Origin of the sequence: Amycolatopsis orientalis DSM 43388, assembly GCF_000411975.1 — a bacterium.
Classification (GTDB): Bacteria; Actinomycetota; Actinomycetes; order Mycobacteriales; family Pseudonocardiaceae; genus Amycolatopsis; species Amycolatopsis orientalis_D.
In genome coordinates this window covers 1-54886 of record NZ_ASXG01000189.1, presented here as the reverse complement: position 1 = coordinate 54886, position 54886 = coordinate 1, and the positions used below count along the sequence as shown (strand labels likewise).

55 protein-coding genes are annotated in these 54886 nt (G+C 71.3%); 25 read left to right on the top strand and 30 right to left on the bottom strand.

Translation table 11 applies throughout. The annotated features are described in order from the left end of the window. Nucleotides 1–309: 309 nt before the first annotated feature. Genes L942_RS38825 through metF form a run of 3 tightly spaced genes read right to left on the bottom strand, consistent with a single transcriptional unit; the run spans nt 310 to nt 3472 of the window. Complete coding sequence (locus L942_RS38825) at nt 310–810, bottom strand: GNAT family N-acetyltransferase (protein WP_037370065.1); 501 nt, start codon at nt 808–810, stop codon at nt 310–312. Between the two features lie 55 nt (nt 811–865). Continuing rightward, nucleotides 866–2545: a DUF885 domain-containing protein gene (locus tag L942_RS38820; protein WP_037370063.1), complete on the bottom strand. Its 1680-nt coding sequence runs from the start codon at nt 2543–2545 to the stop codon at nt 866–868. A gap of 42 nt (nt 2546–2587) precedes the next feature. Then, nucleotides 2588–3472, bottom strand: coding sequence for a methylenetetrahydrofolate reductase [NAD(P)H] (gene metF, locus L942_RS38815; protein ID WP_037370061.1), 885 nt, complete (start codon nt 3470–3472; stop codon nt 2588–2590). A gap of 104 nt (nt 3473–3576) precedes the next feature. Between metF and merB the strand changes: the two genes are divergently transcribed. The 4 genes from merB (at nt 3577) to L942_RS38795 (ending at nt 7782) form a co-directional block, all read left to right on the top strand. Continuing rightward, nucleotides 3577–4221 carry an organomercurial lyase gene (gene merB / locus L942_RS38810; RefSeq protein WP_037370056.1) on the top strand — a complete coding sequence of 215 codons (645 nt, stop codon included), beginning with the start codon at nt 3577–3579 and terminating at the stop codon, nt 4219–4221. A gap of 71 nt (nt 4222–4292) precedes the next feature. Further along, nucleotides 4293–5384: a polyprenyl synthetase family protein gene (locus L942_RS38805; protein ID WP_037370053.1), complete on the top strand. Its 1092-nt coding sequence runs from the start codon at nt 4293–4295 to the stop codon at nt 5382–5384. Further along, entirely contained in the window at nt 5384–6859 is a 1476-nt protein-coding gene (gene crtI / locus L942_RS38800) for a phytoene desaturase family protein (protein ID WP_037370050.1), read from the top strand. Before L942_RS38805 ends, crtI begins: the two co-directional genes overlap by 1 nt. After that, entirely contained in the window at nt 6856–7782 is a 927-nt protein-coding gene (locus tag L942_RS38795) for a phytoene/squalene synthase family protein (RefSeq protein WP_037370047.1), read from the top strand. The genes crtI and L942_RS38795 overlap by 4 nt, the downstream gene beginning before the upstream one ends. A gap of 9 nt (nt 7783–7791) precedes the next feature. Here the strand turns inward: L942_RS38795 and L942_RS38790 are convergent, their stop codons facing one another. Further along, nucleotides 7792–8340 (bottom strand): CGNR zinc finger domain-containing protein, encoded by a 549-nt coding sequence (locus tag L942_RS38790; RefSeq protein ID WP_037370044.1) that lies wholly within the window; start codon nt 8338–8340, stop codon nt 7792–7794. 22 nt (nt 8341–8362) lie between these two features. Between L942_RS38790 and L942_RS38785 the strand changes: the two genes are divergently transcribed. Next, nucleotides 8363–9538, top strand: a complete 1176-nt coding sequence (locus tag L942_RS38785) for an MFS transporter (RefSeq protein WP_037370040.1) — start codon at nt 8363–8365, stop codon at nt 9536–9538. Nucleotides 9539–9577: 39 nt separating this feature from the next. Here the strand turns inward: L942_RS38785 and L942_RS44030 are convergent, their stop codons facing one another. Then, nucleotides 9578–9946 carry an Rv2175c family DNA-binding protein gene (locus tag L942_RS44030; RefSeq protein ID WP_037370038.1) on the bottom strand — a complete coding sequence of 123 codons (369 nt, stop codon included), beginning with the start codon at nt 9944–9946 and terminating at the stop codon, nt 9578–9580. A 92-nt stretch (nt 9947–10038) separates the two neighbouring features. Here L942_RS44030 and pknB point away from each other — a divergent pair, with 92 nt between their 5' ends. The 5 genes from pknB (at nt 10039) to L942_RS38755 (ending at nt 15879) form a co-directional block, all read left to right on the top strand. Beyond that, nucleotides 10039–12060, top strand: coding sequence for a Stk1 family PASTA domain-containing Ser/Thr kinase (gene pknB, locus L942_RS38775; protein WP_037370036.1), 2022 nt, complete (start codon nt 10039–10041; stop codon nt 12058–12060). Next, nucleotides 12057–12266 (top strand): hypothetical protein, encoded by a 210-nt coding sequence (locus tag L942_RS38770; RefSeq protein WP_037370033.1) that lies wholly within the window; start codon nt 12057–12059, stop codon nt 12264–12266. The genes pknB and L942_RS38770 overlap by 4 nt, the downstream gene beginning before the upstream one ends. Before the next feature lie 66 nt (nt 12267–12332). Beyond that, nucleotides 12333–13808, top strand: a complete 1476-nt coding sequence (locus L942_RS38765; protein ID WP_037370030.1) for an SPFH domain-containing protein — start codon at nt 12333–12335, stop codon at nt 13806–13808. Then, a complete protein-coding gene (locus L942_RS38760; RefSeq protein ID WP_037370028.1) occupies nt 13808–14491 on the top strand; it encodes a hypothetical protein in 684 nt (227 codons plus the stop codon). The genes L942_RS38765 and L942_RS38760 overlap by 1 nt, the downstream gene beginning before the upstream one ends. 104 nt (nt 14492–14595) lie before the next feature. Continuing rightward, a complete protein-coding gene (locus L942_RS38755; RefSeq protein ID WP_081655401.1) occupies nt 14596–15879 on the top strand; it encodes a wax ester/triacylglycerol synthase family O-acyltransferase in 1284 nt (427 codons plus the stop codon). Between the two features lie 33 nt (nt 15880–15912). On the opposite strand, the gene L942_RS38750 is transcribed toward L942_RS38755, so the two are convergent. From L942_RS38750 to gltB, 3 genes are all read right to left on the bottom strand, one after another. After that, nucleotides 15913–17304, bottom strand: a complete 1392-nt coding sequence (locus L942_RS38750; RefSeq protein ID WP_037370027.1) for a class II 3-deoxy-7-phosphoheptulonate synthase — start codon at nt 17302–17304, stop codon at nt 15913–15915. A gap of 216 nt (nt 17305–17520) precedes the next feature. Then, nucleotides 17521–19029 (bottom strand): glutamate synthase subunit beta, encoded by a 1509-nt coding sequence (locus L942_RS38745; protein WP_037370025.1) that lies wholly within the window; start codon nt 19027–19029, stop codon nt 17521–17523. A 68-nt stretch (nt 19030–19097) separates the two neighbouring features. Then, nucleotides 19098–23639: a glutamate synthase large subunit gene (gene gltB, locus L942_RS38740; RefSeq protein WP_037370022.1), complete on the bottom strand. Its 4542-nt coding sequence runs from the start codon at nt 23637–23639 to the stop codon at nt 19098–19100. A gap of 397 nt (nt 23640–24036) precedes the next feature. Here gltB and L942_RS38735 point away from each other — a divergent pair, with 397 nt between their 5' ends. The 3 genes from L942_RS38735 to L942_RS38725 are packed head-to-tail and all read left to right on the top strand — an operon-like array spanning nt 24037 to nt 27188. Then, the gene (locus L942_RS38735; RefSeq protein ID WP_037370017.1) at nt 24037–24378 is read left to right on the top strand and encodes a hypothetical protein; all 342 of its coding nucleotides are present in this window, start codon (nt 24037–24039) and stop codon (nt 24376–24378) included. A 41-nt stretch (nt 24379–24419) separates the two neighbouring features. Beyond that, nucleotides 24420–26360 carry a hypothetical protein gene (locus tag L942_RS42400; RefSeq protein ID WP_051166538.1) on the top strand — a complete coding sequence of 647 codons (1941 nt, stop codon included), beginning with the start codon at nt 24420–24422 and terminating at the stop codon, nt 26358–26360. Between the two features lie 15 nt (nt 26361–26375). Then, nucleotides 26376–27188, top strand: a complete 813-nt coding sequence (locus L942_RS38725; RefSeq protein ID WP_037370014.1) for a hypothetical protein — start codon at nt 26376–26378, stop codon at nt 27186–27188. Nucleotides 27189–27266: 78 nt separating this feature from the next. Here L942_RS38725 and lgt read toward each other — a convergent pair whose 3' ends face one another. The 4 genes from lgt to L942_RS38705 all read right to left on the bottom strand — a co-directional run bounded on the left by lgt (nt 27267) and on the right by L942_RS38705 (nt 32078). Further along, a complete protein-coding gene (gene lgt / locus L942_RS38720) occupies nt 27267–28265 on the bottom strand; it encodes a prolipoprotein diacylglyceryl transferase (protein ID WP_037370012.1) in 999 nt (332 codons plus the stop codon). A gap of 95 nt (nt 28266–28360) precedes the next feature. Further along, nucleotides 28361–29533, bottom strand: coding sequence for a M20 metallopeptidase family protein (locus L942_RS38715; RefSeq protein WP_037370009.1), 1173 nt, complete (start codon nt 29531–29533; stop codon nt 28361–28363). Then, entirely contained in the window at nt 29530–30666 is a 1137-nt protein-coding gene (locus tag L942_RS38710; RefSeq protein ID WP_037370001.1) for an amidohydrolase family protein, read from the bottom strand. The genes L942_RS38715 and L942_RS38710 overlap by 4 nt, the downstream gene beginning before the upstream one ends. After that, nucleotides 30663–32078 carry an APC family permease gene (locus L942_RS38705; RefSeq protein WP_037369997.1) on the bottom strand — a complete coding sequence of 472 codons (1416 nt, stop codon included), beginning with the start codon at nt 32076–32078 and terminating at the stop codon, nt 30663–30665. Before L942_RS38705 ends, L942_RS38710 begins: the two co-directional genes overlap by 4 nt. A 102-nt stretch (nt 32079–32180) precedes the next feature. Between L942_RS38705 and L942_RS38700 the strand changes: the two genes are divergently transcribed. Beyond that, on the top strand, nt 32181–33557 hold the full coding sequence (locus L942_RS38700; RefSeq protein ID WP_081655400.1) for a glutamine synthetase family protein: 1377 nt from the start codon (nt 32181–32183) through the stop codon (nt 33555–33557). A 6-nt stretch (nt 33558–33563) separates the two neighbouring features. Here L942_RS38700 and L942_RS38695 read toward each other — a convergent pair whose 3' ends face one another. From L942_RS38695 to L942_RS38665, 7 genes are all read right to left on the bottom strand, one after another. Further along, nucleotides 33564–34223, bottom strand: coding sequence for a peptidoglycan recognition protein family protein (locus tag L942_RS38695; protein ID WP_037369996.1), 660 nt, complete (start codon nt 34221–34223; stop codon nt 33564–33566). Nucleotides 34224–34271: 48 nt separating this feature from the next. Continuing rightward, nucleotides 34272–34814 carry a Uma2 family endonuclease gene (locus tag L942_RS38690; protein WP_051166537.1) on the bottom strand — a complete coding sequence of 181 codons (543 nt, stop codon included), beginning with the start codon at nt 34812–34814 and terminating at the stop codon, nt 34272–34274. A gap of 50 nt (nt 34815–34864) precedes the next feature. Next, complete coding sequence (gene trpA, locus L942_RS38685; RefSeq protein WP_037369995.1) at nt 34865–35656, bottom strand: tryptophan synthase subunit alpha; 792 nt, start codon at nt 35654–35656, stop codon at nt 34865–34867. After that, nucleotides 35653–36888: a tryptophan synthase subunit beta gene (trpB, locus tag L942_RS38680; protein ID WP_037369994.1), complete on the bottom strand. Its 1236-nt coding sequence runs from the start codon at nt 36886–36888 to the stop codon at nt 35653–35655. Before trpB ends, trpA begins: the two co-directional genes overlap by 4 nt. Then, the gene (gene trpC / locus L942_RS38675) at nt 36867–37676 is read right to left on the bottom strand and encodes an indole-3-glycerol phosphate synthase TrpC (RefSeq protein WP_037369991.1); all 810 of its coding nucleotides are present in this window, start codon (nt 37674–37676) and stop codon (nt 36867–36869) included. Before trpC ends, trpB begins: the two co-directional genes overlap by 22 nt. Nucleotides 37677–37796: 120 nt before the next feature. Continuing rightward, nucleotides 37797–38315 carry a Trp biosynthesis-associated membrane protein gene (locus L942_RS38670; protein WP_051166539.1) on the bottom strand — a complete coding sequence of 173 codons (519 nt, stop codon included), beginning with the start codon at nt 38313–38315 and terminating at the stop codon, nt 37797–37799. Nucleotides 38316–38415: 100 nt separating this feature from the next. Then, complete coding sequence (locus L942_RS38665) at nt 38416–39978, bottom strand: anthranilate synthase component I (RefSeq protein WP_037369989.1); 1563 nt, start codon at nt 39976–39978, stop codon at nt 38416–38418. Nucleotides 39979–40074: 96 nt separating this feature from the next. On the opposite strand from L942_RS38665, the gene L942_RS38660 reads away from it, so the two are divergent. Beyond that, entirely contained in the window at nt 40075–40680 is a 606-nt protein-coding gene (locus L942_RS38660; RefSeq protein ID WP_037369987.1) for a TetR/AcrR family transcriptional regulator, read from the top strand. Here L942_RS38660 and L942_RS38655 read toward each other — a convergent pair. The 3 genes from L942_RS38655 to hisF are packed head-to-tail and all read right to left on the bottom strand — an operon-like array spanning nt 40677 to nt 42165. Next, the gene (locus L942_RS38655; protein WP_037369984.1) at nt 40677–41039 is read right to left on the bottom strand and encodes a DUF1304 domain-containing protein; all 363 of its coding nucleotides are present in this window, start codon (nt 41037–41039) and stop codon (nt 40677–40679) included. The genes L942_RS38660 and L942_RS38655 overlap by 4 nt on opposite strands. After that, complete coding sequence (gene hisI / locus L942_RS38650) at nt 41036–41395, bottom strand: phosphoribosyl-AMP cyclohydrolase (RefSeq protein WP_037369981.1); 360 nt, start codon at nt 41393–41395, stop codon at nt 41036–41038. Before hisI ends, L942_RS38655 begins: the two co-directional genes overlap by 4 nt. Next, on the bottom strand, nt 41392–42165 hold the full coding sequence (hisF, locus tag L942_RS38645; RefSeq protein ID WP_037369977.1) for an imidazole glycerol phosphate synthase subunit HisF: 774 nt from the start codon (nt 42163–42165) through the stop codon (nt 41392–41394). Before hisF ends, hisI begins: the two co-directional genes overlap by 4 nt. A 98-nt stretch (nt 42166–42263) precedes the next feature. Here hisF and L942_RS38640 point away from each other — a divergent pair, with 98 nt between their 5' ends. From L942_RS38640 to L942_RS38625, 4 genes are read left to right on the top strand one after another with little or no spacing between them, the layout of a single operon-like run. Continuing rightward, nucleotides 42264–42779 carry a SigE family RNA polymerase sigma factor gene (locus L942_RS38640; RefSeq protein ID WP_037369975.1) on the top strand — a complete coding sequence of 172 codons (516 nt, stop codon included), beginning with the start codon at nt 42264–42266 and terminating at the stop codon, nt 42777–42779. After that, entirely contained in the window at nt 42776–43744 is a 969-nt protein-coding gene (locus L942_RS38635; RefSeq protein ID WP_037369974.1) for a hypothetical protein, read from the top strand. Before L942_RS38640 ends, L942_RS38635 begins: the two co-directional genes overlap by 4 nt. A 16-nt stretch (nt 43745–43760) precedes the next feature. Further along, on the top strand, nt 43761–44195 hold the full coding sequence (locus L942_RS38630) for a hypothetical protein (protein WP_037369972.1): 435 nt from the start codon (nt 43761–43763) through the stop codon (nt 44193–44195). A gap of 19 nt (nt 44196–44214) precedes the next feature. Further along, nucleotides 44215–44598 carry a PPOX class F420-dependent oxidoreductase gene (locus L942_RS38625; protein ID WP_037369968.1) on the top strand — a complete coding sequence of 128 codons (384 nt, stop codon included), beginning with the start codon at nt 44215–44217 and terminating at the stop codon, nt 44596–44598. A gap of 1 nt (nt 44599) precedes the next feature. Here L942_RS38625 and L942_RS38620 read toward each other — a convergent pair whose 3' ends face one another. The 3 genes from L942_RS38620 to hisH all read right to left on the bottom strand — a co-directional run bounded on the left by L942_RS38620 (nt 44600) and on the right by hisH (nt 46602). After that, nucleotides 44600–44944, bottom strand: a complete 345-nt coding sequence (locus L942_RS38620; RefSeq protein WP_037369966.1) for a DUF1330 domain-containing protein — start codon at nt 44942–44944, stop codon at nt 44600–44602. A 183-nt stretch (nt 44945–45127) separates the two neighbouring features. Beyond that, entirely contained in the window at nt 45128–45859 is a 732-nt protein-coding gene (gene priA, locus L942_RS38615) for a bifunctional 1-(5-phosphoribosyl)-5-((5-phosphoribosylamino)methylideneamino)imidazole-4-carboxamide isomerase/phosphoribosylanthranilate isomerase PriA (protein ID WP_037370068.1), read from the bottom strand. Between the two features lie 119 nt (nt 45860–45978). Then, nucleotides 45979–46602, bottom strand: coding sequence for an imidazole glycerol phosphate synthase subunit HisH (hisH, locus tag L942_RS38610; protein WP_037369963.1), 624 nt, complete (start codon nt 46600–46602; stop codon nt 45979–45981). Between the two features lie 130 nt (nt 46603–46732). Between hisH and L942_RS38605 the strand changes: the two genes are divergently transcribed. Next, the gene (locus L942_RS38605; protein WP_037369961.1) at nt 46733–46918 is read left to right on the top strand and encodes a hypothetical protein; all 186 of its coding nucleotides are present in this window, start codon (nt 46733–46735) and stop codon (nt 46916–46918) included. Between the two features lie 33 nt (nt 46919–46951). On the opposite strand, the gene L942_RS38600 is transcribed toward L942_RS38605, so the two are convergent. Beyond that, nucleotides 46952–47860: a transketolase family protein gene (locus L942_RS38600; RefSeq protein WP_037369958.1), complete on the bottom strand. Its 909-nt coding sequence runs from the start codon at nt 47858–47860 to the stop codon at nt 46952–46954. Further along, entirely contained in the window at nt 47860–48558 is a 699-nt protein-coding gene (locus L942_RS38595) for a thiamine pyrophosphate-dependent enzyme (RefSeq protein ID WP_037369956.1), read from the bottom strand. Before L942_RS38595 ends, L942_RS38600 begins: the two co-directional genes overlap by 1 nt. Before the next feature lie 53 nt (nt 48559–48611). On the opposite strand from L942_RS38595, the gene soxR reads away from it, so the two are divergent. The 3 genes from soxR to L942_RS38580 are packed head-to-tail and all read left to right on the top strand — an operon-like array spanning nt 48612 to nt 49922. After that, nucleotides 48612–49073, top strand: coding sequence for a redox-sensitive transcriptional activator SoxR (soxR, locus tag L942_RS38590; RefSeq protein ID WP_037369954.1), 462 nt, complete (start codon nt 48612–48614; stop codon nt 49071–49073). A 46-nt stretch (nt 49074–49119) separates the two neighbouring features. Further along, nucleotides 49120–49668, top strand: a complete 549-nt coding sequence (locus L942_RS38585) for an RNA 2'-phosphotransferase (RefSeq protein ID WP_037369951.1) — start codon at nt 49120–49122, stop codon at nt 49666–49668. A 35-nt stretch (nt 49669–49703) separates the two neighbouring features. Continuing rightward, nucleotides 49704–49922: a hypothetical protein gene (locus tag L942_RS38580; protein ID WP_037369949.1), complete on the top strand. Its 219-nt coding sequence runs from the start codon at nt 49704–49706 to the stop codon at nt 49920–49922. Here the strand turns inward: L942_RS38580 and L942_RS38575 are convergent, their stop codons facing one another. Together L942_RS38575 and L942_RS38570 are read right to left on the bottom strand one after the other, a co-directional pair. Then, the gene (locus L942_RS38575) at nt 49923–50738 is read right to left on the bottom strand and encodes a class I SAM-dependent methyltransferase (RefSeq protein ID WP_037369947.1); all 816 of its coding nucleotides are present in this window, start codon (nt 50736–50738) and stop codon (nt 49923–49925) included. It lies immediately after the preceding gene. A gap of 44 nt (nt 50739–50782) precedes the next feature. Further along, nucleotides 50783–51361: a TetR/AcrR family transcriptional regulator gene (locus L942_RS38570; RefSeq protein WP_037369945.1), complete on the bottom strand. Its 579-nt coding sequence runs from the start codon at nt 51359–51361 to the stop codon at nt 50783–50785. Nucleotides 51362–51555: 194 nt separating this feature from the next. Between L942_RS38570 and L942_RS38565 the strand changes: the two genes are divergently transcribed. Continuing rightward, nucleotides 51556–53739, top strand: coding sequence for an MMPL family transporter (locus L942_RS38565; RefSeq protein ID WP_037369943.1), 2184 nt, complete (start codon nt 51556–51558; stop codon nt 53737–53739). Between the two features lie 31 nt (nt 53740–53770). Next, the gene (locus L942_RS38560; RefSeq protein WP_037369938.1) at nt 53771–54415 is read left to right on the top strand and encodes a GNAT family N-acetyltransferase; all 645 of its coding nucleotides are present in this window, start codon (nt 53771–53773) and stop codon (nt 54413–54415) included. A gap of 277 nt (nt 54416–54692) precedes the next feature. Here the strand turns inward: L942_RS38560 and L942_RS45770 are convergent. Further along, nucleotides 54693–54886, bottom strand: a 194-nt coding sequence (locus tag L942_RS45770; RefSeq protein WP_037369933.1) for a hypothetical protein, incomplete at its 5' end; no start/stop codon positions are given.

Genomic DNA, 54886 nt, shown 5'->3' with positions numbered 1-54886 from the left:
AAACCGCGACACGAGCAGCAGCATCCCAATAATCAACCGGGATATTTGTCAGACACGCCCTAGGGCGGCCGTCGAGCGGGCGCGCGAAGGTGCGAGGACAGACATTCGGAAGTGGGCTCCTGCGTCGAAGGAATCGGGAATCGACGACGCGGGGCAGCGTGCGTTGGCCGGTTCACGGCAGCACCCAGTGGCCGCGGGCCCGGTTTCGGGCGCACGCGGCGAAAACTACCCCGCTCAGGCGCGCGGGGGTGGGGTGACGAGGAAGATCCGGTGCACGGGCGGGAGCTTAGCCACAGGACGCGGAAACGATCAACGGGTTTGTCGGGTGCGGCGCCAGCGGATCTCGCCGTCCTGCTGCTCGTCGGTGGCCGCGAGCCCGGCCGCGGCGGCGACGCCGGCGGACGCCCGGTTTTCCGGATGGACATGGGCGATCACGGCGTCCACCGGCTGCCGAAGGAGCCAGTCGACCAAGCCGCGGGCGGCTTCGGTGGCGATGCCGCGGCCCTGCCACGGAGTTCCGACCACCCAGGCGATTTCGGCGACCGCGTCGCGGACCGTCGCCTGGACCGTGCCCACCAGGCCGGAACCGCGCAGCTGGATCACCCAGTTCAGCCAGGAAACTCCCCGGTCGGGCGAGCCCGCGGTGATCCGCTGGTAACGCGAACGGAGAGCGGACGGCGAGTCCGGCGCACCGCCGATGTAGGTGTGGAGCGCCGGATCGGACAGCACGACAGCCATCTCCTCGGCGTGCGAGACGGACAGCGGCAGCAGGTCCAGCCGGGTCGTGGTGATGCGTTGAGCAGTGCACATAAGCGGGGGCAAGACACCCGGGCCGGTGCGGGAGCACCGGCCCGGGAAAGCAGTCTCAGTCCAGTTGCGCCAGCTGCTCGCGCAGGGTGTCCAGCCCCATGCCGCCCATTCGCAGGGCCTTGGTGTGGAACTGCTTGATGTCGAACGCCGAACCCTGCCGCGCGCGGGCCTCGTCGCGGGCGGCGAGCCAGAGGCGTTCGCCGAGCTTGTACGAGGGGGCCTGGCCGGGCCAGCCGAGGTAGCGGTCGATCTCGTCGCGGACGTGGGCCTGGTCGGTGATCGTGCGGGTGAGCATGAACTCCAGGCCGAGGTCCGGCGTCCAGCGCTCCCCCTCGTGAAATCCGGTGCCCGCCGGGATTTCCAGTTCCAGGTGCATGCCGAGGTCGACCACCACGCGAGCGGCGCGGAAGAGCTGCTCGGACAGCATGCCGAGCAGGTCGCCGTCGTCGGAGAGGTAGCCCAGTTCCTCCATGAGGCGTTCCGCGTAGAGCGCCCAGCCTTCGCCGTGCGCCGAGATGAACGTCATCAGCCGCTGGTACTTCGTCAGGGTCTCGGCCTGGTTGACCGCGGTCGCGATCTGCAGGTGATGCCCGGGGACGCCCTCGTGGTAGACCGTCGAAACCTCGCGCCACGTCGTGAATTCGTTGCGGTCGGCGGGAAGCGACCACCACATCCGGCCGGGGCGGCTGAAGTCCTCGCTCGGTCCGGTGTAGTACGCGCCGACGCCGCCGCCCGGCGGGGCGATCTTGCACTCCAGCGCCATCAGCCGGTCCGGGATGTCGAAGTGCTTGCCGCGCAACGACTTCAGCGCGTCGTCGGACAGCTGCTGCATCCACGCCTCGAACTGCGGACGGCCCTGGACGCGGTAGCGCGGGTCGGCGTCGAGCGCCGCCGCGGCCTCCGCGGGCGTCGAGCCGGGCTTGACGCGGTTCGCGACCGCGCGCATTTCCGTTTCCAGGCGCGAGAATTCGTGCCAACCCCACTCGTAGGCCTCGCGCAGGTCCAGCTCCGCGCCGATGAAGTAGCGCGACCACAGCCGGTAGACGTCCTCGCCGACGGCGTCCTTCACCGGGGCCTTCGGGGCCAGTTCGGCGCGCAGGAATCCGGCGAACTCCGCGAACGCCTCGTCCGCCGCCCGAGCGCCCGAGGCCAGTTCGGACTTCAGCGACTCGACGCCCGCGTCGGCGACCAGGCTGGCGAAGAACCCGGGGCCGTCCTTGAGCCCGGCCCACGTGTCGCACTGGTCGGCGACCTTCGAGACCTGCCGCAGCGCCGAGACCTGTCCCTTGTCCGCCGAGGCGAGCAGCGAGGCGCGGACCCCGGCGAGCGCCTCGGGCACCTTCGGCAGCCGGGCCGCGATGGTCGCCCAGTCGTCCGGGGTGTCGGTCGGCATCAGGTCGAAGACCATGCGCAGGCCCTGCACCGGGCTCTCGATCACGTTGAGCGACGCCGCGTCGAGACCCGCGTCGTGGATCTCCAGCTCGAGGCCGATCCGCTCGGTGAACACGGCCTTCGCGACCCGCTCCCCCGCGTTCGCCGGTTCGGCGGCGGTCACCGCGGCCAGCGCGCGGCGCGCCAGGTCCGCGCGGGCGTCGTGGCCGGCGGGCGAATAGTCGGTCAGCTGGTCGTCGTAGCCCGCGACGCCGAGCATGGTGGCCGCGACCGGGTCCACGGCCACGTAATCGTCGACGTACCGGTCGCAGATCTCCGGAACGCTCTGTTCGGTGGAAGCCATGTCCGGCACGCTACCGGCCGGAGGCGCCCGGAGCCCACAGACTTACGTGCGGGCGGGCACCAGGCCGAGCCGGGTCACGACCTCGCGCGTCGCCTTGGACCGGTTGAACGTGTAGAAGTGCAGGTCGGGCACGCCTTCGGCGAGCAGTTTCTCGCACAGTTCGGTGACCCAGTCGAGGCCGGCCGCGCGGAAGGCCTTGGGGTCGTCCGACAGCGGTTCGAGCCGGTCGAGCAGCCGCTGCGGCGCCGGGGCCCCCGACAGCCGGATCGTGGTGTGCAGCGTGCGCAGGGTGGTCAGCGGCATGATGCCGGGCAGCACGAGCGCGTCGCAGCCCGCGGCGGCGACCCGGTCGCGCAGCCGCAGGAAGTCCTCGGCTTCGAAAAACAGCTGCGCGATCGCGAAATCGGCGCCCGCGCGGAACTTGCGGACCAGGTGCTTCGTGTCCGATTCGAGGTCGGCCGAACGCGGGTGGCCGTACGGGAACGCCGAGACGCCCACGCAGAAGTCGCCGAGCGAACGGACCAGCTCGACGAGTTCCTCGGCGTAAGTGAGGCCTTCCGGGTGCGGCACCCAGTCGCCGTAGACGTCGCCCGGCGGGTCGCCGCGCAGCGCGAGGATGTTGCGCACGCCGACCGCCGCGTACCAGCCGATCACGTTCCGCAGTTCGGACACCGAATGGTCGACCGCCGTCAGGTGGGCCATCGGGCAGAGCGTGGTTTCGGTGGCGACGCGGGCGATGCTGCGGATGGTGCCGTCGCGGCTCGAACCGCCCGCGCCGTAGGTGATCGACATGTAGGCCGGGTCCAGCGGTTCCAGCTCGCGGATGGCCTTCCAGAGCACGGCCTCGTCGGCGTCGTCCCGGGGCGGGAAGAACTCGACGGAGAACGCGGGACCGTCCCCCTGAAGCCTTTCGATCACCGACGTCATGGAGTGAAATGGTAGTGGCTCACCGCGACGCGCGGCAGAGCTGACGGGTGGGCTTGGCCACGCGCGTACCGTCGGTGGGCGAACCCTCCCGGGGAGGCGAGCCGATGAGCAGCGAAGACGATCTGGCCTGGGACGAAGACGTGCGCGTGGCCGTCTACCGCGCGTTCGCCACCCGCGGCCGCCCGCCCACCGCGCCGGAGCTGGCCGACGCCGCGCACGGGTCGCTCGCGGTGGCGAAACAGGCGCTGCACCGGATGGCCGACCCGAGATGGCTGTGGCTGGACGAATGCGAGCACGTCGCGCTGGCCGCGCCGTTCGCGGCGGTTCCGCTCGGGTTCGCGGTGATGGGCGAGCACACCATGTGGTGGGGCGGCTGCGCCTGGGATTCGTTCGCCATCCCGCACCTCGTCTCCGGCGAGCCGGAAGTGCTGGTGGCGACGCGCTGTCCGGGCTGCGGCGAGCCGTCCGCGCTGGTCGTGCGGCGGGACCGGCCGCCGAGCGGCGCGCAGGTGGCGTACTTCCCGTCCCGGCCCGGCGAGCTGGCCGGCGACCGGGGGAAGCAGCGGCTGTACTGCGCCGAGTCCTGTGTGGACAGTCCGGGCGAACTGCTCGGGCTCGACGCCCTGTGGCACCTCGCGAAGGACTGGTACACCGGCTGCCTGGAACCCGGCTACCGGCCGCGCGGACCGGCCGAGGCGGCCGAGTACTTCGCGGCGAGCGGGCGGCCGGACGCGTTCCGGCGCGGCTGACCGCGTCTGGTGCGCCACATCCGGGGGCGCCCGGCGTGACCCGCCCCGCCCGCGTCCCGGAGGATGAGGGCATGGACGCGCCCGGATTCGACGCCGACCTCCCCGCGCACGTGGAGCGTGCGCTGGCCGATTTCCTCGGCCGCGCGGGGCGCGAGATCCTGCGCACCGAGCCGAGCGTCGCGGCCGGGATCGAGGCGCTGTCCGGGTTCGTGCTGGGCGGGGGCAAGCGGATCCGGCCGACGTTCGCCTGGTGGGGCTGGCGCGGCGCGGGCGGCGCGGCGTCCGGACCGCTCGCCGAGGGCGCGCTGCAGGCGGTCGCGAGCCTCGAGCTGATCCAGGCGTGCGCGCTGATCCACGACGACCTCATCGACTCCTCCGACTCGCGCCGCGGCAAGCCGACCGTGCACGTGGCCGCGGAGAAACTGCACGCCGACCGCGGCTGGCTCGGGTCGCCGTCGGTGTTCGGGCTGGCCAGCGCGGTGCTGGTGGGCGATCTGGCGCTGGCCTGGGCCGACGACATGTTCGCCGAGGCCCCGCTGCCCGCGGCCACGATCGCGGCGGCGCGCCCGGCCTGGCGCGCGATGCGCACCGAGGTGCTCGCCGGCCAGTACCTCGACGTCCGCACGCAAGCCGTGGGCGACGCTTCTCCCGAAGCCGCGCTGCGGATCGACCGGCTCAAGACCGCCGCGTACACCGTCCAGCGGCCGCTCCACCTCGGCGCCTCGCTCGCCGGGGCGGACGAGCGGCTGATCGCCACCCTGCTGGAGTTCGGCGGCGACGTCGGCGTGGCGTTCCAGCTGCGCGACGACCTGCTCGGCGTGTTCGGCGACCCGTCGGTGACCGGCAAGCCGGCCGGCGACGACCTGCGCGAGGGCAAGCGCACCCTGCTCGTGGCGCTCGGCCTGCAGCTGGCCGAGGAGCGGGGCGACCGCGCCGCGGCCAAGGCGATCGCCGGCGCGATCGGGGCGGCCGACCTGACCAGCGGCACGGTGGACCAGGTGCGCGAGGCGCTGACCTCGGTCGGCGCGGTCGCCGCGGTGGAACGCCGGATCGACGAGCTGACCGCCTCCGCGAACGCCGCGCTCGACCGCGCGCACCTGGCCGAGCCCGCCCCGTCGGCGCTCGCCGAGCTGATCCGGCTGGCTACCCAGCGGAAGTTCTGATGCGGACGGTGAACGGGCCCGCCGACCACGTGGTGGTCGTGGGCGCCGGGCTGGCCGGGCTTTCGGCGACGCTGCACCTGCTCGGCGCGGGACGCCGGGTGACGCTGCTGGAACAGCAGAAAATGCCCGGCGGACGAGCCGGCCAGCAGGATTTCGGCGCGAACGCGGTCGACACCGGGGCCAGCGTGCTGACCATGCCGGAACTGGTGGACGAAGCCTTGCACGCGGTCGGCGCATCGCTGGCCGACACTGTGCCGCTGACCAGGCTAGATCCGGCGTATCGGGCCCGTTTCGCCGACGGCAGCACGCTCGCCGTGCACACCGACGGCGACGCGATGGAAGCCGAGATCCGGTCGTTCGCCGGTCCCGCCGAGGCGGACGGCTACCGGCGGCTGCGGCGGTGGCTCACCGACCTGTACGCGGCGCAGAAGGACCACTTCATCGGCGCGAATTTCGATTCGCCGCTGGATCTTCTCCGACCGGAACTGGTGAAGCTCGCCGCATTGGGCGGCTTCGGCCGGTTGGGGCCGCGCGTCTCCAGCTTCTTGCGCGACGAGCGCGTACGGCGGCTCTTCTCTTTCCAGGCGCTGTACGCGGGTCTGGACCCTACGCGTGCGCTCGGCGCGTACGGCGTGATCGCGTACATGGACACCGTCGGCGGCGTGTACTACCCGCGCGGCGGCATGGGCGCCATCGCGCGCGCGATGTCTGACGCCGCGACGCACGCTGGTGCCGAACTGCGGTTCGGTACGGAAGCTGCGTGGCTTGAGCGAGTGTCGTCCCGCGTACGCGCGGTACGCACGCGCTCGGGCGAGCGCATTGCGTGCGACGCCGTGGTGCTCGCGACGGAGCTTTCAGCGGCGTACCGGCTGATCGGTGCGCGTCCTCGCCGCGTGCTGCCGTTGAAGTACTCGCCGTCAGCCTTCGTGCTGCACGGACACGCGGACCGTTCGTGGCCGGAACTGGACCACCACACGATCTTCTTCGGCGAGGCGTGGGAACGCACCTTCGCCGAGATCGTCCGCGAGGGCAAGCTGATGAGCGATCCGTCGCTGCTGGTCACCCGCCCGACCGCGACCGAGCCGACGCTGGCCGGCGACGGCGGCGAGATCGTCTCGGTGCTCGCTCCGGCCCCGAACCTGGCCACCGGGCCGATCGACTGGGCGCGCGTCGGCCCGGCTTATCGCGAAGAACTGTTGCGGACCCTGGAATCGCGCGGGCTCACCGGATTCCGCGACGAGTACCTGGTGGACGAACAGCTGACCCCGGCGGACTGGGCGGCGCGCGGGCTGGCCGCGGGCACCCCGTTCTCGCTCGCGCACACGTTCCCGCAGACCGGCCCGTTCCGGCCCGCGAACCTGGTGAAGGCGGCGGAAAACGTCGTGCTCGCCGGGTGCGGGACGACGCCGGGCGTCGGCATCCCGCCGGTGCTGATCTCCGGGCGGCTCGCCGCGGAAAGGATCACCGGCCGGTGAACGAGCTGGACGCGGCCGGCATCGCCGAGCCCGCGCTGCGTGCCGCGTACGCGGAGTGCCGCCGCATCAACGCCTATCATGGCCGCACGTTTTTCCTGGCCACGCGGCTGCTTCCGGCGCGGGCGAGACCGGCCGCGCACGCGCTGTACGGCTTCGCGCGGATGGCCGACGAACTGGTCGACAACCCCGAGCCCGGCACCGATCCGGCGGTCGCGCTGGACAAGGTGGCCGGGCTCGTCGACGAGGTTTACGACGGGAGCGTCCCGGCCGATCCGGTGCTCGCCGCCCTCGCGGACACCGTGCGCCGTTACGACATCCGGCGCGATCTCGTGGACGCGTTCCTGCATTCCATGCGGATGGACCTGACGGTCGCCGAGTACGCGACGTACGCCGACCTCGGCGAGTACATCTACGGCTCGGCTTGCGTGATCGGGCTGCAGATGCTGCCGGTGTTCGGGACCGTCGTGCCGCTGGAGGAAGCCGCACCGAGCGCGGCGGCGTTGGGGGAAGCGTTCCAGCTGACCAATTTCCTGCGCGACGTCGGCGAGGACCTCGACCGCGGGCGCGTGTATCTGCCGACCGAGGAACTGGCGGCGTTCGGGGTCGACCGGGCGGTGTTGCGGGAAGCGCGCCGGAGCGACCGGCCGGATCCGCGGGTGCGCGCGGCACTGGCGGTGGCGGTTTCGCGGACGCGCGCGGTGTATCGCCGGGCGGAGGCGGGGATTCCCTTGCTGCGGCCCGAGTCTCGGCCTTGCGTGCGGACGGCGATCACGTTGTACGAAGGCATCCTCGACGAGATCGAAGCGATGGATTACGCCGTGCTCAACCGACGCGCGGTCGTCGGCAAGGGGCGACGGCTGGCGGTCGCGTTGCCCGCGTTGGCGCGGCGCGCGCTGGCTTCCAGGCCGGGGCGCGCTCGCTGACTCCGGCTGTCAGGTCGACCGGGCCCGGTGCGCGGCGACGCGTTCCCTGGTGGCGCACCGGGAAGAGCAGTACCGGCGCTGGCTGCCCCCGCCGAGGTGGGCGAAGGGTTTCCCGCACGACGGCGACGCGCACAAGCCGCCGGGGACGCTCTGGCGGTCGGCCAGCAGAGTGGCCAAGGCCAGCGCGGAGGACGTGATCAGCCAGGCGCCCCACGGTCCGTCGTCGGATGCGTCGACGTGGAGGTGCCAGCCGAAGTTTTCGTCGTGCGCGGTCAGGCGCGGAGGTCCGGCGTAGGCGGCGAACAGGGCGTTCAGCACTTCGGCCGCCGAAGCGGCGTCTGGCGCGGCGAAAACCTCGCGGAGTTTCCAGGCGGCGGCGCGCAGCTCGGCCACCTCCCGCGTGGAAAGCCGGACTTGCGGTTCTCCGTGCTCGGCCAGCACCGCGGCTACCGAATCCGGCGACGGATCCTCGACCAGGAGCACATCGAGCAGTGCTACCGCACGACGGACCGCGTCCCGGGCGGAGCGGCCCGCGAAATCCGGCTGTGGTCCAGGCATAAGCCACTGTAACATCTCATCAGTGGCAAGCCGTTACAGATTCTCCGCGTATCTCGCTGGGGCGACGGCCGCGCGGACCGGCGACGAGCTGTCCGGTCCGGCGGTGTTGCTGCTGGGCGTGGGCGCGTCGGGGGCGATCGCGGGGTCGGCATTGCTGGCCGGGCTCACGATCGCGGCCGCGGTGGGCGGACCGTTGCTGGGCGCGGTCCTGGACCGGTCGCGTACGCCGGGCCGGCTCCTCGCGGTCGGGTTGGCGGGGTATGCGGCGGGACTGGCCGCGCTCACCGCGTTGTTCGGAGCGGTGCCATTTGGGCTGGCAGTCGGGATCGCGGTGGTGACCGGGTTGCTGGCCCCGGCGATCGGGGGCGGGTGGACGGCACAGGTGCCCGCGCTCGTACCAGCGGAGAAGCTCGGCCGGGCGAGCACGCTGGACGCGATGACGTTCACTGCCGCAGCGCTGGTCGGACCGGGGCTTGCCGGGGTGCTCGCCACCGCGGCGGGAGCTCCGGTAGCAGTCCTCGCCGCTGGCGTGCTGGTGCTGATCGCGGCGCCGTTCGCGTGGCGGCTTCCCGGCAACGGAGAACGGCGGCGAACGCGATTTTTCGAAGCGGCGACCGTTCTCGTGCGCAATCCCGCGTTGAGGCAGTCGACCGCGACCTCGACGTTGTCGTGCGTCGGGATCGGGATGGCGTTCGTCTGCTATCCGGTGCTCGGCGCGCAGCGATTCGGCAGCGCCGGATACGGGACGTTGTTGCTCGTCGGATTGTCCGTCGCGTCCTTGCTGGCGAACGCGGCCCTTTCGCGACGGTCGTATTCACCGGACCGCGCGGTGCGATTGAGCACCGTCGCCATCGGGATCGGCCTCGCCGGGGCGGCAGTGGCGCCGAACGCGGCGCTGCTGATCGCCGCGGTCGCGCTCACCGGGGTCGGCGAAGGGCCCCAGCTGGCGTCGTTGTTCGCGGTGCGGCACCGGGAAGCGCCGCCGGAAATGCGGGCGCAGGTGTTCACCACCGCGGCGAGCATCAAAATCGCCGGAATCGCATTGGGAAACGCGGTGGCCGGGCCGCTGGCGGCCTGGTCCCCCGCCGCCGGATTGGCCGCGGCGGCGGGGACGCAGGCGGTCGCGGCGGTCGCGCATCCGTGGTGGACGGGCAGAACGGAGCTACTCCGTCCGGGCTCCCCGGCGTCGGCCGGCTGACCGCGTGGACGCACCCGTCCGGAGCACTGCGGGAACGGCCTAGAACGCCATCGCCTGCGCGCGCCGCTTGACCTCGGTGCCGTGGCTGGTGCGCAGCGCGTTGATCGGCGTGGTGCCCGGGAGCGTGTCGTCGGCGGTGAAGAGCCAGCGCAGCATCTCGGTGCGGCTGAACCCGGAGTCGGCGAGCACGGTGATGGTGCCGGCCAGCCCCTTGACGACGCCGTCCTTCACGAAGAAATCGGCGGGCACGCAGAGTTCGCCCTCGCGCCGGACGGCGATCAGCTCGCCGTCCCGCAGCATCTGGCGCACCTTGTTGGCAGAGACGCCCAATGCGGCCGTCACCTCCGGCAACGGCTTGACCGCGACCGCGGCGTCGAGGATGTCGTCGGCGACAGGAATCCCACTCACACGTGACACTGTGCCACATTCCCCCGTCCGGCCCACTGGTACGCACGGGTGACCCGCCCCCGCACGCGCGGCCTTCCGTACGATTGCCCACCGTGACGCGCACCCAGCCCAGCCTCGTCGGCGCCCTGCTCGAACGCCGGTACCGCGTTGACCGGCTGCTGGCCAGGGGCGGGATGTCGGCCGTGTACCAGGGCCTGGACACCCGCCTCGACCGGGCGGTCGCGATCAAGATCATGGATCCGCGGTTCGCCGACGACCGGTCGTTCGTCGACCGGTTCGTGCGCGAAGCGCGTTCGGCCGCCCAGCTGCATCACCCGAACGTGGTGGCGGTGCACGACCAGGGCTTCGACACCCCGGCCGGCCAGGACGCCGGGCTCGCGTTCCTGGTGATGGAGCTGGTCAACGGCGGCACGCTGCGCGACCTGCTGGACGAGCAGGGCCAGCTGGACGTCTCGCTCGCGCTGAGCGTCGCGGAGCCGGTGCTGGCCGCGCTGGCCGCCGCGCACGCCGCCGGGCTGGTGCACCGCGACGTCAAGCCCGAGAACGTGCTCATCGGCCGCAGCGGGCAGCTGGCCGGCGGCGTGGTCAAGGTCGGCGACTTCGGGCTGGTCCGCGCGGTCGCCAGCGCGGGCACCACGAGTTCGAGCGTCATCCTCGGCACCGTCGGCTACCTGGCCCCGGAACAGGTCGCCACCGGCGACACCACGGCCCGCAGCGACGTCTATTCGGCGGGCATCCTGCTGTACGAGATGCTCACCGGCCGGCTGCCCTACACCGGCGACACCGCGATCTCGGTCGCCTACCGGCACGTGAACGACGACGTCCCCCGGCCGAGCGAGCTGCGGCCGGACCTGCCTCCGGTGCTCGACGACCTGATCCTGCGCGCCACCCGCCGCGACCCGGAGCAGCGCCCGGCCGACGGGGGCGAGTTCCTGGCGCAGCTGCAGGCCGCGCGTGCCGAACTGGGGCTGCAGCCGGTCGCGGTGCCGGTGCCCCCGCCGCCGGACGGCGACCGCGTGTCCGATGTCGAACGCACGCTCCCGAACATGCCGGCCGTCCAGCAGAACGTTCCGATGGGCCAGCAGACCATGCCGGTCTCCGGGCCGCGCGGCACGCGTGCGCTGACCCGCGCCGTGCCCGCCGCGCCGCCCCCGGCCGGACCGCCGCCCGCCGGACCGCCCGCGCCGGGCGAACCGCGGAAACCGCGCGACAAGCGCAAGCTGATCGCGCTGGCGATCGCCGGGGTGCTGGTGCTCGGCGGGCTGATCGGCGCGTTCGCGTTCATCCTCAGCGATTCCAAGGTCACGACCACGACGGTGCCGAAGCTCGCCGGGCTGACCCAGGCCGAGGCGGGCGACCAGCTGCGCGCGGCGAAGCTGAACCCGCGCTACAGCCAGGAGTTCGACAACACCGTCGAGGCCAACCGGGTGATCAAGGTGGACCCGGCCGCGGGCACCACGCTCGACCAGGACGCCACCGTGTCCGTGGTGGTGTCGAAGGGCAAGCCGAAGGTGCCGGACATCCGCGCCGGCACCTCGCTCGACGCGGCCACGAAGGCGATCCAGGACCAGAAGCTCACGGTCGTCCAGGGCACGCCGGAGTACAGCGACACCGCGCCGCAGGGCACCGTCGTGAGCGTGAGCCCGGCGGCGGGGACCCCGGTGGACGTGGGCGGCCAGGTCACGCTGGTGCTGTCCAAGGGCCCGGAACCGCTTCCGCCGGTCCCGGACGTCACCGGACGGCCCAAGGACGAGGCGTTCCAGCTTCTGCGGGACGCCGGGTTCCAGCCGCAGGACGGCGGGGAGGAGTTCTCGCAGACCGTGCCCGCCGGCGCGGTCACCCGCACCGATCCGGGCGCGGGCTCGCCGGGGACCAAGAAGGTCAAGGTCTACGTCTCCAACGCGGTGCAGGTGCCGGACGTCCGGTACCGCCCGTTCGACCAGGCCGCGGACCTGCTCAAGCAGGCCGGGCTCGACGTCGACCGCAAGGGGGGCGACGGCAACGGCAACGGCCACGGGCACGGCGGGTTCGACTTCGTCCTGCAGCAGGACCCGGCCCCCGGCTCCTTCGTGCCCAAGGGCACCAAGGTCAAGATCCGCGGGTTCGGCGGATGATCGGCAGCCGCGGCCGGGTGACCGGCACCGTCGGGCCCGGCCTGATCGGCGAGGTGCTGCTCAGCGTCCGCGGCGGCACCGAGGCCTTCTACGCCTATCCGGCCGATCCGGACAGCACGTTCGCCGTCGGCACGCCCGTCCTGGTGGTCGATTTCGAGCCCCCGCGCACGGTCTACGTGGAAAGGTGGCAACCGTTGCGCGCTTGACCGCGTCGCAGTGCTGACGGCGCCTCAGCGCCGTGCCAGCTGAATACGGAAAGTGCGGCGAGGGCTATGGAAATCTGGGTCATCGTGGTGATCGCGGTCGTGGCCGTGATCCTGCTGTTCGGGCTCCTGCGGATGCTCTACAAGGTGGCGGAGCCGAACGAGGCGCTCATCATCTCCGGCTGGGGCGTCCGGGTCGAGCGCAGCGAGACCGCCGACAGCCTCGGGTTCAAGATCGTCACCGGCCGCGGCGTGAACGTGCTGCCCGGCTTCCAGACCGCGCGCAGGCTTTCGCTGGACACCCGAGGGGTGAACCTGCAGGTCTCGTGCGTGACGAAACAGGGTCTTCCGGTCACCGTGCGCGCGGTCGTGATCTACAAGGTCGGCGACGATTTCGCCTCGATCGCGAACGCCGCCCGCCGGTTCCTGGACCAGCAGAAGGGCATGAACGACACCATCCACGAGCTGTTCTCCGGGCATCTGCGCTCGATCGTGGGCGGGCTGACCATCGAGGAGATGATCCACAACCGCGACGCGCTGACCGGCGAGGTCCGCCAGTCGTCGGCGACCGAGATGATCAAGCTCGGGCTGATCGTGGACTCGCTGCAGATCCAGGAGATCGACGACGAGTCCGGCTACATCGTCAACCTCGGCAAGCCGCACGCGGCCGCGATCGCCGCCGCCGCGCGGATCGCCGAGGCGCAGCGCGACCAGGAGGCCACCGAGGCCGAGCAGATCGCCGCGGCGCGCAAGGCGGGCGCGATCCGGGAGAGCCAGATCCAGCAGGCCGGGTACCAGGCCGAGGTGGACCAGGCCAAGGCGAAGGCGAGCCAGTCGGGTCCGCTGGCCGAGGCGACCGCGCGCCAGGAGGTCGTGGTCCAGGAGACGCGGGCGGCCGAACTCGAGGCGGCGCTGTCCGAGCAGCGGCTGCAGTCGCAGGTCCGCAAACCGGCCGACGCGAAGGCGTACGAAACGCGCACCACGGCCGACGCGGAACGTGACGCGCAAATCGCCCGCGCGCAGGCACAGGCGAAGGAAACCGAGCTGCGGGCGGGCGCGGACGCGACCCGGGTCAAGACCGCGGCGGAGGCCGAGGCGCAGGCCACGAAGGCCCGCGCGGAAGCCAGCGCGAGTGCGACGAAGGCCACCGGCGAGGCGGAAGCGGCGGCGGCGAAGGCGAAGGGCCTCGCGGACGCGGAAGCGGCGAAAGCCAAGGGTCTGGCCGAAGCCGAAGCGGCGAAGGCGAAGGGGCTCGCCGAGGCCGAGGCGATCAAGGCGCGCGCGGCCGCACTGGCGGAGAACCAGGAGGCTGTGGTAGCACAACAGCTGGCCGAGCGCTGGCCGGAGATCGTCGAAGCCGGTGCGCAGGCCTTCGGCAATGTCGACCACATGGTGGTCCTGAACGGCGCGGACGGGATGTCGGACATGTTCACCAAGGCGCTCTCCCTCGGCGGCACGGGCCTCGGCCTCGCCCGCCAGCTGATGGACGCCATGGGCACCAAGCAGTCCGATTCCGACGGCAGCCTCGCCCCTCGCGAGGACTGATGAGCTTCTTCACGGACGGTCCTCGCGAGCGACCCGTCTTCCCGGTCCGGGAGCGGGAGCTGTTCGGCTACGAGGGCCGTCCGTGGACCGGCCCGCCGTCTGACCACATCGTGCCCGCACTGCTGCCGTGGGCGACGCCGCTGGGCCGGTCCGAGCGCACCATCGTGGCGCTGCGCGCGATCGAGGTGTGGCCGGAGGCGATGACGCTGCGGATCGCGGTGTATTCGCGCGACCGCATGGACGGCGCGCCGCTGATCGGCCACCGGCGCATCCCGGACTACAACTCGCTGCTGGTCGGCGTGCTGTTCCCGGACGGCGGCCGGGCCAGTTCCGAAACCGTTTCGGTGCCGACCGCGGGCGAACCGCACGAGCCGGTGCTGCGCGTCGAGGAAGGCAGCGGGGCGGATTTCCACTACGAGCACCCGGTGTTCGTGTGGCCGCTGCCCAGCGCCGGTCCGCTCAAGGTGATCGTGCAGTGGCTCGATCGCGAGATCCCGGAAACGCACACCAAGCTCGACGGCGGACGGCTGCGCGCCGCGGCGCTCGAAGCCGGCGAACTGTGGCCGGGGCTGCCGAAGCGGCCGGGCAACGGCGTCGCGATGCGCCAGATCGCCGCCGAAGTGAACGACGCGAGCGGCCCCGGGCTGCCGCAGCGGCAGCCGCGGCGCGCCCCGGGCGAGTGAAATTCCGGGGAATTAGCGTCCTGGAAACATCACGGCCGTCCTCCGGTCATACCCGAGTAGTGTCGTGGCTTTCGCCCTCGCCGCCGTTCGCTGGAAGGTCGACCATGGTGTCTGCCCCGCTCAGCTCGCTCGATGTCGCTTTTCTTTGCCTCTCCAGGGAAACCGCGCCGATGCAGATGGGCGCGGCGCTGGTTTTCGCGCCGGAGGAACCGGTTCGCCCGGACCGGCTCGTCGCGCTGCTGGCCCGGCGGGCGGCGGAAATTCCGGCGCTGCGCCGGAAAGTCCGCGCCGGGCTGTTCCCGCCCGGTTCCGCGAGCTGGGTGGACGACCCGGATTTCCAGGCAGTGAAACATATTCATCATCACCGGCTGACCACGCTGTACGACCCGGACCCGCTGCCGGAGTTCGCGGCGAAGTGGATCGCCGAACCGCTCGACCCGCGCCGTCCGTTGTGGGAACTCACGGTGGTGACCGGCATTCCGGACGGAAGTTTCGCGGTGTTGCTCAAACTGCACCACGCGCTGACCGACGGAGCGGGCGCGTACGCCGTCGTGGTCGGACTGCTCGACGGATTGCCGTTCCCGATGCCCGCGCCGTCGGTTCCGCGGCCGCGCACCCCGATGGACGCGGTGCGGGACACGTTGGAGACAGCGGGAATCGCGTCGTCGGTGGTCCGGGCGGCGGCGCGTCCGCCGTGCCTGCCGCTGGCCGCACCCGCCACCGCCGAACGGCGCCTCGGTTTCGCCCGGCTGGCGTCGGCCGATCTTCGCCGGATCCGCCGAACGCACGGCGGGACCACGAACGACGTGGTGCTCGCGGTGCTGTCCGGCGCGTTGCGCGAATGGCTGATCAACCGCGGCATCCGCGCGACCGGGCGATCGGTGCGCGCGCTGATTCCGGTGAGTGTGCGCGGGAGAGCGGCTGAGCAATGGGGCGGAAACAAACTTTCCGGCTATTTGTGCGATCTGCCGATCGGAACCGACCATCCAGTGCGGCGGCTGACCGAGGTGCGCGCGGCGATGACCCGGAACAAAGCCGCCGGTCCGTCCCGGGGAGCCGGGGCGTTCCCGCTGCTGGCCGACCGGATGCCCGCGGCCTTGCATCGGCTGGGGACGCGGGCCGCCGGGCTGGCCGCGCCGCTGCTGTTCGACCTGGTCGTGACGACCGTGCCGGTGCCGCGCGCCCGGCATGCGCTCGCCGGTGCGCCGCTGACCGAGGTGTACCCGTTCGTGCCGCTCGCGCCGCGCCAGGCGGTGGGCATCGCGGTCGCGCCCTATCTCGACAATGTCCACATCGGACTGCAGGCGAACGCGGACGCGGTGGAAGACCTCGGATCGCTGCGGGACGCGGTGGCCAAATCGGCCGCGGAGCTGCTGGACGCCTCGTGAGCGCCGCGCCCGGCACGCACGAGGCGGCGGCGGTCAGCCGCGCAGCATCTCCGCGACCAGGAACGCCAGCTCCAGCGACTGCTGGGTGTTGAGCCGCGGGTCGCACGCGGTCTCGTAGCGGCCGGAGAGGTCGACGTCGGAGATCTCCTGCGCCCCGCCGAGGCATTCGGTGACGTCCTCGCCGGTCAGTTCGACGTGGATGCCGCCCGGGTAGGTGCCGAGCTTGCGGTGCACCTCGAAGAAGCCCTGGACCTCGTCGACGATGCGGTCGAAGTGCCGGGTCTTGTATCCGGTGGACGATTCGTGCGTGTTGCCGTGCATCGGGTCGCACTGCCAGATGACCTTGTGCCCGGACGCTTCGACCTTCTCGACGATCGCCGGCAGCACCTCGCGGACCTTGCCGTTGCCCATCCGCGAGATCAGCGTGAGCCGGCCCGGCTCGCTGCGCGGGTCGAGCCGCTCGACGTACTCCAGCGCCTGCTCGGGCGTGGTCGTCGGGCCGATCTTGAGCCCGATCGGGTTCGAGAGCAGTTCGGCGAACGCGATGTGCGCGCCGTCCAGCTGCCGGGTGCGCTCGCCGATCCAGAGGAAGTGCGAGGACAGGTTGTACAGCTTCGGGTTGGCCGCGTCGGCCTGGTCCAGCCGCAGCATCGCGCGCTCGTAGTCGAGCAGCAGCGCCTCGTGGCTGGCGAAGATCTCGGTGGACTGCAGCGAGCTGTCGGTGACGCCGCAGGCGTTCATGAACCGAAGGCCGCGGTCGATCTCGGCGGCGAGCGCCTCGTACCGCTCCCCCGCCGGCGACGAGGCCACGAAGTCCTTGTTCCAGTCGTGCACCTGGTGCAGGTCGGCCATGCCGGCCCCGGTGAGCGCGCGGACCAGGTTCATCGCCGCGCCCGCGTTCGCGTAGGCGCGGATCATCCGGCCCGGGTCCGGCACCCGCAGCTCCGGCTTGGCGACGAGCGAGTTGATGATGTCGCCGCGGTAGACCGGGAGCCCGAGCGCGTCGGTGCCGGACGAGCGCGGCTTCGCGTACTGGCCCGCGATCCGGCCGACCTTCACCACCGGCAGGCTGGCCCCGTAGGTGAGCACGACGGCCATCTGCAGCAGCGTGCGCAGATTCGCCCGGATGTGCGGTTCGGTGTTGGACTCGAACGTCTCCGCGCAGTCGCCGCCCTGCAGCAGGAACGCCTCCCCGCGAGCGACCATGGCGAGCCGGTTCTTCAGCCGGTCGATCTCGGCGGGCACGGTGATCGGCGGCACGCTCTCCAGCACGCCCCGCACCCGCTTGGCCAGCGCGGTGTCCGGCCACTCCGGCTGCTGCGCGGCGGGCAGCGACAAGGCGGTGTCGAGGCGGTCCCGCAGCTCAGGAGGCAACGGCGGCAGCTCGGGGAGAGTGTCTACGGGAACGTCGACTGTCCAGTTCACGCGTCTCAGGATAGGGTCTGCCGCCGGTGCCCGGGCCGGTGGGCGGCGAGGGTCACGCGTCCGGGGCGTCCTGGCGGACCCCGCCTGGATCACCCTGCCGCGGATCTCGTCCGTCTTCGGCCGTCGGCATCTGCTCCCCCGTCTCGGCTTCTCAGGAAACCCCGGGAAAGAAACGGGCCCCGGCGCGCCATTGCGCCGGGGCCCGAGCCAGGGGGATCACACCACCGCGAGCGGCAACGCGGTCGGGTGCACCGGGGCGGGAAGGTCCGAAGCGCCGGTCAGGAACGTGTCCACCGCCGCCGCCACCGAGCGGCCTTCCGCGATGGCCCACACGACCAGCGACGCGCCTCGGTGGGCGTCGCCGCAGACGAAGACTCCGGGGGTTTCCGTCTGCCAGTCCGAGCCGCACGACAGGGTGCCGCGGCGGGTGAGGGTCAGGTCCAGGCCCTCCAGCAGCGGCATTTCCTCGACGCCTTCGAAGCCGATCGCCAGCAGGACCAGGTCCGCGGGCAGCGTTTCGACCTCGTCGTTGACCGGGATGACCTCGCGCCGGCCGGTTTCCGGGTCCTTCTGCACGCGGACTTCCTGGAGTTCCACGGCTTTCACGCGGCCGTTGCCGTCGTCGACGAACCGCTTCACTGCCACCGCGAACTTCCGCTCGCCCGCTTCCTCGTGCGCCGGGTAGGTGCGCAGGATGTACGGCCAGGTCGGCCACGGCGACCGCTCGTCGTCGCGGGCCTGCGGGGGCATCGGGTACTGGTCGAGCTGCGTGACCGACAGCGCGCCCTGCCGGGTCGCGGTGCCGTAGCAGTCCGCTCCGGTGTCGCCGCCGCCGATGATCACGACGTGCTTGCCGTTCGCGTCGATCGGGGACGGGCCGTCGCCCTCGACGAACTTGTTGGCCGGCACCAGATGTTCCATCGCCAGGTGGATGCCGTGCAGCGATCGGCCCGGCGTGGTGTGGTCGTCGCGCCCGCGCAGGGCGCCCACAGCGAGCACGACCGCGTCGTACTGCGCGCGCAGGTCTTCCACCGACAGGTCGACGCCGACCTCGCAGCCGGTGACGAACTTCGTGCCCTCCTTGCGCAGCTGCGCGAGCCGCCGGTCGAGGACCTTCTTCTCCATTTTGAACTCGGGAATGCCGTACCGCAGCAGGCCGCCGAGCCGGTCGTCGCGCTCGAACACGGTGACCTCGTGGCCCGCGCGGGTCAGCTGCTGCGCCGCGGCGAGCCCGGCCGGACCGGAGCCGACGACGGCCACCGTGCGGCCCGAGGACACCTCGGACGCCTGCGGCTGCACGTATCCGGCTTCCCACGACTGCGCCGCGATCGTCTCCTCGACGCGCTTGATCGCCACCGGCCCGCCGGACAACGGCGAGATCGACAGCACGCAGCCCGCCTCGCACGGCGCCGGGCACAGCTTCCCGGTGAACTCCGGGAAATTGTTGGTGGCGTGCAAGCGATCGCTGGCCGCCGCCCAGTCGCCGCGGCGGACGAGGTCGTTCCATTCCGGGATCAGGTTGCCCAGCGGACAGCCGGAACCGCCGGAGTGGCAGAACGGGATGCCGCAGTCCATGCACCGCGACGCCTGCGTGCGCACCTGCTCGTTGCGCTCGTCCGGCGGAACGTCCGCGTAGACCTCGCCCCACGAGGAAAGCCGTTCCTCGTAGGACTTCTTCTTCGGCTCTTGCCGCTCGTACTTGAGAAAACCGGTGGGGTCAGCCACGAGCCGCCTCCGTGTTCTGCGGGATACCCGCACCCAGTCGGCACTCGCGACTGCGGCTCCGCCAATTGTCAGCCACGAGCTGCCTCCATGATCGCTTCGTCGACATCGCGGCCAGCCGCACGGGCCGCCTTCGCCGCATCGAGAACCCGCTGGTAGTCGCGCGGCATCACCTTGGTGAAGGCCGCCGCGCGCCGGGTCCAGTCGCCCAGGAGCGACGCGGCCACGGCCGAGCGGGTGAGGTCGTGGTGGCGCTGCACGATCTGCTTGAGCCAGGCCAGGTCCTCCGGGTCCGGCGGAAGCAGGTCCACCATGTCCTGGTTGACCTTCGCGCGGTCCAGATCGAGCACGAACGCGCTGCCGCCGGACATCCCGGCCGCCAGGTTCCGCCCGGTCGGGCCGAGCACCACCGCGCGGCCGCCGGTCATGTACTCGAACGCGTGGTCGCCCACGCCCTCGACCACGACCGTCGCGCCGGAGTTGCGGACGCAGAACCGCTCGCCGACCTGCCCGCGCAGGAACATCTCGCCGGACGTCGCGCCGTAGGCCAGCGTGTTGCCCGCGATCGTCTGCTGTTCGGCGGCGAATTTCGCGTCCGGATGCGGGCGGACCACGATCCGGCCGCCGGACAGGCCCTTGCCGACGTAGTCGTTGGCGTCGCCGATCATCTCCAGCGTGATGCCGCGCGGCAGGAACGCGCCGAGCGACTGCCCGGCCGAACCGGTGAGCCGCACGTGGATCGTGCCGTCCGGCAGGCCCTCGCCGCCGTAGCGGCGGGTGATCTCCGAACCCAGCAGGGTGCCGACGGTGCGGTTCACGTTCCGCACCGGCAGTTCCAGCCGCACCGGATGCGCGTCCTCCAGCGCCGCCTCGGCGAGCTGGATGAGCGTGCGGTCGAGTGCGTGCGCCAGACCGTGGTCCTGTTCGCGCACGCGCCGCTTCGCCCCGCCGTACGGGGTCTCGGCGGGCATCTCGAACACCGGGCGGAGGTCGAGCCCGGAGGCCTTCCAGTGCCGCACGGCCTCGTCGGTGTCGAGCATCTCGGCGTGCCCGATCGCCTCGTCGAGCGTGCGGAAGCCCAGCTGCGCCAGGGTTTCCCGCACTTCTTCGGCGACGAACTCGAAGTACCGCACCACGTGGTCGGCCTGCCCGGTGTAGCGCTTGCGCAGCTCCGGGCTCTGCGTGGCGACGCCTACCGGGCACGTGTCGAGGTGACAGACCCGCATCATGATGCAGCCCGCCACCACGAGCGGCGCGGTCGCGAAGCCGTACTCCTCGGCGCCGAGCAGCGCCGCGATCACGACGTCGCGGCCGGTCTTCATCGCACCGTCCACCTGCACCGTGATCCGGTCGCGCAAACCGTTGAGCAGCAACGTCTGCTGCGTTTCGGCGAGGCCGATCTCCCACGGCGTCCCGGCGTGCTTGAGCGAGTTCATCGGCGACGCGCCGGTGCCGCCGTCGTGCCCGGAAATCAGCACGACGTCCGCGTGCGCCTTGGACACGCCCGCCGCGACCGTGCCGACGCCCAGCGAGGACACCAGCTTCACGTGGACGCGGGCCTTCTCGTTGGCGTTCTTGAGGTCGTGGATCAGCTGGGCCAGGTCCTCGATGGAGTAGATGTCGTGGTGCGGCGGCGGGGAAATCAGCCCGACGCCCGGCGTCGAATGCCGCGTGCGCGCGATCCACGGGTACACCTTGTTCGGCGGCAGCTGCCCGCCCTCGCCCGGCTTCGCGCCCTGCGCCATCTTGATCTGGATGTCGTCGGCGTTGACGAGGTACTCGCTCGTGACGCCGAACCGGCCCGACGCGACCTGCTTGATCGCGCTGCGCCGCTGGGGGTCGTACAGCCGCTCCGCGTCCTCGCCGCCCTCGCCGGTGTTGGACCGGCCGCCGATCCGGTTCATCGCGATGGCGAGGGTTTCGTGCGCCTCGGCCGAAATCGAGCCGTACGACATCGCCCCGGTGTTGAACCGGCGCAGGATCGCCGACGCGGGCTCGACCTCGTCCAGCGGGATCGGTTCGCGCGCGCCCTCGCGGAACTTGAACAGCCCGCGCAGCGTGCCGCCCTCGCGGTAGAGCCGGTGCACCTCTTCGGTGTACTTGCGGTACACCTCGTCCCGCCCGGTCTTCGACGCGTGCTGCAGCAGGAACACCGTCTCCGGCGTGAACAGGTGCAGCTCGCCCTCGCGGCGGTAGGCGTACTCGCCGCCGGTGTCGAGCCCGCGGTGGACGCGGTCGGTCGGGTTGTCCGGGTACGCCCGGCGGTGCCGCACCGCGACCTCTTCGGCGAGCACGTCCAGCCCGACGCCGCCGAGCTTCGACGACGTCCCGGTGAAGTACTCGTCGAGCAGTTCCTGGCTCAGGCCAAGGGATTCGAACACCTGCGCCGCGGTGTACGCGCCGACCGTGGAGATGCCCATCTTGGACATGATCTTCAGGACGCCCTTGACGAGCGCCTGCACGTAGTTGCGGACCGCCTTCGCCGGCTCGATGCCGGTGATCGCGCCCTGGCTGATCATGTCTTCGATGGTTTCGAAGGCCAGGTACGGGTTCACCGCCGCCGCGCCGTAGCCCAGCAGCAGCGCGATGTGGTGCACCTCCCGGGCGTCGCCGGTCTCCACGACCAGCGCGACGCGCAGCCGTTCCTTCGTGCGCACCAGGTGGTGGTGCACGGCGGAAACCAGCAGCAGCGACGGGATCGGCGCCATCCGGTGGTCGGAGTCGCGGTCGGACAGCACGAGCGTGCGCGCGCCCGCCGCGATCGCCTCGGACGCGTCGCGCCGCACCCGTTCGAGCGCCGCCGCCAGCGCGTCCGCCCCGCCGTCCACTTCGTACAGTCCGGAAAGGACGCTGCAGGCGAAACCGGGCAGGTCGCCGTCGTCGTTGATGTGGATGAGCTTGGCCAGCTCGTCGTTGTCGATCACCGGGTACGGCAGGTTCAGGTGCCGGCAGGACGCGGGCCCGGGCGCGAGCAGGTTGCGCTCCGGTCCCATGATCCGGCTCATCGACGTGACCAGCTCTTCGCGGATCGCGTCCAGCGGCGGGTTGGTCACCTGCGCGAAGTTCTGCTTGAAGTAGTCGTAGAGCAGCCGGGAGCGCTTGGACAGCACGGCGACCGGGGTGTCCGACCCCATCGACCCGATCGGCTCGGCCCCGTTGGCGGCCATCGGCGCGAGCAGGATCTTGAGTTCCTCTTCGGTGTAGCCGAAAGCGAGCTGGCGGCGCAGCACCGAATCGTGGCTCTGCACCACGTGGTCGCGGTCGGGCAGCTCGGCGATCTTGAGCAGCCCGGCGTGCAGCCAGTCGCGGTAGGCCTGCTTGCGCGCCAGCGCGGACTTGACCTCTTCGTCGTCCACGATCCGGCCCGCGGCGGTGTCCACGAGGAACATCCGGCCCGGCTGCAACCGGCCCTTCGCGACGACGTCTTCCGGGGCCACGTCGAGGACACCGGCCTCGCTGGCCAGCACCACGCGGTCGTCGGCGGTGCGCCACCAGCGCGCCGGGCGCAGTCCGTTGCGGTCGAGCACCGCGCCGACGAGCGTGCCGTCGGTGAAGGTGACGCACGCCGGACCGTCCCACGGCTCCATCAGGCTGGCGTGGAACTGGTAGAACGCGCGCCGTTCCGGATCCATCGCGGTGTGGTTTTCCCACGCCTCCGGGATCATCATCAGCACCGCGTGCGGCAGCGAACGGCCGGCGAGGTGAAGCAGCTCCAGCACCTCGTCGAAGGACGCCGAGTCCGACGCGTCGGCCGAGCAGATCGGGTACAGCCGCGAGAGATCGCCCGGGATGACGTCGGATTCGAGCAGCGCCTCGCGGGCGCGCATGCGGTTGCGGTTGCCGCGGATGGTGTTGATCTCGCCGTTGTGCGCCACGAACCGGAACGGGTGCGCGAGCGGCCACGACGGGAAAGTGTTGGTGGAGAACCGGGAGTGCACGAGCGCGATCGCGCTGGTGAGCCGGGAATCGCGCAGATCGGGGAAGAATCGGGGCAGCTGCTCGGGCGTGAGCATGCCTTTGTAGACGATCGTGCGGGCCGACAGCGACGGGAAGTAGGTGCCGCAGCCGGAAGCGAGGCTTTCGTGCTCGACGCGCTTGCGCAGGCAGAAGGCCAGGCGGTCCAGCTCCAGGCCGGTTTCGCCGTGCGGGGAGGACACGAACAGCATCGCGAAATACGGCATCACCGAACGCGCGGTGGGGCCGATTTCCGCGCCGTCGGTGTCCACCGGGACCTCGCGCCAGCCGAGGACGGTGAGCCCTTCTTCGGCGGCGATCCGCTCGGCGAGGCCGATCGCCTTGCGGCGCTGCTCGTCGTCGGAGGGCAGGAACGCGATTCCGGCGGCGTACGCGCCGGCCTCGGGCAACGGGAAACCCGCCTCGGCGCGCAGCAGTTCGTCGGGCAGCTGCAGCAGAATCCCGGCGCCGTCGCCGCTCGTCGGCTCGGCTCCCGCGGCGCCGCGGTGGTCGAGATTCGTGAGCGCGGCGAGACCGTCGGTGACGATGCCGTGCGTACGGCGGCCCTGGACGTCGGCGACCATGGCGACGCCGCAGGAATCCTGCTCGGTGTCCGGGTCGTACAGACCCTGCTTGCCGGGGATGGCGGAGAAGATCATGGAAAAGGGACCTCCTTCGTCGTTTCGTGCGGTGGCCGGCGAACCGGCCGCGGGGAGCGCACGGGACGACGATGGCCCGCTTGTTAGCGCGACTTTAACACCTGGGAAACACCCCAGCAGCGCCTCGGAGCTCCCCGAACGGGGAAGAACGGTAACGATCCGGCAGCGTGGAACGACGTAGTTCCAGATGGGTTCCCGATGCTTCGGTCCCCGAAGCATAAGCCCGGCGGCGGCCCCGCGCACCCGGCGAGTGACGAAGTCGATGCGCCCGCTTGGTCCCCTTCGTCCGAACCTCGCAGGTAATCGCACAAATTTCCGGGAACCACCCACGCTCGGTGATCGTCGGTTGCCATAGTGTTCGGCAACCGATTAGCTCACGGGGAGGGCGATTTCTTTCATGTCCGGCATAGAAGTCGACGTCGAGACGATGAACCAGTACGCCGAGGTGCTCGACAGCCTCCACGAGAAGATCAGCAAGATCAACGACTACATGCGCTCCACCGCGTGTGACACGTCCGGGTTCACCGGCTTGTTCGTGGTGCTGCAGCCGGTGGTCCAGCTGGTCGCGAACCTCTACGGCGGAACGCTCGACTTCGGCCACTCGCGGCTGACCTCGCTGGTCGACGGGGTCAAGCAGGCGGCGCAGGCCTACGCGCACCACGACGCCAATTCCGCGCAGCTGCTCCAGCAGTTCATCGACCAGTTCGACGGCATCGACTCCGGCAAGGGCGCGGCCTGATGCGCATCCGCACCACACGGATCTGACGAGGGGGAACAGACATGGCACGGCACGGCGGCGGACACGGCGGCGGCCACCACCCCGGGGGAACGGGGACGACGCATCCGCCGTCCCACCCGGGCGGGAACCAGCCGCATCCGGGCAACCAGCCGCATCCCGGCAACCAGCCGCACCCGGGCGGCCAGCAGCCGCATCCGGGCAACCAGCCGCATCCCGGCAACCAGCCGCACCCGGGCGGCCAGCAGCCGCATCCGGGCAACCAGCCGCACCCGGGCGGTCAGCAGCCTCCGGGCGGCCAGCAGCCCACCCATCCGGGCGGGAATCAGCATCCGGGCGGCGGCGGGGACGGACGCCGTCCGTCCGGCGGCGACGACCAGACGCACCCGAGCGGCACCGGCGGCAACTCCGGCGACGACAACGGCAACGGCAGGCACCGCGGCCAGGGCGACGACAACGGCCAGTCCACTGGGGACGGCAACGGCCGCGACGGTCGCGACGGCCGGGACGGGCGCGATGGCCGAGACGGGCGGGACGGTCGCGACGGCCGGGACGGTGAAGACGGTCAGGACGGCCGGGACGGGCGCGACGGCCGGGACGGCGGCGAAGAAGGCGGCGACGAGCATGGCCGCGGCCGCGGCGACGAGGGCGGCGGCTCCGGCGGCGACGAGGGCGGTTCCGGCAGCGAAGGCGGCGACGGGGGCGGCGAAGGCGGTTCCGGCGGCGAAGGCGGCGACGGGGGCGGCGAAGGCGGCTACGGCGGCGAAGGCGGCGGCAACGGCGGCGAAGGCGGCACCGGGGCTTCGGGCGGACAGCCCGGCGGGGTCCCCGGCGGCACCGGCGACTTCGACCGCGGCGATTCGATCGTCGAATTGCTGCAGCCGCCGGAAGACACCTCCGGCGACGACGTCCAGGCGCTGGTGAAGGACGCCGGCGTCGAGGTGATGGCCGTCGAGTGGGTGTACCAGAAGTTCACCGGCACGACGCTGACCCAGCAGTTCATCGAACCGCTCACCGGCGACTTCTCGAAGATGTCGGCCGACGCCGAGGCGTGGCGCAACATCTCCGAGGCGATGAAGGCGTTCTCCGAGGTGATGGTCGCCAACGAGAAGACCGTCAGCGAGTCCTGGCACGGCATGGCTTCCTTGGAGCACAAGGCTTACGTGCAGGCCGGGTGGCGCGCCGGGCTGGCCGCCGAGGCCGGCATCGCGTCGTTGATCGCCAAGGGCTTCGACCTGCTGGCGGACACGTCGAAGAAGCTCGCGGCCAAGGCGCTCGACCTGCTCAAGAGCCTCATCGACCGGCTGCTGGTGATGGCCGCCGAGGCGTGCGTCCCGATCGCGGGCTGGGTCGCCGACGCGATCACCGCGCTGTCCGAGCTGCTGCCGCTGATCAACGCGCTGATCTCGATCATCGACATGATCAAGGACGTCATCACCCGCGTCCAGGAGATCTGGAACTCGCTCAAGGACATCGGGTCGCAGCTGCAGAAGATCAAGGACGTCGGCAGCATCGGCGATCTCGTCGACATCGCGAAGAACGTCGGCGGCGACATCGGCGACATCAAGGACAACGCCAAGGGCATCGGCCAGGACGCCAAGGACGCCGTGGAAGCGGGCAAGGAAGGCGTCAAGGGCGCGCGCGAGGCGCACGAGGAGAACCGGCGCTCGCACGAATCCGGCGAGGACGAAGGCGACCGCACTTCCGGCGACCGTTCTTCCCGCGACGACGGCGACCGCACCTCCGGCGACCGTTCTTCCGGCGACGACGGCGACCGGTCCCCGGGTTCGGGCGAGCGCGGGCAGAACCAGCGGTCCGAACCGGACGGTCCGCAGCACCAGCCCCCGCAGAACCAGCAGAACCACCAGCCGCCGCAGCAACCCACCCACCCGCCGGCGCAGCCGAACCACCCGCCCGCGAATCACCCGCCGTCCCATCCGCCCCGTCGCTCGGCGAGCGGCCGGATCCACGGCCGCATCGACTAAGGAGGAACTGCCGAGATGTCCCAGCCCGTCACCGCGGACGATTCGTGGAAGACGCCGGAGCTGCGGGAGGCCGAGGCCGCGCTCGACCGGACGGTCCGCAAATCCCAGCAGCTGCTGAAGGACCTGGAGAAGATCAAGCTCCGCCCGCTGCCCAAAACCGACACCCCGGAACGGATCGAGGCGATCAAGCGCGCCGCCTCGCGTCCGGACGCTCCCGCGCAGCTGCGGCTGATCAAGCGGAAGGTCGACGCGGGCGAATTCTCCTGGGAGGACGTCGCCGCCGGCCGGGCCTTCGCCGACCCGGACGTCCGGGCGCTCGCCGACGAGAAACTCAGCGAGGCCAAGGACATCCTCGAGGAACTGGAGGAGGGCCAGAGCCCGGAGGAAATCCTCGAGGCGCGCACCGGCGGCGCCGGGAACCCGTTGTCGGACACCGGACGCGCGGCGTACCCGAACACGCCGGAGGAGCGGCCCGCCGGGTTCTCCGCGGCGGACCCGCTGGCGAGCAGTTCCCGTCCGCTGCCGCCGCCCCCGCCCGCGCCGGAACCCGACGAGTACTCGAACGACAATCCGCTCGCCGACCGGACGCCGCCGCCCCCGCCGGCTCCGCCGAAGGAGGAGCCGCCCGCTCCCCCGGCTCCTCCCGCGCCGCCCCGGCATCGCGCCCCGGAACCGGAGCCGGAGGACGAGTTCACCAATCCCCTCGCCGACCGGGGCGACCGGCCGAAGCGGTCGCAGCCCCAGCCGCCGCCGTCGTCCGGACGCCGCGCCCGGCGCCAGGACTCCGGCGATGACGACGACTACTTCGGCGGCTCGTTCCTCAGCTGAAGCTCCGCGGAAGCCGGACCGGCACACCCGACGAGGCCCCCGCCTGGGTCAGGCGGGGGCCTCGTTGCGGTTCTGTGTTCAGGACTTCTCGGGCTTGCCGTTCTCCGCGGGCGAAGATCCGGCGTCCACGGTGTGCTCCGCGTCGGTCTTGTCCGCGGGTTTGTCCGAAGTGGACTCGACCGCGTCCTGGTCGTCTCCCTTGCTGCGCAACGTCTCCGGGGCTTCGCGCGGACCGCGCTTGGCCGCGACGACGAAGTACGCCATCGCGCCGGCGAACAGCAGGATCGACGTCCACACGTTGACCCGCAGGCCGAGGATGTGGTTCGCGGTGTCGGTGCGCATCAGCTCGATCCAGCAGCGGCCGACGGTGTAGCCCGCGACGTACAGCGCGAACGCGCGGCCGTGGCCGAGCTTGAACTTGCGGTCCGCCCACACCACGAGCAGCGCGACGAGCAGGTTCCAGATCAGCTCGTACAGGAACGTCGGGTGCACCGGGCTTTCCGGCAGCGGGATGTGCCCGGTCGCGACGCCGCCGAGGGCGTCCGGGGCCCCGGTCTCCGGGTTGAAGCGCTGGTAGATCTCCAGGCCCCACGGGAGGTCGGTGTGCGCGCCGTACAGCTCCTGGTTGAAGTAGTTGCCGAGCCGCCCGATCGCCTGCGCGACGATGATGCCGGGCGCGATCGCGTCGGCCATCGCGGGCAGCGGGATGCCCCGGCGGCGGCAGGCGATCAGCGCGCCGACCGCGCCGAGCGCGACCGCGCCCCAGATGCCGAGGCCGCCGTCCCAGATGGCGAAGGCGTTCCAGGGGTTCTTGCCCTCGGTGAAGTACAGCTCCGGGTCGGTGACCACGTGGTAGAGCCGGCCGCCGACCAGGCCGAACGGCACCGCGAACACCGCGACGTCGAGCACCGTGCCCTTGGTGCCGCCCCGGGCCTCCCAGCGCCGCTCGCCCCACCAGATCGCGACGATGATGCCGGCGATGATGCAGAGCGCGTACGCCCGGATCGGGATCGGGCCCAGGTGCCAGACGCCTTGGTCGGGGCTCGGGATCGTGGCCAGGAATGCTGCGGAGTACACGCGGCCACCGTAGCGCGTCGGGCCAGGTCGTGGTCCCGGCGCCGGGGAACCCTTCGCCAAGACCCGGTCACGGCCCGGTCACGGCCGGTTCCGGCTCAGCCCGGATACTCCAGGTCGGAGGCCGCGGCCAGGTATCCGGCGAGCAGCGCGTCCGCGACCTGGCCGACCGCGGAGTCCTCGGGCAGGAACGTTTCGCCGTGCAGGCTGGGCGCGCCCGCGGTCTCGCCGAGGCCGACGAACAGCATCAGCCCGCGGACGCCGTCGCCGCAGTAATGCGCGAAATCGTCCGCGCCGAACGAACGGAAATCCACGTCGACGTCCGCGCCGCCGCGTTCGAGCCAGGTCCGCGCCGCGGCGGCCAGCGCGGGGTCGTTGACCAGGACGGGTTCACACGGGCTGATCCGCAGGTCGGCGGTGCAGCCGTAGGCGCGGGCGGTCGCGTGCACGATCTCGTCGAGCGCCTCCAGCGCGCGTTCGCGGTCGCTCGCGCGCATCAGCCGCAGCGAACCGGACGCGGACGCCGTGTTCGGCACGACATTCGCCGCCGTGCCCGCGCTGAGCCGCCCGATCGTGCAGACCGCTCCGTGCATCGGGTCGATCCGGCGGCTCGCGACCTGCTGCAGGCTCACCACCAGCTGGCTCAGCGCCAGCACCGGGTCGCGCAGGAGCTGCGGGTATCCGGCGTGCCCGCCCTGGCCGTGCAGCACGACCTCGAACTCGTCGGTGGACGCGTTCACCGGCCCGGGCGCGGCCGAGACGACGCCGTAGGGCAGTCGCGGCTGGACGTGCGCGCCGATCACCGTGTCGATGCCGCGCTCTTCCAGAATGCCCGATTCGACCAGGTCGAGCGCTCCGGACGGGGACGTTTCCTCGCGTGGCTGCAGGATCGCGTACAGCGGACGCGGGAGTTCGACGCGGCGCGCCGCTCGGCAGACCGCGGTCAGTGCGGCGAGGTGGACGTCGTGGCCGCAGGCGTGCATCAGACCCGTCCTCGCCGCCCATTCGACGCCGGTGCGCTCGATGACCGGGAGGGCGTCCAGTTCGGCTCGCAAGGCCACGGCCGGGCCTGGGTGCGGTGCGGCGATTTCGATCAGCCGCCCGGTTTTCGCCACCCGCTCGCCTTCGCCGAGCGCGGCGGACACGATCCGCGCGGTGTCGTCCTCGTCGCCGGAAGCGCGCGGATCGGCGTGAATCCGGTGCCGCAACTCGACGGCGGCGGGCAATTCCTCGGCCAGCGCGGCCCGCCACGCCTCCACCAGCTCGATCATTTCCGCTCCAGCCGGTAAATCCGGGCCGCGTTCTCGTGGCCGGCCAAACGGGCCAGCCGGATCGCGTCCACTTCGGACAGTGCGTCGGCGGCGAGGGCGGCGCGCAGGAAGTCGGACAGTCCTTGCCGGAACAGCGCGGTGCCCAGGTGGTACAGCTCGGCGAGGCCGAACGCGTCGGTGGAGAACAGCAGTTTCCCGAACGGCACCAGCTCCAGTGTTTCGGCCAGGATCGCGGGCGCGCGGAAGCCCGCGTTGTGCGTGATGAGGCCGACGTCGGCGAAGACGTGCTCGAAGACCTGCGCGAGGTAGGCGGCGTTGCGGTGGAAGGGATAGTTGTGCAGCAAGAGGATCGGGACGCCCGCGTCCCGGGTCGCCCGCAGCAAACCGGTGAGCCGCAAGGGATCGCAGCGGTGGAGGTCGAGGTCGGAGTCTCCGTAGCCGACGTGGAACTGCACGGGCAGCCGCCGGTCGATCCCGGCCCAGATCAGGTGCCGGTGCAGCACCTCGTCGGCGAGCCGGACCGGTTCGCCCGCGTCGATCCGGGTTAGCCAGCGCCCGGCCGCGGCTTCGACCTCCCCCGGAGCCGGACGTTCCCCGGACAGCTCCAGCCCGACCCGGTACGCCGCGATGGACTTCACGCCCACGGCGCCCGCGGTGCGGCGGTCCAGCTCAGCGGCGAAGTCGCCGGCGAAACCGGCGGCGCTGGTGCCGCGGACGACGGCCTCGGCGACCTGCTCCAGCCGGACGACGTCGTGCGCGCGGGCGTCGGCCAGTTCTGCGAAGTCATGCGTGGTGGTGAGAGATTCGGGCAGGAAACCACCGTCCAGCAGGTAATCCGTGCTGCCGGTGCCGCGGAGGAACCGCCGGTTGACCTCCGCCGCCCCCAGTTCGGCGCGCCGCGCGAGATACTCGTCGGCCGGGGCGTGCTTCGGCAGGTCGAGGATCGGGGCGCAGCGTTCGCGCACGGCCAGGCCGATCAGCGAATCGAACAGCGACGTCCCCAGCGGCGACACGGTGTCCGCCTCGGTGAGCATCCGCTCGAACCCGTCGCGGTCGACGTCGCCGGTGCGCACGCCGTGGCAGTGGTGGTCGACCAACGGCAGGTCCGCGACGAAATCCAGCAGTCCGGTCATGTGTCTCCCTCGGCGAGCTTCTCCCCCACCCTACGGGCGAAGCCGGGCGCCGAGACGACTACGACGACAGCGAGCACCAGCACCGACCCCGCCACGACCGGGAACCACCGCGCCGGGCCCTCGGTCGGGTACGGCACGACGTTGACGTACACCGTGTAGCCGAGCAGGACCAACGCGCCGAGCGGGAACACCAGATGCCACCACGGCACCCGCATCCGCCGCCGCACGAACAACAGCAGGATCGCGCCGAGCGTGGTGAGCAGGTAGATCACCAAGAGGATCAAGGTTCCGATCGAGCCTGACCAGGCGAAAGTGTCGTCCGCGGTGGCGCCGAAGAACACCGCGCACACCAAGATGATCAACGCCGCCGCGAGCGCGACCACGGTCACCGCGACGGCGGGGGTGCCTTTGGCGGAGACTCGGCCGATGCCGCGTCCATCGAAAGCGTCGCGTCCCAGGGCGAACAACAGCCGCGAGCCGCCGACGACGCAGGCGAGGCAGCAGCCGAACGCGCTGATCGCGGCACCGGCGCTGATCACGTCGCCGACCCACGGCCCGGCGAAGCGGCTGCCCAGGTCGCCCAGCAGCGACGGGGAATCGTGGAACGCGGTGGCATCCCCGCCGAAGGCCATCATTTCGACGGCGGTCACCAGGACGAAGTAGGCACCGCCGAAAATCGCCGTGCCGAGGATCGCGCGCGGGATGTTGCGGCGCGGGTCGCGGGTTTCCTCGCCGAGCGTCGCGGCGGCCTCGAAACCGGCGAACGACAGGAACCCGAACACCGCGCCGAGGAAGATGCCGGAGACGCCGGTGTCTGGCACGAAAACCCGCAGCGTGAACTGGCCGCGGGGAGCGTCGCCCGCGATCAGCCGGACCAGGATGACCACGGTGACCAGCAGGATCAGCGCGATGGTCGCGCCCTCGACGGCGAGCAACGTGCTGGTGCCGCGGCGGGCCGGGGCGACCGCGAGCAGCCAGCTGCCGACCAGCGCGACCGCGGTCAGCACGAACGGCCCCCACGACGGCGGATGCGGCCAGATTCCCACCTGCGTCAGGAATGCCGTGCCCAGTACGCCCGTGGCGGAGCTGGTGACCACGGCGTAGAAGGTGTACGTGCCGAGGAGGCCGATCCCGGACACCACCCCCGCGCGCGGACCGAGGGTCGCGCCGACGAACGCGTAGACCGAACCGGCGTGCTGGTAGTAGCGGCAGAGCTGGACGAAGCCGTACGCCACCAGCAGCACTCCTGCCGCCGAAAGGAGGAACGCCAGCGGCACCGCGCGTCCGGCGGCCGCGGCGGTTTGCTGCGGATTGATGTTCGCGGCCATGCTGGGTGCCATGAGCGCGACGGACAGCCCGACGGCCTGCCAGACCGACAAGGTGCGCCGTAGTTCGGGACGGTTTCCGGACACGGATGCGCTCCTTTCCCCGCGGAGTACACAGTGAACATCCGAGGCGGCGCGGACGGCGAGCGCCGACCGGCTGAACCTCGTCCAGCAGCGAAGGAGCGCGCCTTGCCGTCCATCCCCTCGAACCTCGACCGCGACCGGCTCGCGGAACTCGGCGCGGCCGCCGCCGGACACCTGGAGCAGGCGGGCGTAGACCTGGTCGCGCTGAGTTTTGTGGACAATTCCGGGATTTCCCGGGTCAAGGCGGTGCCGGTGGCGCGGCTGGCGCAGGTCGCGGCATGGGGAGTCGGCGCGTCCAACTCGTTCGATTTCTTCCTCGGCACCGACAGCATCGCGAACGGCGAGCACTCCCTCGGCCCCGTCGGCGACCTGCGGCTGCACCCCGACCTCGACGCGCTCGCCGTCCTCGCCGCGCAACCCGGCTGGGCGTGGGCCCCGGCATGGCGCTTCGACCAGGACGGGCAGCCGCACCCGCAGGACACGCGCGCGCTCGCCGCGTCCGCCGCGGCCCAGCTCGCCGAACGCGGGCTGACCGCGCGGATGGCCTTCGAACTGGAGTGGGTCGCGACCGACGCGGACGGAATCCCGCTGCCCGGTCCGGCCTACGGATACTCCAGGCTGAGCGCGAACCACGAATACCTCCGCGCGGTTGTGTCCACTTTGGAGCGCAGCGGCGTGGCGGTGGAGCAGATCCACCCGGAGTACGCGGCGGGTCAGTTCGAGCTGTCGATCGCCGCGACGGACCCGGTCCGCGCGGCCGATTTGGCCGTGCTGACAAGGGAAACCGTGCGCACGGTGACCGCCGCGCACGGACTGCGCGCGTCGTTCACGCCGAAGTTCGAACCCGGCGGGGTCGGCAACGGCGGGCACGTGCACTTGAGCCTGTGGGACGGCGAACGGAATCTGTGCACCGGAGGTACCGGCACGTTCGGCCTGACCCCGACCGCCGAATCCTTCGGTGCGGGGATTTTCCAGCGGCTGCCCGCGTTGCTGGCCGTCGGCGCTCCGTCGGTGGTCAGCTATCTGCGTTTGGAACCGCACCACTGGGCAGGCGTGTTCACCGCGTGGGGACTGGAAAACCGCGAAGCACCATTGCGGCTGATCCGCGGTGCGGCCGGACAGCGCGACACGGCGGCGAATCTGGAGGTGAAGTGCTTCGACCTCACCGCGAACCCGTATCTGGTGGTGGCTGGCCTGGTTTTCGCCGGGCTGGCAGGAATCGACGCAGAGGCGCACCTGCCCGAACCCATCAGCGTGGACCCTGGCTCGCTCTCCCCCGCTGACGCCACTGCGGCTGGAGTCGGGCGACTGCCGGAGTCGTTGGCGGACGCGGTCGATGCCTTCGAGGCGGACGAAGTGCTCCGTGCCGCGTTCGGGCCCCAGCTGGCCACGACGTTGGCGGACGTGCGCCGCGCCGAGGTGGCCGAGCTGGGAGCGCTGGAACCCGCGGAGTTGTGCCGGGCCATGCGTTTCCTGCACTGACCCCGCTCAACGAAGCAACGCCGCCACCCTGGACTGCAACTCGGGCAGCATCGCGTACAGCTTGTCGCCCGGACAGTCCGTGTTGTAGAAGTCGCGGTGTCCCTTGATTTCCTTCACCGGGATGCCATATTGGCGGCACACGTACGCCACGAACACCACCAGCGAATCGAACTGCGCCTTCGGCGGGGCGACCTTCATGTAGGTGCCCTCGTTCTCGATGCCGATCGCGTTGTCGTTTTGGCCGGGGCAATGCGCCGCGCGGACGATCTTTTTGCCGCTGCGCAACGCGTCCAGGCTGCCGTGGCGTCCTTCGAGGCGGTAGCCGCCACGGGAGACCGTGAAGTGCTGGCCGGTGTCGGACCAGCCGTTGTTGTCGATGTGGTCGGCCTGGTCGTCGCGCGCGACCTGGAACGCGTGCTCGAGCGAATAGTCGGTGCTGTTGGGGCAGTCGATGTGGTGGATGAGCACGCGATTGGCGGGATGGTCGAGCGTGGTGAGCGGATCAGCGGGCGGCCGCGCACCCCATTCGGCACAGCTGTAGATCCGCGGTGCGGCCGCGGCGTCCGCGAAGCCGGGCAGCACGAGCCCTGCCGCCACGGCAGCGCTCACGCCGGCCGCCCCGCGCAGGAACGTCCTCCGGGGAACCTGTCCGATGTCGAAAGCCATGCGCCGCACTGTGCGCGGACGGCGTACACGATGCGTACAACTGGCCGGTCAACCGCGCAGATCCAGCTCCGCGGGGAACGGTTCGGCCAGCGTGAGCACGCCGCCCTCGCTCTTCGCGTGCGGCAGGTAGTCGCCGTCGGAAAGCGCGTAGACGGTGGCGGCTTCCTGCTCCGGGTCGACGAGCAGGTAGTACGGGATGCGGGCTTCGGCGTAGAGGGCTTTCTTGAAGATCCGGTCCTGCACCCTCGTGGAGGGGGATTCGATTTCCGCGACCAGCAGCACTTCGGAGGCCGGGTACCAGGTCGTCGCCACGTCCGGGCAGGTGACGATCACGAAGTCCGGGATCAGCAGCCTGCTTTCGCCACAGCGGACCGCGACGCCGGGGAACACTTCGCTGCCCTTCGGCAAGGCTGGCACGACGGCGAGCTGCAATCGCTGCAACCACTGCTGGTGCAGCGCAGTCGGAGCCGGACCCATCACCAGGGTCCCGTCGACTCCCTCGATCCGGTTGCCGACGAGCTGTTCGTTCGGCAGGGCAAGTACTTCTGCCAACCCCGGAGACTTACCCGGGTCGACGTCGTTCATCTGCATACCGAGAGAGTACGAACGACCACCGACAGTTTCCGGCCCGCGAGGAGAGATCAGGCTGCAGTGCCCGCCTCGCGCACGCCCTTCGCCAGCTCCGAAGCCAGCTCCGCCACGCCGTCCGGACCGTCCGCCGCGGCCGTGACCAGCGCGGATCCGACGATCACCGCGTCCGCGAACCCGGCCACCTGCGCGGCCTGCTCCCGCGAGCGGACCCCGAGGCCCACGCCGATCGGCAGCTGCGTGTGCTCCCGGGTCCGGCGCACCAGGTCCTCGGCGTGCACGCCCACCGCGTCGCGGGCGCCGGTCACGCCCATCACCGCGGTCGCGTACACGAAGCCCGACGACGCCGCCGTGGTCTTCGCCAGGCGTTCGTCCGACGACGACGGCGCGACCAGGAAGATCCGGTCCAGCCCGTGCGCCTGCGAAGCGGCGATCCACTCGTCGGCCTCGTCCGGGATCAGGTCCGGCGTGATCAAGCCCAGCCCGCCGGCCGCGGCCAGGTCGCGCGCGAACGCGTCGACCCCGTAGCGGTGCACCGGGTTCCAGTACGTCATGACCACCGCGCGACCGCCGCGCGCCGACACCGATTCCACGACCTCGAACAGCTGCTTCAGCCGGAATCCGCTCGCCAGCGCGGCTTCGGCGGCCGCCTGGATGGTGGGACCGTCCATGACCGGGTCGGAGTACGGGACGCCGACCTCGACCAGGTCCGCCCCGCCGTCGATCGTGGCGGCCAGCAGGTCCTTGGAATTCTCCACGGACGGGAAGCCGGCCGGCAGGTAGCCGACCAGCGCGGCCCGGTGTTCCGCCCGCGTCGCCGCGAACAGCTCGTCGAGGCCGCTCACTTGCCCTCCCCGTCCACGAGCCCGAACCAGCGGGCCGCGGTGTCCATGTCCTTGTCGCCCCGGCCGGAGAGGTTGACCACGATCAGCCCCTCCGGGCCCAGCTCGCGGCCAAGGTCAAGGGCCCCGGCGAGCGCGTGCGCCGATTCGATCGCCGGGATGATGCCCTCGGTGCGCGACAGCAGCCGGAACGCGTCCATCGCGGCCGCGTCGGTGACCGGGCGGTACTCGGCGCGGCCGGAGTCCTTCAGCCACGCGTGCTCCGGGCCGACGCCCGGGTAGTCCAGGCCCGCGGAGATCGAATGCGATTCGACCGTCTGGCCGTCCTCGTCCTGCAGCAGGTACGACATCGCGCCGTGCAGGTTGCCCGGGCTGCCCTTGGTGAGCGTCGCGCCGTGCCGGTTGCCCTCGATGCCCTCGCCGCCCGGCTCGAGGCCGACCAGCCGCACCGACGGGTCGTCGTAGAACCCGGAGAAGATGCCGATGGCGTTGGACCCGCCGCCGACGCACGCCGCGACGACGTCCGGAAGCCGGCCCGCCTTCTCCAGGATCTGCGCCCGCGCCTCCTCGCCGATGACGTGGTGGAAATTGCGCACCATCATCGGGAACGGCGACGGGCCGGCGGCGGTGCCGAAGAGGTAGTGCGTGGTGTCGGCGTTGGTGACCCAGTCGCGCAGCGCCTCGTTGATCGCGTCCTTGAGCGTGCGCGACCCGGTTTTCACCGGCACGACCTCGGCGCCGAGCAGCTTCATCCGCGCCACGTTCAGCGCCTGGCGCTCGGTGTCGACCTCGCCCATGTACACGACGCAGTCGAGGCCGAGCAGCGCGCACGCGGTGGCGGTGGCGACGCCGTGCTGGCCCGCGCCGGTCTCCGCGATGACGCGCTTCTTGCCCATCCGCACGGTGAGCAGCGCCTGGCCGAGCACGTTGTTGATCTTGTGCGACCCGGTGTGGTTGAGGTCCTCGCGCTTGAGGAACACCCGCGCGCCGCCGGCGTGCTCGCCGAACCGCTTGGCCTCGGTCAGCAGCGACGGACGGCCCGCGTACTCGGTGAGCAGCCGGTTCAGCTCGCCGGTGAACTCCGGGTCGTTCCGGGCCTTCTCGTACTCCGCCGCGACCTCGTCGACCACGCCGATCAGCGCTTCCGGCATGAACCGGCCGCCGTACGGGCCGTAGTAGCCGCGCTCGTCCGGGTCGTGCTTGCCGCGTGCGGTCACCGCGACGGCCTCGGGCAAGCCGGGTGCGAACCGGCGGTGACGAGCTTGACGACCGCGCCCTTCGGGTCGCCGGAGGCCACCAGGCCCTCGCCGACGAGCACCGCGTCCGCGCCGTGCCCGGCGTACGACATCAGGTCGCCGGGGCCGCGCACGCCGGACTCGGCGACCTTGAACACGTCCATCGGCAGGCCGGGCGCGAGGCGGGAGAACACGTCGCGGTCCACTTCGAGGGTGTGCAGGTTGCGCGCGTTGACGCCGATGACCTTCGCGCCCGCTTCGAGCGCGCGGTCGGCCTCCTCGGCGTTGTGGATCTCCACGAGCGCGGTCATGCCGAGCGATTCGACCCGGTCGAGCAGCGCGGCGAGCGCGTTCTGCTCCAGCGCGGCGACGATCAGCAGGACCATGTCCGCGCCGTGCAGCCGGGCCTCGTGCACCTGGTACGGGCTGACGACGAAGTCCTTGCGCAGCACGGGAATGTCGACCGCGGCGCGCACCGCGTCGAGGTCGGCCAGCGAGCCGCCGAAACGGCGCTGCTCGGTGAGCACGCTGATCACGCGCGCGCCGGCGTCCTCGTAGTCGCGGGCCAGCGCGGCCGGGTCGGGAATCGTGGCCAGCTCGCCCTTGGACGGGCTGCGCCGCTTCACCTCGGCGATGACGCCGATGCCGGATTCGCGCAGCGCCGCCATCACGTCACGCGGCGGGGCCGCCTTGGCCGCCCGGGCCTTCAGCTCGTCGAACGGCAGCGCGGATTCCCGCTGCGCGAGGTCCTCGCGCACGCCGGCGACGATGTCTTCGAGCACGCTCATCGGACGCCCCTACCCGCTGCCGCACTCCTGGGTCCACTCGCAAGCTCGCTCACAAAAACCTTCCCCTTCCCGCCGAAATGATGCTAACCCCCGCTCGTTCGCCGACCGGTTCCGGGTTGCTCAGCGGCGCGGATCCCCGCGGTCGGTCGGGTCGTCCCCCTCCGACAGCGCCTCCCACAGCTCGGTGTCCGGGTCCTTCCGCGCCGCCTTGGCTCCCGGCGCGGCGTAACGGGCCCCGAGCTTGCGCGCGGCTCCCGCCCACTTGATGGCTGCCAACCCGCCGAGCGCGACGAGAATTCCGCCGAGGACGGCGATCAGGTGGCCGAGCACGATTTCCGTGCCGGGCAGCCCGGGCGCGAAGCCGCCGAACTTGATGCCGTCGACGCCGTTCCAGACGCCCGCGGCGCCAGCGAGCACCAGCACGATTCCGAGCACCCGGCGCAACCAGCCGCCGGTCGCGACGGCCCCGGCGACGCCCGCGAGCGCGAGGATCGCCAGCGGAACGAGCGCGGTGGCGCGCTGCTCGCCGGGTTCGGTGTACAGCACGGTGCCGCGCACGCCCTCGTCGCGGACTTCGGCGAACCACACCATCCGGGAGGACCCCCACAACGCCAGCGCGCCGAGCAGGAGAGCGACGATGATCGTCCACAGTGGACGCTTCGCCTTCCCGCCGCCCGCGGCCGGGCCGGGCTCTTCCGCCTCGGCGCCGCCGCGCCGTGGTTCCGCCTCCTCGGGCCGCTCAGACACCGGCCGCGTCCTCGGCCGGGTCCAGTTCCCCCGCGGGGATCATCGTGCCCGCCGCGGCGATCGCGGACAGCACGGTGCGGGCCTTGTTGAGCGATTCGGTGTCCTCGTAGTCCGGCACCGAGTCCGCGACCACGCCGCCGCCCGCCTGCACGTACGCGGTCCCGTCGCGCATCAGCGCGGTGCGGATGGCGATCGCCGTGTCCGCGTCGCCGGCGAAGTCCAGGTAGCCGACGACGCCGCCGTACAGCGCGCGGCGCACCGGTTCCAGCTCCTCGATCAGCTGCATCGCCCGGACCTTCGGCGCGCCGGACAGGGTGCCCGCCGGGAAGCAGGCCGCGACCGCGTCGAACGCCGTGGCGTCGTCCTTCAGCTCGCCGGTCACCGTGGACACGATGTGCATGACGTGGCTGTAGCGCTCGATCTGGAAGAAGTCGACCACGTGCACGGTGCCCGGTTTGCAGACCTTGCCGAGGTCGTTGCGGCCGAGGTCGACCAGCATCAGGTGCTCGGCGCGCTCCTTCTCGTCCGCCAGCAGGTCCTTGGCCAGCTGCGCGTCCTCCTCCGGATCCGCGCCGCGCCAGCGGGTGCCCGCGATCGGATGCGTGGTGGCGCGGCCGTCGCGGACGGTCACCAGCGATTCCGGGCTGGAGCCGACGATGTCGAAGCCCTCCAGCCGCAGCAGGTACATGTACGGGCTCGGGTTGGAGGTGCGGAGCACGCGGTACACGTCGAGCGCGTCGGCCCCGGTCTCGATCTCGAACCGTTGCGACGGCACGATCTGGAACGCTTCGCCGGCCTTGATCGCCTCGACCGCCTTGTCGACGGCCGCGTGGAAGTCTTCCTTGCTGCGGTGGCGGCGGAATTCCGGCGCGGGCCGGTCGAACGTCGCGACCGTCGGCGGCGCGGGCACCCGCAGCTGCTCGGTCATCGCGGACAGCCGGGCCAGCGCGTCGTCGTACGCGGCGTCCACGCGTTCGGCGGAGTCGTCCCAGTTGACCGCGTTGGCGATCAGCGTGACAGTGCCCTCGTGGTGGTCGAACGCGGCGAGATCGGTGGCGAGCAGCATGGTCAGCTCGGGGATGTCGAGGTCCCGTTCGGCCAGCTCGGGCAGCTTTTCCAGCCAGCGAACCGAATCGTAGCCGAGGTAGCCGACCATCCCGCCGGTCAGCGGGGGCAGGCCGGGCAGCGGTTCGGTGTGCAGCGCCTCGACGGTCGCGCGCAGCACCTGCAGCGGGTCGCCCTCGGTGGGCAGGTTGTCCGGCGGGGTGCCGGTCCAGACCGCCTTGCCGTCGCGGACCGTCAGCGCGGCCGGGCTGCGCACGCCGACGAACGACCAGCGCGACCACGATTTCCCGTTCTCGGCCGATTCGAAGAGGAACGTGCCGGGCCGGTCGGCGGCGAGTTTCCGGTAGATCCCCAGCGGGGTCTCGCCGTCGGCGAGCACCCGGCGCACCACGGGGATCACGCGGCGGCTCTCGGCCAGCGCGCGGAACTCGGCGCGGGACGGGCTGACCGGGCCGGGCCCGGCCGTGGACGTGGCTGCTGAGCTGACCATGCGCCTCATTGTGCCGCTACGGCCGCGTCCGCCGGTCAGCGGGCTCTCAATTCAATGACTGTTGAATTCGAGGCGGCCACCGGTCAAGATGGTCCGGTGAGCACCGAAGACACTACCGCCCGCCGCCGCGGCCGCCGCCCCGCTGGTCAGGACACCCGCGCGGTGCTGCTCGAAGCCGCCCGCGCGGTGTTCGCCGAGAACGGCTACGAACGCGCGACGGTCCGCTCGATCGCCGCGCGCGCCGGGGTCGACGCGGCGATGGTCAACCACTGGTTCGGCGGCAAGGAAGGCCTGTTCGCGCAAGCGGTGCTGAAGCTGCCGTTCGAACCTGCGGAACTGGTCACGGTCCTGCGCGACGGCCCGGTCGAGGAGCTGGGCTCCCGGATCGTGCGCACCTTCCTGACCCGCTGGGACGGCGTCGGCGGCGACACGTTCCAGGCGCTGATCCGCAGCATCGCCGGCCACGAGGCGGCGAGCACCGTGCTGCGCGATTTCTTCCTGCAGTTTTTCACCGGCCTGCTGAGCGACCTCGGCGGCGACCGGCGCGAACTGCGAGTGGCGTTGTGCGCGTCGCAGCTGGTGGGAATGGGGCTGGTCCGGTACGTGGCGCGGTTCCCGCCGATGGTGGAGGCGGAGGTGGACACGCTGGTCACGGCGGTGGCGCCGACTTTGCAGCGTTATCTCACCGGGGACATCGACTAGCGCGACAGCAGCAGGAAGAGCAGCGCGAGCCCGCCGGGCAGCACCTGCACGAGCAGGATCCGCTTCGAAGACGTCGCAGCCCCGTACAGCCCGGCCACGATCACGCACGCCAGGCCGTACAGCTTCAGCTGGAAGCCCGCCGGGTCCGCCGCGATGAGACCCCAGATCAGCGCGGCGGCCAGGAACCCGTTGTAGAGCCCCTGATTCGCGGCGAGCGTCTTGCTCTCGCGGGCGAATTCCTCGGTGGTGCCGAACGCCGCGCGCGCCCGCGGTGTGGTCCACAAAGCCATTTCCAGCACCACGATGTACAGGTGGATCAGGGCGACGAGCCCGATCAGCACGTCCGCGACGACGGTCATCGTGCGCCTTCCTCGGCAAGCAACAGCCGTTCGTCGGTGTCGAAGCAGGTGCGCGTGCCCGTGTGGCAAGCCGGACCGGTCTGGTCCACTCGGAGCAGCACCGTGTCGCCGTCGCAGTCGATGCGGACTTCACGCACGTGCTGGACGTGCCCCGATGTCTCGCCCTTCACCCACAGTTCCTGCCTGCTGCGCGACCAGTACGTGCCGCGGCGGGTGGTGAGCGTGGCTTCCAGCGCGTCGTCGTTCATCCAGGCCATCATCAGCACGTCGGACGTCGCGTGGTCCACCACGACCGCGGCGATCAGCCCGTCCGCGTTGCGCTTGAGGCGTGCGGAAAGCTCCGGCGCGAGGCTCATCGCACGACCACCCCGCCGGTGCGCAGCGCACCCTTCACGTCGCCGATCGTCAACTGTCCGAAGTGGAATACGCTCGCCGCCAGCACCGCGTCGGCGCCCGCTTCCACGGCGGGCAGGAAGTGCTCGGTCGCGCCCGCGCCGCCGCTGGCGATCACCGGGACTCGCACCGCTTTCCGGACCAGTCCGATCAGTTCGAGGTCGAACCCGGTCTTGGTGCCGTCCGCGTCCATCGAGTTGAGCAGCACCTCGCCCACGCCCAGTTCCTCGCCGCGCGCGGCCCACTCCACCGCGTCGATGCCGGTGCCGCGCCGGCCGCCGTGCGTGGTCACCTCGAAGCCGGATGCCGTCGGTTCGCTGCCTTCGGGCACCCGCCGCGCGTCGACGGACAGCACGACGCACTGCGCCCCGAACCGGCGCGACGCCTCGCGCAGCAGCTCCGGGCGCGCGATCGCGGCCGTGTTGATGCTCACCTTGTCCGCGCCGGTGCGCAGCAGCCGGTTCACGTCGTCGGTCGAGCGCACGCCGCCGCCGACGGTCAGCGGGATGAACACCTGCTCGGCGGTGCGGCGGACCACGTCGAAGGTCGTTTCGCGGTCCCCGGAGGACGCGGTCACGTCGAGGAAGGTCAGCTCGTCCGCGCCTTCGGCGTCGTACCGGCGCGCCAGCTCCACCGGGTCGCCCGCGTCGCGCAGGTCGGCGAAGTTGACGCCCTTCACGACCCGGCCCGCGTCGACGTCGAGACAGGGAATCACCCGAACCGCCACAGCCATGCCGTCCAGCCTAGTCGGCCGCCCGGTCAAGCCCGCCGCGACTGCTTCGTCAGTCATTTTCGGATCCGAAGCATCAGAACCGGGGGCTCGCGCGTCTGATGATCGTGACCACCGGTTTCGACGAGTTCGTGGCGGAACGCCTGGACGGGCTGCTGCGCTACGCGACCGTCCTCGCCGACGACCCGCATCTCGCGCAGGACATCGTGCAGGACGTGCTGCTGCGTGCACAGCAACGCTGGGCGAAGATCGAATCGCCGCCCACCTACGTCCGCCGGATGATCACCAACGAGTACCTCTCGTGGCGCCGCCGAGCCGCCCGCCGCGTGGTGCCGTCGAACCACACGGTGCTCGACTCGCTGGGCCCGCCGACGGCCGATCCCAGCACCGCCTACGACGAACGCGACGAAATGCTCGCCCTGCTCGCCACCCTGCCGCGGAAACAGCGCGCCGCGGTCGTCCTGCGCTACTACGAGAACTACACCGACGCCGAAATCGCCGATTTCCTCCGTTGCGGCGTCTCGACCGTGCGCAGCCAGATCTCGCGCGCGCTGGCGACACTGCGCGCCGGGATGCCCTCGTTGCCGTCCGCCCTCACCACCGGAGCAGGAGAATGACCCCCTCGAACGAGACCGAGACGCTGGTGCGCGACAGCCTCGAACGGCTCGCCGAGCGGGCGCCGGACGGTCACGCGGTGCTCAACGCGCTCGCCCGGGCCCGCCAGCGCCGGCGCCGTCCTCGCCTGGCGCTCGCCGCCGCGGCCGCCGCGGTGATCGCGGTCGCCGCAGGAGTGCCGCTGGTGGTCGACGCGGTCACCCAAGCACCCGCGCAGCTGTCGCCCGCCGCTGGGCAGCCGGTGCTCGCGTACACACCGGGCTGGCTGCCGGACGGCTTCACCGAGCAGTACCGTTCCGGCGGGCCCGGAACCACGGCGCAGGTGCGGCAATGGCAGTCCGGCGCGAGCCGGGTGGAACTCGCGGCGCATTCCACGGCCGATCCGGAATGGGCGCAGACCGCGCTGCGCATTTCGGCGGTGAAGGACCAGATCGTGGTGCACGGACGGATCGCCATGGTGACCGGCCCGACCGACACCATCGCCACGCTGACCTGGATGCCGGACCACCGCTACGTGCTGACCGCCAAGGCGGAAGGCGTCCCGGACGCGCGTGCGGTGGCCGAGCAGGTGGCCGATTCCGTGACCGTGGAACCGGTTCGGGTCCGCGGCGAGGCTCGGTTCGGCCCGCTTCCCGCCGGTCTTCGCGAAGAGGCCACGACGGTGCGCGGCAGCAGTTCCGACGACGCGACCACCGTGCTCGACGCCAGCGGTCCGAGCGGCAAGGTGCGCGTGACGATCAGCGGCGGCTCCCCTGCTCTCGGCGGCTCCGGGCCGGTGCGGGTGCGCGGTCTTCCCGGGGCGTACGTGCCCGCCTCCGGACCGGCTGACGCACAGGTCGCCGTGCGCCTCTCGTCCGGACGCTGGCTGACCGTTTCCGGCCGGTTGCCGCGCGAGCAGCTCGTCGCGGTGGCGGACGGGATCGTGCTCGATCCGGCACCGGAATACGGCTGGCTCGGCACCCGCTGACCGCTACCGTGAAAGCATGTCCGAACTGGGGGAGTCTCGGACCACGCTTTCGCGAGCGGCGTACGTCGTCGGGATCGGCGCCGCGATCATCACCGCGCTGGTGGTCTGGTGCGTCGGGGCCAACTACCTCGCCCAGCTCACCGCGGGCGAGCAGCTGACCTGCCGGTTGCGCGAGCTGGTGCCGTGGTCGGGGCTGAGCGTGCCGCTGTGGCAGGCCAGTTCCCTCGTGCTGTTCCTCCTCGCCGGGGCCGGGATTTCCGCGCTCCTCGGCCGCATCAGGGTGCGCAAGGCGACTCTCGGCCTATGCGCGGCCCTGGTCGTGCTGTGCACCTGGGGCTACGTCGCGACGACGCACGTGGTGCTGCGGAAGGTGGCCGACCACGGCACCCCGACCGCCGTGCCGACGACGCCGGGCGGCCAGCCGCCTGCCGGCCGCTGCCAAGGACGGTGACGCCGTCTACCGTAGGGCTATGTCCGAACTGGAGCGTCTCGGCGCCGAGAAGTACGTCGTGCTGACCACTTTCCGCCGCGACGGCCGCGCGGTCCCGACCCCGGTGTGGGCGTCCCGCGACGGCGACGAACTCGTGCTGTTCTCGGAACGCAACGCGGGCAAAGTCAAACGGATCCGCAACAACAGCGAGGTTCGGCTGCAGGCCTGCGACGTCCGCGGCCGTCGCGTGCACGGTGCCGAGGTGAGCGGGACTGCCCGGCTGCTCGACGCCGCCGACACCGAGCGCATTCGCGCGGTGCTCGCCCGGGACTACGGCATTGTCGGGCGGGTGACGATGTTCTTCAGCCGGCTCCGCGGCGGGCCGGATCGGACGGTCGGGATCGCGGTCAAGATCGCCGAGTGACTCACTGGGCCGCCGCCCGGAGCCGGGCGCCCATCGCGGCCGAATCGTGGTCCGGCCCGCAGCCGTCGGCCAGGATCGCGTCGCCGACCAGGTGATCGGTGCGCAGGTGCAGGATCTTGCGGTAGTCCGCCGAGTCGTACCACGCCTCGGCCGCGGCGAAGTCCGGGAATTCGATCACGACCGTCGCGCCCGGCCAGACGCCTTCCAGCACGCGGGTCTGTCCGCCGTGCACCAGGAACCGGCCTCCGAACGGGTCGAGCGTCGCCTGGATCAGCTCCAGGTACTCGTAGACCTCCGGGTCCACGGTTCCCGGCTGGCGCAGGTGGGCGATGGCGTAGGCGGTCATGTCCGGCTCCTCGGGTCGATTTCGTTGCCTGCCAAGCAATCTTCTCCCCTTCCGCGCATGGAGTCGATTACCTGGCGGGTAATCGTTCTTCGCCGATGTCGCGTCGTGGCGAAGCGCCCGGCCGGACAGCGCTCGCCCGGCACCGCCGGAGGAGATTTCCTTGCGCGGCAACGATTCCCGCGGTCAGCGGACCGCGGCGAGGGCCTCCGGCAGGGTGAACGCGCCCGCGTACAGCGCCTTCCCGACGATCGAGCCCTCGACGCCGTCCGACGCCAGCCCGGCCAGCGCGCGCAGGTCGTCCACACTGGACACTCCGCCGGAGGCGATCACCGGAGCGTCGGTGCGGGCGGTGACCTCGCGCAGCAGGTCGAGGTTCGGGCCGCGCAGGGTGCCGTCCTTGCTCACGTCGGTGACGACGTACCGGCTGGCCCCGTCGCGGTCGAGCCGCTCCAGGACCTCCCACAGGTCGCCGCCGTCGGACGTCCAGCCGCGCGCGGACAGCCGGTGCCCGGCCTCGGTGATCCGCACGTCGAGCCCGATCGCGACGCGGTCGCCGTATTCGGACACGACCTTCGCCGTCCAGTCCGGGTCCTCGAGCGCCGCGGTGCCGAGGTTGACCCGGCGCGCGCCGGTGGCGAGCGCAGCCTCGAGCGACGCGTCGTCGCGGATGCCGCCGGACAGCTCCACCTGCACGTCGAGCCGCTTGACGACGTCGGCGAGCAGCTCGCGGTTGCTGCCCTTGCCGAACGCCGCGTCGAGGTCCACGAGATGGATCCACTCGGCGCCGTCGCGCTGCCACTGCAGCGCCGCCTCGAGCGGACTGCCGTAGGACGTCTCGGTGCCCGCCTCGCCCTGGACGAGTCGGACCGCCTGGCCGTCGGCAACATCAACTGCGGGAAGGAGCGTGAAAGTCACGCGCACAGCCTAAGCGGCGGGGCCCGGCGCATCTTCCGGGGGATGTCCGCGCAGCCGTCCGCACCGGCGAGCGAGCAGCGGCACGGCCGCCAATCGGCCCAGCGTTCCCGGCGGAACCGCTACCCCAGCGTGCCCAGCCAGTTGCGCAGCAGCCGCGCCCCCGCGTCCCCGGACTTCTCCGGGTGGAACTGGGTCGCCCACAGCGGCCCGTTCTCCACCGCCGCGACGAAGTCCTCTCCGTGGTTCGCCCAGGTCACCTTGGGCTGCTGCCCGGACAGGCCGGAGTCCAGCTCCCACTTCCGCGCCGCGTAGGAATGCACGAAGTAGAACCGTTCGTCCGGGTCGATCCCGGCGAACAGCTGCGAATCGGCGGGCGCGCGGACGGTGTTCCAGCCCATGTGCGGGAGCACGTCGGCGTGCAGGCGCTCGACCGTGCCCGGCCACTCGCCGGTGCCCTCGGTCTCCTCGCCGTGTTCGACGCCGCGCGAGAACAGGATCTGCATGCCGACGCAGATGCCCAGCACCGGACGTCCGCCGGCCAGCCGTTTGCCGATGATCCGGTGCCCGTGCACGCCCAGCAGCCCGCTCATGCAGGCGGAGAACGCGCCGACGCCGGGCACCACGAGGCCGTCGGCCTCGAGCGCGGCATGCGGGTCGGCGGTGACCTCCACCTCGGCGCCCGCGCGCGCGACGGCGCGCTCGGCGGAGCGGAGGTTTCCGGAGCCGTAATCGAGGATCACCACACGAGACACGACCCGAGCCTAGCCTCTCGGGGATTTTCGGTCCGAGCCCGTTTCATTCTCTCCCCGAACGGGTATCCACCAAGCTATGTGTGGGCGCCGCCGGCGCCCCCGGACCCGGAAAGAGGACGAAATGTCCGAGTCCGATCTGCTCTGCCGGATGTTCCAAGCCTGGCGGGAAGACATCGACAGCGTGCCGTTCCCGCAGTTCAGGGAGCTGCTCATTCCGCCGCAGAAGACCCGCGCGGAGGTCGATCTGGCGCGCCGGTCGACCGCGCGCACGGCCAACCCGGCGCGGCGGACCGACCGCGGCTGGTGACTCCCGGCGGTTGCCCGCTGCCGGGATGCCGCCTCATCCGGGGAAGAATTCCTTGAGCGACAGCTCGATCGAACCGGCGTCGAGCCCGTGCACGAGATCGTGGTCGGCGAGCGTGCCGTAGATCCGCACCTCGGCGTCCCGGCGGACGCCGAGATTAAGCAGCCGGTGCGGCCGGTCCACGAGCGCGTCGGCGACGCAATGCGCGGAGGTCCCCTTGAGGTACGGCTCCACCAGCGCCACGTCAGCCACTCCAGTCGCTCCGGCCGCTTCTGCCACCGCGGCCCGCAGCCCCTCGGCGTCGAACGGGCGCACTGTCGAGGCGTAGAGCACCGTCACGTCCATGCTCTCGGTCGCCCGCAGCACCCGGTCCAGCATCGGCCCGACCGCGAGCACCACGCCGCGCGTCCCCTGCCGGATCGTCTGGAGCCCGACGCCGAGGTGCGGCTCGGCATTCTCCTGCGCGGAGAGCCGCAGGTAGGTCCGGCTGTCGCCGGGCACCGAGTCGAGCAGCAGCCGCCGCGCCTCCTCGGGATGGCCGGGCACGTGCACGTACCAGCCGGGCAGGGAATCGATCAGCGCGACGTCCCCGGGAGCCTGGTGCGTGCGGCCTTCCATCGGCATGTCGTAGGAAGCGCCGTACGACACCAGCACCGCGCCGAGTTCCTGGTGGCTGAGGTCCAATTTGATCTGCTCGAAGGCGCGCTCCACGAGGAACGCGTTGAAGGTGTGCACGATCGGCCGCAGCCCGGCGAGCGCGAGGCCGGCGCCGGTGCTCACGAGCAGCTGCTCGCGGATCCCGACGTTGAGCACCCGGTCCGGATGCCGTCGCGCGGCCTCGGCGAGCGACGCGGCCGAAATGTCGGCGAGGACGATCGCCACGTCCGGGTCGCTGTTGACGATTTCTTCGGCAGTGGCCAGGAAGGTTTCCCGCATGTTCGGCATCAGTGCGCGCCTTTCGGTTCCACGACGGCGACGACCGCGAGCGGCCGTCCGGGATGAGGGGCGGTGAACGCGTCGTACAGCGCTTCGTGGTCACGGCCGGAGACGGTGCGCACGGCCCAGCCCTCGGTTTCGAAACGGCGCGCGATGCCGCCCGGCCAGCCGTGCGTCGACGACTGGTTGTCCACGACCACCGTGGTCAGCTTGTCGAGCCCGAGCCGCGCGGCGACGACGATGGCTTCGTGGTTGGAGCCCTCGTCGAGTTCGGCGTCGCCGACGAGCGTGACGATGCGCGACCGGAACCGGCGGGCGCGCAGGCCGAGCGCGGTGCCGACGGCGATCGGCAATCCGTGTCCGAGCGAACCGCTGGAGATTTCGACGCCGGGCGCGCGGACGCGGTCGGGATGGTGGCCGAGCCGCGACCGCGCCGAACTCCAGTCGGCGAGCTCGTCCTCGTCCAGCCAGCCCTTGGCGACGAGCACCGCGTAGTACGCCATCGGCCCGTGTCCCTTGGACAGCAGGAACCGGTCGCGCCCGGGCTGCCGGGCGGTGTCCGGGCCGAGGTTCAGCACGCGGTCGAACAGCACCCACAGCACGTCCACTGTGGACTCCGCGGCCGCGTGGTGCTTGTCGTCGCCGGTCATCAGCGAGATCAGCCGGGGCAGGTCCGCGTAGCCCGGCTCGGAGGTCGTCGGGGTCATGTCCTCACGATGCAACCTCGACCAAACTGAAGGTCAAGCGCTAACCTGAAGCAATGACGAGGTTGGCGGACAAGCTGAGCATCGGGCAGGTCGCGGAACGCAGCGGGGTTCCGCACACGGCACTGCGGTTCTACGAGGAGCGCGGGCTGATCACGTCCGAACGCTCGGCGGGCAACCAGCGCCGCTACGCGCGTTCGGTGCTGCGGCGGATCGCGTTCATCCGCGCCGCGCAACGGGTCGGGCTGTCGCTGGAAGACATCAGCGCGGCGCTGGCGACGCTACCCGCCGACCACGCGCCGACGAAAGCGGACTGGGCCCGGCTTTCGCGCGAATGGCAGACCGAACTCGACGCCCGGATCGACGCGCTGCAACGGCTGCGTGACCGGCTGACCGGATGCGTCGGCTGCGGATGCCTGTCGCTGCGCAGCTGCGGCCTGTACAACGCAGACGACGAACTCGCCCGGTTCGGGCCCGGGGCCAGCAAGCTCCGTCCGGTTCTGGAGGGCGGGATCTGAATTCCGTTGCGCGGCGGTGCTTCGGTGTGGGTTACTGCCGGCAGCAATGAACGAGAAACATCGGACCCGAGTGTCCAAACGGCTGTCCCGGCACCTGCGCCACGATCCCGGCGGACTCGGCCTCACCCTCGCCCCCGGCGGCTGGATCCCGGTCGACGACCTGCTCGCGGCGTTGGCCCGCAACCGGTTCCCGGTGAGCCGGGCGGAACTGGACGAGGTCGTCGCGAAGTGCGCCAAACAGCGGTTCGCGTATGACGAGACCGGGACGTTGATCCGCGCCAGCCAGGGGCACAGCTTCCGCGTCGATCTGGAATTGCCGGATTCGCCGCCGCCGGAAATCCTCTTCCACGGCACGGCGACGCGGTTCTTGCCGTCGATCTGGGCGGAGGGATTGCGTCCGATGAAGCGGCACGCGGTGCATTTGTCCGCGACCCGCGAAACCGCATGGAAGGTCGGTTCGCGACACGGGAAACCGGTGGTGCTCGCGGTCGCGGCCGGGGAAATGGCGGCGCGCGGGCACGCGTTTCAGGTCAGCGACAACGGGGTATGGCTGACTTCGGCGGTTCCGGCGGAGTTTCTGACGGTGTCGGAGTAGCGCATACTGAACCGGTCGCACCGAAGGAGATGGCCATGCCCGACTACACGATCGTCCAGTGCAGCCAAGGCCACTATTTCTCCACGATCTGGATTCCCTGGATGTCGTTCAAGGCGGTTCGCCTCGGCGACCGCCGGCTGCAGCGCTGCCCGGTGTGCCGTCGTGCCCGCATGGTCGTGCGGGTTTCGGAGGACCAGCTCACCCCCGAGGAATTGCGCGCGGCCGAAGCCATGAGGGATTCCCGGCTGCCGTAATCAGCCGTTTTCGCCGACTCGGCACAGGATTTCCCCGTGCGGGATCGAGAACCAGCCGTCCGGATCGGCTGCCCACGCACGCCATGCCGCGGAAATCTCGCGCAGTTCCGCAGCGGACGCGTACCCGCCCGCCACGGCCTGCTCGGCGATCTTGGAATCCAGGATCCGCTCCGCCCACATGCCGCCCCACCACGCGCGTTCCTCCGGCGTGGAATGACACCAGATCGACGCGCTCGGCGTGACGTCGCGGGCGCCCGCGGCGTGCGCCCAGGCCAGCAACCGCCGTCCGGCATCCGGCTCGGAGCCGTTGCCGTGCGCGACCGCGCGATACACCTCCAGCCAGCGGTCCAGCCGCGCGTCCGCGGGCCACCAGAACGCCGCGGCGTAGTCCGTGTCGCGGGCCGCGACGACACCGCCGGGATTGGCCAGCGCCAGCATGTTCCGCAGCGCTTGCACCGGATCGGTCAGATGCAGCAGCACCTGGTGCGCGTGCACGACATCGAATCGGCCGAGCTCAGGAGCGGTCGTGATGTCGGCGCGCTCGAACCGGATGTTGGCCACCCCTTCGCGCCGCGCGTGCTCCCGCGCCTGTTCCAGCACGGCTTCCGACACGTCGATGCCGACCACCTCGCCGGGAGCCACTCGACGGGCGATGTCCGCCGTGATCGTCCCCGGGCCGCAGCCGACGTCCAGCACGCTGCGCCCGGGCAGCAGCTCCGGCGCCAGGTAGGCCGCCGAATTGTCGACGGAGCGCCAGAGTTGAGACCGGACAACGCTTTCCGCGTGTCCCTGCCCGTATGCGCTTTCCGGAGACATGCTTCGAGGTTAAGCGGGTGTTCCCAAATACTGCAACAGATTTCTCAGCAGTTGAGACGACGGCGCGGGCGGCCGAGCAGCCGCCGCCCCACTCCGACCAGTTCCTGGCGCAGCGTTTCGTCGTCCACTTCGACCAGATCGGGCGACCCGCCCGCCATCGCGATGCCGGTGAACGCCACGATCGCCGCCACCCGGCCGGTCACGTCCGGTTCCGGCCCGGCCACGATCGAGATCAGCGCCTGCTTGAACCCTTCGACGCCGTGCCTCGATTTCGCGAGCGCCGCGTCGATGCCCGGATCGCTGGAGAACAGCGCGACCAGCACCCGGTGCCGCACCACGAGATCGACGAAACCGTCCAGCAGATGGTCGACGCGCGCGCCGTGCCGCCGGTGCTTCGCCGCCTCGACGACCAGTTCGTCCAGTTCCCGGATGCCCGGCTCCGCGACCGCCTCGGTGATCTCCGCCTTCGTCTTGAAGTGGTAGTACACCGCGGCCTTGGTGACGCCCAGTTCGTCGGCGATCATCTGCAGCGACGTGCCCTCCACGCCGTGCTCGGCGAACAGCCGCAGCGCAGTGGCGAGCAGCCTGGTCCGGGTGTCCGCGACCGGTTCGACGGTCGTCATCGCGCCCTCCTCCTCCAGCGGAGTGCGCTGCTCCGCAGCACGTCATGGTACTAGCCGGGCGACTAGCCCGACACTTGCCGTGCGGCTAGTCACAACCTAGCCGATCGGCTTGGCAGCCACTTGCCGAACGGCTAGCTTCGGAAGGGCGATTCCAGTGCGGAGAGCCCGCTTCGGGCGCGAAACGGAGACGACTCGTGGCACCCTTCCTGTACCGGCTCGGCAGGCTGTCGTTCCGCCGCCGGGCCCTCGTGGCGGCGGTCTGGGCGCTTGTCCTCGCGGCGTTGGGCGCGGGCGCGCTCACGCTTTCGGGCAAGCTGTCCGATTCGGTGACCATTCCCGGCACCGAATCCCAGCAGGCGATCGACCGGCTGGCCGAGCACTTCCCGCAGGCCGCGGCGGGCGGCGGCACCGCGCGGGTGGCGATCGCCGCGCCGGAGGGGCGGAAGGTCACCGACCCGGCGGGCCAGGCGGCGGTCGAGTCCGTGGTGGGCAAGCTGAAGTCCGCGCCGCAGGTAGCCGCGGTGGTCGATCCGTTCCAGGCGAAGTCGGTCTCCCCCGACGGCCGGGTCGCGCTCGCGCAAGTGAGCTACCACGTCAAGGGCTTCGAACTGTCCGACAGCGACCGGCAGGCGCTGCTCGCGACCGGCGACCACGCGAAACAGCTGGGATACCAGGTCGAGTACGGCGGCGACGCGGTGCAGGGCATCCCGGCGACCGGAGCGACCGAAGGGCTCGGCGTCGCGGTCGCGGCGGTCGTGCTCATCATTACGTTCGGCTCGCTGCTGGCGGCCGGCATTCCGTTGCTCACCGCGCTGGTCGGGGTCGGCGTCGGGATGGCGGGCATCATGCTGGCGTCGGGTTCGCTGGAGCTGAACTCCAACACTCCGGTGCTGGCGTTGATGATCGGCCTCGCGGTCGGGATCGACTACGCGCTCTTCATCGTCTCCCGCTACCGGCACGAGCTGGCCGAGGGCCGCGAGCCGGAGGAAGCCGCCGGCCGGGCAGTGGGCACTGCCGGCTCCGCCGTGGTGTTCGCCGGGCTCACCGTGATCATCGCGCTCGCCGGGCTGACGGTGGTCGGCATTCCGTTCCTGGGCCAGATGGGCATCGCCGCCGCGGCGACGGTCGTGATCGCCGTGCTCATCGCGTTGACGCTGCTGCCCGCCGTGCTCGGGTTCGCCGGCGCCCGCGTCGGCAGCAGCAAGATCCGCGTGCGCCGCCGCACCGAAGGCCCGTCGCACGGCGAGCGCTGGGCGCGTTTCGTTGCGCGGCACCGGGTTCCGGTCCTGCTGGCCGCGCTGGTCGGGCTGGCCGTGGTCGCGATTCCCGCGCTGAGCATGCAACTCGGCCTGCCCAACGACAGCACTGCCGCGCCGGACACCACTCAGCGCAAGGCGTACGACCTGGTCAGCAAGGGCTTCGGCGAGGGCGCGAACGGACCGCTGCTGGTCGTCGTCGACACCGGCCCGAACCACAACCCGGCCGCGCTGAAGCAGGCCGCCGCCGACATCGGCAAGCTGCCGGACGTCGCCGCGGTGACGCCGCCGCGGGTGAATCCGGCCGGGGACACCGCGCTGCTGACGGTGATCCCGAAGAGCGGACCGAGCAGCACGCAAACCGAGGACCTGGTGTCGGCGATCCGTGCGCAATCCGCGCCGCTGGCCGAAAGCACCGGCGGAAGTCTCGCGGTGACCGGCCAGACCGCGGCCAACATCGACGTCTCGCAGAAGCTGTCGGACGCGATGCTGCCCTACCTCGGGCTGATCGTCGGGCTGGCGTTTCTGTTGCTGATGCTGGTGTTCCGGTCCGTGGTGGTGCCGCTGAAGGCGACGCTCGGGTTCCTCGGCTCGGTGGTCGCGACGTTCGGCGCGGTGGTGGCGGTGTTCCAGTGGGGCTGGCTGACCGATCTGCTCGGCGTCGCCTCGACCGGTCCGATCATGAGCATGCTGCCGATCCTGCTGATCGGTGTCCTGTTCGGGCTCGCGATGGACTACCAGGTGTTCCTGGTGACCCGGATGCGCGAGGAACACGTGCACGGGGCCGAGCCGCAGGAGGCGATGGTGACCGGGTTCCGGCACGGGGCGCGGGTCGTCGTGGCGGCCGCGCTGATCATGATCTCGGTGTTCGCCGGGTTCGTGCTGGCCGAATCGACGCTGATCCAGTCGATCGGGTTCGCGCTGGCCTTCGGCGTGCTGGTGGACGCGTTCGTGATCCGGATGACCCTCGTGCCCGCGGTGATGTCGCTGCTCGGCCGCGGCGCGTGGTGGCTGCCGAAGTGGCTCGACCGGATCCTGCCGAATGTCGACGTCGAGGGCGAGGGCCTCGTCCGCGAACTCGGCGCCCCCGGCGAGGACGAACGCGAACTCACGCGGGTCTGATTTTGTCGGTGGTCGTTCGTACCCTGGTTTCATGATCGAGGAGACGGTACGGACCTGGGTAGCGGGATGGGCGTTGTCGCGGCGGACCCCGCCGCCGGTCGAGAAGCCGTGGGGGCTTTTCGTGGAAGTGCCGGACAATCCCGCGGAAGCGGGCCGGCACGTCCTCCCGGAGGCGGAGGAATCGCTGGTCCGCGCCGCCGCCGGGACGGTCCGCGAACCTCGGACGTGGCTGAAGACGCCTGCCGAACCGGACACGATCGAGCCGTGGCTCCCGGACGGCTGGGTGGTCGCGTGGGACCACACCGGTCATCTGATGGCGACGGACCTGCAGGCCACGCACCCGGTCGCGCCGGAGGGCTACACCGCGACGGTGGAGACCAGCGGACCCGTGACGTTCCTGCGCGTGCTGGACGCGGCGGGCCAGCAGGCGGCGAAGGGCCAGATGGCACAGGTCGGCGACGCGGTGATCGTGGACCGGGTGGTGACCGAGGAAGCGCATCGACGCCGCGGACTGGGCGGATTCGTGATGCGCTCGCTCGCCGACCGCGCGATTTCGGACGGAGCCGTGCTGGGCGTCCTCGGTGCTACGGACGCCGGGCGGGCGTTGTACGAGACGTTGGGGTGGAAGACGCACTCGACGCTGGCCGAGGGCATTTATCAGCCGCTGGAGACGTAGTTCGCGGGTCACGTTGGTCGTGAGGGGTGCGTTGGAGGTGGGGAGATTTGCGCAGGCCGCCGTTGGTCGCCGAACAGGTTCGGCCGCCGGAGAGCCCGCGCTGGAGCGCCGAGGCCCGCTACGCGCCGCCGAGCCAGCTGTGGCGAGGCATCGTCAGGCGCGGGCAGCTATGCGCGCTAGCGGCCGGGCTCGAGAGGTGCGGGGACGCCCGCGGCAGAAGGGAGAAGCGCGGTATCCGCGGGAAAAGCCGGTCCGATGCGACCGCCGCCGCGGTCAGCTAACACCGGACCAGAGCGACGCCCGCCACAGTCAGCCGACACCGGACCGGAGCGACGTCCACCGCCGTCAGCCGACACCGGACCGGAGCGACGTCCACCGCCGTCAGCCAACGCCGGACCGGAGCGACGTCCACCGCCGTCAGCCAACGCCGGACCGGAGCGACGTCCACCGCCGTCAGCCAACGCCGGACCG

What these genes read in the sequence shown, in the direction of transcription:
- L942_RS38560 (WP_037369938.1), top strand. Translation starts at nt 53,771, where the DNA reads ATGATCGAGGAGACGGTACGGACCTGGGTAGCGGGATGGGCGTTGTCG.
- hisI (WP_037369981.1), bottom strand. Translation starts at nt 41,395, where the DNA reads ATGAGCCTCGCGCCGGAGCTTTCCGCACGCCTCAAGCGCAACGCGGAC.
- L942_RS38755 (WP_081655401.1), top strand. Translation starts at nt 14,596, where the DNA reads ATGGTGTCTGCCCCGCTCAGCTCGCTCGATGTCGCTTTTCTTTGCCTC.
- L942_RS38805 (WP_037370053.1), top strand. Translation starts at nt 4,293, where the DNA reads ATGGACGCGCCCGGATTCGACGCCGACCTCCCCGCGCACGTGGAGCGT.
- L942_RS38600 (WP_037369958.1), bottom strand. Translation starts at nt 47,860, where the DNA reads ATGCCGAACATGCGGGAAACCTTCCTGGCCACTGCCGAAGAAATCGTC.
- L942_RS38595 (WP_037369956.1), bottom strand. Translation starts at nt 48,558, where the DNA reads ATGACCCCGACGACCTCCGAGCCGGGCTACGCGGACCTGCCCCGGCTG.
- L942_RS38735 (WP_037370017.1), top strand. Translation starts at nt 24,037, where the DNA reads ATGTCCGGCATAGAAGTCGACGTCGAGACGATGAACCAGTACGCCGAG.
- L942_RS38625 (WP_037369968.1), top strand. Translation starts at nt 44,215, where the DNA reads ATGTCCGAACTGGAGCGTCTCGGCGCCGAGAAGTACGTCGTGCTGACC.
- L942_RS38715 (WP_037370009.1), bottom strand. Translation starts at nt 29,533, where the DNA reads ATGATCGAGCTGGTGGAGGCGTGGCGGGCCGCGCTGGCCGAGGAATTG.
- L942_RS38640 (WP_037369975.1), top strand. Translation starts at nt 42,264, where the DNA reads ATGATCGTGACCACCGGTTTCGACGAGTTCGTGGCGGAACGCCTGGAC.
- L942_RS38825 (WP_037370065.1), bottom strand. Translation starts at nt 810, where the DNA reads ATGTGCACTGCTCAACGCATCACCACGACCCGGCTGGACCTGCTGCCG.
- L942_RS38820 (WP_037370063.1), bottom strand. Translation starts at nt 2,545, where the DNA reads ATGGCTTCCACCGAACAGAGCGTTCCGGAGATCTGCGACCGGTACGTC.
- L942_RS38580 (WP_037369949.1), top strand. Translation starts at nt 49,704, where the DNA reads ATGCCCGACTACACGATCGTCCAGTGCAGCCAAGGCCACTATTTCTCC.
- L942_RS38655 (WP_037369984.1), bottom strand. Translation starts at nt 41,039, where the DNA reads ATGACCGTCGTCGCGGACGTGCTGATCGGGCTCGTCGCCCTGATCCAC.
- L942_RS38760 (WP_037370028.1), top strand. Translation starts at nt 13,808, where the DNA reads ATGAGCTTCTTCACGGACGGTCCTCGCGAGCGACCCGTCTTCCCGGTC.
- L942_RS38790 (WP_037370044.1), bottom strand. Translation starts at nt 8,340, where the DNA reads ATGCCTGGACCACAGCCGGATTTCGCGGGCCGCTCCGCCCGGGACGCG.
- L942_RS38710 (WP_037370001.1), bottom strand. Translation starts at nt 30,666, where the DNA reads ATGACCGGACTGCTGGATTTCGTCGCGGACCTGCCGTTGGTCGACCAC.
- L942_RS38770 (WP_037370033.1), top strand. Translation starts at nt 12,057, where the DNA reads ATGATCGGCAGCCGCGGCCGGGTGACCGGCACCGTCGGGCCCGGCCTG.
- L942_RS38725 (WP_037370014.1), top strand. Translation starts at nt 26,376, where the DNA reads ATGTCCCAGCCCGTCACCGCGGACGATTCGTGGAAGACGCCGGAGCTG.
- L942_RS38665 (WP_037369989.1), bottom strand. Translation starts at nt 39,978, where the DNA reads ATGGTCAGCTCAGCAGCCACGTCCACGGCCGGGCCCGGCCCGGTCAGC.
- L942_RS38575 (WP_037369947.1), bottom strand. Translation starts at nt 50,738, where the DNA reads ATGTCTCCGGAAAGCGCATACGGGCAGGGACACGCGGAAAGCGTTGTC.
- crtI (WP_037370050.1), top strand. Translation starts at nt 5,384, where the DNA reads ATGCGGACGGTGAACGGGCCCGCCGACCACGTGGTGGTCGTGGGCGCC.
- L942_RS38620 (WP_037369966.1), bottom strand. Translation starts at nt 44,944, where the DNA reads ATGACCGCCTACGCCATCGCCCACCTGCGCCAGCCGGGAACCGTGGAC.
- gltB (WP_037370022.1), bottom strand. Translation starts at nt 23,639, where the DNA reads ATGATCTTCTCCGCCATCCCCGGCAAGCAGGGTCTGTACGACCCGGAC.
- L942_RS38585 (WP_037369951.1), top strand. Translation starts at nt 49,120, where the DNA reads ATGAACGAGAAACATCGGACCCGAGTGTCCAAACGGCTGTCCCGGCAC.
- L942_RS38695 (WP_037369996.1), bottom strand. Translation starts at nt 34,223, where the DNA reads ATGGCTTTCGACATCGGACAGGTTCCCCGGAGGACGTTCCTGCGCGGG.
- hisF (WP_037369977.1), bottom strand. Translation starts at nt 42,165, where the DNA reads ATGGCTGTGGCGGTTCGGGTGATTCCCTGTCTCGACGTCGACGCGGGC.
- L942_RS38630 (WP_037369972.1), top strand. Translation starts at nt 43,761, where the DNA reads ATGTCCGAACTGGGGGAGTCTCGGACCACGCTTTCGCGAGCGGCGTAC.
- L942_RS38635 (WP_037369974.1), top strand. Translation starts at nt 42,776, where the DNA reads ATGACCCCCTCGAACGAGACCGAGACGCTGGTGCGCGACAGCCTCGAA.
- L942_RS38570 (WP_037369945.1), bottom strand. Translation starts at nt 51,361, where the DNA reads ATGACGACCGTCGAACCGGTCGCGGACACCCGGACCAGGCTGCTCGCC.
- L942_RS42400 (WP_051166538.1), top strand. Translation starts at nt 24,420, where the DNA reads ATGGCACGGCACGGCGGCGGACACGGCGGCGGCCACCACCCCGGGGGA.
- merB (WP_037370056.1), top strand. Translation starts at nt 3,577, where the DNA reads ATGAGCAGCGAAGACGATCTGGCCTGGGACGAAGACGTGCGCGTGGCC.
- soxR (WP_037369954.1), top strand. Translation starts at nt 48,612, where the DNA reads ATGACGAGGTTGGCGGACAAGCTGAGCATCGGGCAGGTCGCGGAACGC.
- metF (WP_037370061.1), bottom strand. Translation starts at nt 3,472, where the DNA reads ATGACGTCGGTGATCGAAAGGCTTCAGGGGGACGGTCCCGCGTTCTCC.
- L942_RS38605 (WP_037369961.1), top strand. Translation starts at nt 46,733, where the DNA reads ATGTCCGAGTCCGATCTGCTCTGCCGGATGTTCCAAGCCTGGCGGGAA.
- trpC (WP_037369991.1), bottom strand. Translation starts at nt 37,676, where the DNA reads ATGAGCGTGCTCGAAGACATCGTCGCCGGCGTGCGCGAGGACCTCGCG.
- L942_RS38765 (WP_037370030.1), top strand. Translation starts at nt 12,333, where the DNA reads ATGGAAATCTGGGTCATCGTGGTGATCGCGGTCGTGGCCGTGATCCTG.
- L942_RS38690 (WP_051166537.1), bottom strand. Translation starts at nt 34,814, where the DNA reads ATGCAGATGAACGACGTCGACCCGGGTAAGTCTCCGGGGTTGGCAGAA.